A 57,671-nucleotide genomic window follows, 5' to 3' on the forward strand; every position below is an offset into this window, starting at 1 on the left:
TTCGCTCCCATCTAAGAAGAAATAAGTTTTATTTACTTTTTTACAAAGAAATAAAGCTAATTTTAGCGGAAGAAATACACGGAGACTCCTGTGGGAATGCGCAGTGGGAAGACCCCGCAGAAAAAAAGTGCTCTTCTTTTTTTCGAGGAGGCTGAGCTCAAGCCCACGGAAAGCGTAGTGTATTTCTGCAGCGGCTGACTTCAGCATTTTTATATACTTTTTTATCTTTTAAAAAAGGCGCGTGATTAAACATCAAACGGCGCCTTGTACTTCTTATTTTGTTGAATTGTTTCCAGTTTCATCGTTATTCTCTTGCAGTTCGCTCTTTTTGTCTTCATCAGACATTATATTATTTGCTGAATTTTTGAATTCCCTTAAGGTTTGTCCGGCTGCCTTCCCGATTTCCGGAAGCTTTTTAGGACCGAAAATAATTAAAGCAAGTACCACAATCAGGATCAAACCTGGAATACCTATATTTGCTGGACTCATGGAACTACACCTCCATTCTGATTTTATTATAAAGCATTTCCTTCTATTTTATAATGGTTAAATCAATAAAATTATGACTAATTGTCTTCTTTTTGTGAAATTTGCAGAATCAGCTGACGAATTAAATACGGAAATTGCTCAAAAGCATTGGTAATATGCAGCCTCTCTGTTCTTTTATGCGCATCATGACCAAATGGCCCTACATTTAAAACTGGCGCGTTCAGTTCACGCATCGACGAAAACGGTAATTCATAGGAGTCACCCCAGACTGGTGTATTTTCTTCATAAACCTGTAAATCCGTATCACTGCCCTGGTAATTGACATAGCTCAAATCACAAATACCATTGAGGAAATGGCTCCTTTTTATCTCTAATTGAAATTCTCTTTTTGCTTCTTTTTCCACAAAATCCACACAAGATTCTACAAATAGATTTCCGCTGGAATTTACTGCCGGATAATAAGGCGGCGCAAATAAAATTACAATTGCCGGTGCAAGCTCCTGACAATGAATCATCAAACTGTCGGTAATCCGAAGCGATTTTTCTCTGTCATCATAATCATCATTATAATGAATATCTTTTTTCAATTCTTCAATAAATTCTTCACCCAGCTTATTCCCAGCATACTCCAATAACTCTCTATAAGCAATTACTTTAACATGCCCGATTGGCTGTACTTGATTATCTTTACATATCTGTTTATACCGTTCATTGCATTGTAATGCTGCTTTTTTAGCAGTCTGCTCAAATAATGCGAAGGCTTCCTCAACGGTACGCTCTAAAAGAAAAATATTATATAAAGCCGAAGAACGATATGGCGTTTGTGTAGAATAGCGCAGCCGTAAATCGGTTTGCTGCAGCGTAACGGGCAGCGGAGCAGTTTCCCCCAGCACCGTTTCCTGAAAAATCGGATTCCATTCCATCTCTCTTGTTAAAAATGAGGATATAAATGGAGACGTCATGCCGCTTAAAGGTTCTCCTGCATGTGTTTCCTTCCCGTAGAATAAAGCTCCTGCCAATACCTTTCCAATTGTTCCGCTATAAATATAGTGCGTATTATCTTTAGGATCATGCCGGAATGTCGGCTCACTATTTAAGAATAAAGTATATTTTATATCATGCTGTTTCTGTAAATTAATGAGTGCAGGTATAGCAAAGCGCATTCCAGCAGAATTTACTTCTTCATCCGGGACTGTCAATAGAACCAGATTAATCGGCCATTCCTCTATACTTGCCTGTTCAATCAAGCTCATATGCATGACAAGACCCATCTTCATATCCATTGTCCCGCGTCCAAATAAGAAATCTCCAGATTCAATATCTGCACGGATATCTCTTGCAAAGGTATCCTTTTGTTCCAGATATATTTTAGTAAGCTCTTCAGGTTGGGTTGCCAGCGGCTCCAAAGAACCGTATTCCTCTGTATTCACCGTATCAAAATGGCTAATTAAGCAAATCGTTTGCCTGGCATCCGGATGTTTATATAAAGCAGTTAAAAGCTTACGGCGCTGATCTGCCTCATGTAAATTTAAGTAAGAAGGATTTTTATGAAAATAATCTAAATCTTGAAGCTTTGCATACAACTTTCTGGGAAACTGCTTTTCTCCTTCTGAAAGACTGATACTCTTCCAGCTGACAAGCTCATTTAGCAGCTGCCGCAATTGACCGGCGCTGTTCCATTGAAATTTACCCACTAAACCCCCGCCTTTCTCTCAACATTCCTTTCTATTATACCAGCAATTGAATGCGTTTACATAATTTACAGTTATTCTCTTTTTTAAAAATTTACATTTGCAAGCTAGATAACAGTTCAGCCTTTAGAAAAGAATATGATATGATTTATATAAGTTGAGTTATATAGAAAAGAAAAATTTCATCAGGAGGTTATTTATGGGGAAAAGAATTACTTTATTTCTGTTAACAAATATTTTAGTTTTAACGACAATCGTCATTGTCTGGTCCATTATTACAAGTATATTTGATATTGAACCAAGCTATCGTTCAGATGGTGGAATTAATTATCTTTCACTTATGTTGTTTAGTATTATTGTAGGTTTTACCGGCTCCTTTATTTCGTTAGGAATGTCCCGCTGGATGGCCAAAACCATGATGAAGGTCAAGATAATTGACCCAAATAATGCTGTCAGCGGTCAGGAACGTGCTGTTTATGAAAAAGTAGAACGGTTATCTCGTGCTGCAGGGCTGAGCCACACACCACAGGTTGGTATTTACCCTTCTCATGAGGTAAATGCATTTGCAACGGGACCGAGTAAGAAACGTTCTTTAGTTGCTGTGTCTCAAGGGCTGCTGGATAGCATGGATGATGATGCGGTAGAGGGAGTAATTGCGCACGAAGTAGCTCACGTAGCAAACGGTGATATGGTAACAATGACTTTATTACAAGGAATTATCAATACATTTGTCGTCTTCTTATCCCGTGTTGCTGCTATGATTGTTTCCAGATTTGTACGTTCTGAGCTGCAATGGATCGTTCAATTCGCTGCTATTATTATTTTTCAAATCTTATTTTCTATTTTAGGAAGTTTTGTCGTCAGTGCTTATTCCAGACATCGGGAATATCACGCAGATCGAGGCGGCGCTGATTTAGCAGGAAAAGATAAAATAACGCATGCTTTACACTCTTTAAAAGCTTATATTAATCGTGCAGAAGCAGATGATCACACAAATGATACAGCAATTCAAACAATGAAAATCAGTAATAAATCCAGCATTTTTAAAGCCTTATCCTCTCACCCTCCACTGGAGGAACGTATTGCCAGATTAGAAGAGCGTTAAGCAAAAAACTTCCTTCTGCAGAGTGATTTAACTCTTAACAGAAGGAAGTTTTTTAATACCTAATTATGAAAGAAACTTCACACAAACTACTTCCGGAACATCAATAACCTGATCTGTCTGCGCTAGTTTTCCTGTTTCTGTATCTCTGCTAAACAGCACAACATTTCCAGTATTCTGATTAGAAGCAAGCAGGAATTGTTCCGTGGGATCAAGAATAAAGTCTCTTGGCCACTCTCCGCCAGATGCAGTAAATTCAAGGAATGTCAGTTCGCCGCTGTTCTCATCGACTTTAAAAGAAGCTATGCTGTTATGCCCGCGATTACCTGTATAAAGAAACTTTCCGTCTGAAGTGATATGGATAGCACTTGCATCATTTGTTTCTTTAAAATCTGCAGGTTTTGCCAGGATTGTCTGCTTCTCCGTAAACTCACCTGTCTCACGATTGTAATCTAAAACGATAACTTCCGTAGAAAGCTCTGTAATTAAGTAAGCTATTGGTTTATTCGGATGAAACGTAATATGTCTTGGTCCGCTTCCCGGCTTTGCATGAAAAGTGCTTACTTCTTTCAAAGAAGAATCTTCTACTTTGTATGTTACTAACCGATCTGTTCCCAAATCTGCAACAACAACAAATTTTTTATCTGGTGTAAATCCAGAGAAATGGACATGCGGTTTTTCTTGTCTTTCATGTGGGCCGTTTCCTTCGTGCTTTGTAAAATGCCCCTGTTCTAATTCTCCATTTTCATTTATAAAATGGAGCCCAATATTTCCTTTATGATAATTTCCTGTTAACACTATATTTTCTGCAGCCTCTACATAACAAGGAGGGTTTCCTTCTACCAATTGACCATTTACCGGCAGTAATTCACCGTTTGTTTTATCAACGCGGAAAGCATTTACGCCTCCCATATCCCCCTCCTGTGCAACAGCATATAAAAAATCTTGCTTTTCATTAAAATTAATATATGTCGGGCTTCCAAGCTCTGCTGCCACCTCAGAAGCAGACAGCTGTCCTTTATCCGTATCCAATGTAAACCGATATACTCCCTGACTTGTCTTTCTCGTGTATGTTCCTGCGTAACCAAAGTATTTACTCATGTAAATGCATCCTTCCTTAAAGCTAACTTGTTTATTAGCCTATTGTACCATTTAACTTAAAAAGGTTACATTTAAAAGTATTTTTTATTCTTTCTTCTTTCGCTTCCCAAGAAAGAACAGCAGTGCCAGTACTGCCGAACCAATAATAAGCGGCTGTTTTTTCATCTTATTATCCTCTGTGTAAAAAACATCCTTCACAAGAAGATTCAGATTCTGCGGTCTTTCTGCCAGACGGCGCATAAAGTAACCGAACCAATCTTCTCCAAACGGAATGTAAGTACAGAATCGATAGCCTTCCTTTACTAATTGTTGCTGCATATCTACTCGGAAACCATACAACATTTGGAATTCAAAGTTATCCTTTGAAATATGATGTTCTTCAATAAACTTCTTCAGCTCATTGATAATACGGTGATCATGTGTTGCAATGGAAGTATAAGCTTTTCCAAGCAGTCTTTTCTTAGCAATTGCAAGGAAATTTTTATCGATTTCTTCTTTAGAAGAATATGCTACCGTGCTTTCTTCTTTATAAGCTCCTTTTACAATGCGCAGCCGTACATCCTCGAGCTCTTCTATGTCTTTCTCCACATCGTACAAATAAGTCTGTATAACTGTACCGATATTGGAATAGCTTTGACGAAGCTGCTTTAAAATTGCTAAGGTCTTTCCATAGTGGCTATACTTCTCCATATCAATATTCACAAAAATATTATAATCGTTCGCTTCTTTTAAAATTTGTTCCACATTTTGAATACAGAAAGACTCTTCAATGTCTAAGCCTAATTGTGTTAACTTAATAGACACGTGACAATCCAAATTCTCTTTATGAATTTGATGAAGCATATGAATAATTTTCTCTTTAGCACGCTCTGACTCTTCTCTGTCTGTCACGAACTCGCCGAGGTGATCCATTGTACAGGATATCTTTTTTTTGTTTAATTCCCTGATAACAGGAATAACTGCATCAAAATCAGTCCCGGCCACAAAGCGCTCCGCTCCAAAGCGCGCCCCGAATTTTTTAGCACTTTTATTTAAAAAGTCATTATTTGAAAGTCCAATAAAAAAGTCCTTTGCCAAGCTCGCCATTATACCTTCCCCCATCTCCGAAAACAAACTATGTGTTTGCAGAGCTTCTTTATATCTGTCCCTATATCTGTCCCTGCCGTTTATTATCTTAGAAAAAATGCTGACCCTCTTAAAGAAAACTAAAATGATAAAAAGCTCCCTGTAAGCAGTAAAAAAATGATACTTCCTTCTGCTTACAGGGAAACCTTCATTTATTAAAACTGTTCTGATACAATTTTGGCTTCTAAGAAATGCTGCAGATAATCTGGTCCTCCAGCTTTAGAATCTGTTCCTGACATTTTAAATCCGCCAAAAGGCTGATAGCCGACAATTGCAGCTGTACAGCCGCGGTTAAAATAGAGATTACCTACATGAAAATCTTCCCGGGCCCGTTCTAAATGTGAACGGTTTGTAGATATGACAGCTCCAGTCAGACCGTACTCCGTATTGTTAGCAATTTCCAACAGTTCATCAAAGTCCTTTGCTTTTGCAAAAGCAACTACCGGCCCAAAAATCTCTTCCTGCATAATACGCGCTTTAGGGTCCAGGTCTTTGAAGATTGTCGGATAGATAAAGAATCCCTTAGAATCATCTGCTTCGCCGCCAAAAACAAGCTCTCCTTCTTCTTTGCCGACCTCTATATAATTTTTGATTTTATCAAATTGCTTTTGGTTAATGACAGAAGCCATATAAACGTTTTCCTCTGATGGATTTCCAACTGTTAAGGTTTTCGCAATTTCAATCGATTTCTCTATAACTTCATCGTAGACATCCTCGTGAATGATAGCACGGGAGCAAGCAGAGCATTTTTGTCCTGAGAAACCAAATGCAGAATGAACAATGGATTCTGCAGCTAAATCTAAATCAGCTGTTTCATCCACAATAATGGTATCTTTTCCTCCCATTTCTGCAATAACCCGCTTCAGGTGCTGCTGACCTTCCTGTATTTTAGCAGCGCGTTCAAAAATACGGACACCTGTCGCTCTAGATCCGGTAAAGTTAATAAAATGTGTATCTTTATGATCTACCAGGTAATCTCCAATTTCCTTTGGATCTCCCGGCACAAAATTTAATACTCCTTTTGGAAGACCGGCTTCTTCTAAAACTTCCACAAGTTTATATGCAATAACCGGTGTATTTTCAGAAGGCTTTAACAATACTGGGTTTCCTGCAACAATTGGTGCTGCAACAGTTCCACATACAATAGCAAAAGCGAAATTCCAAGGCGGGATAACTACGCCCGGCCCCATAGCTTTATAAAAGTATTTATTATTTTCAGTTATACGATCTTCAACATGCTTACCCTGATCAAGCTCCAGCATCTGACGGCCATAATATTCCAGAAAGTCAATCCCTTCTGCAATATCACCATCTGCCTGGTCCCACGGCTTGCCCGCATCTTGAATCAGCCATGCAGAAAATTCATGCTTACGGCGGCGTACAATAGCTGCAGCCCGGAATAAAACATGCGCACGATCCTCAACTGGAACTTTTCTCCAGGTTTCATAAGCTTTTACCGCAGCTTCAAAAGCTTGTTCTATATGTTCTTTCGTTGCTTTAGATACTTTTCCAATCACTTCTTCTTTATTTGCTGAGTTAATTGACACCAGCTTATCCTCTGTATAAATCTTTTCTCCGTTGATTACAATCGGATATTCCTTGCCCAGCTCTTTACGGACAGCAGTTAAAGCACTCTCAAGCTGTTTTTTATTTTCTTCCACCTTAAAATCTGTAAATGGTTCATGTTTAAATGGCAATACCATGTAAAATACCCCCTAGAAAAATAATTTGATCCTATATTATTTACAAGCAAAAATCGTGCCAACTTTAGATTCAAATCCAAATAATATTGCTGAAACCTTGAAATATATGATAACGGTTTCATTTTTAAAAATTTTCTATTGCTTTTATCTATATTTTATATTTACAATAGTGTAAAGTATATTTACGCATACTGCATAGACGGTTTACATATTCCTTTACACTTTGAGGTGAGCATATGAATGAAGTTTTTTTCTTTGAAGAATTATTACAATCTGAAGATGATGCTATTACTATTGTCGATACGAAGAAAAAAGTAATCTATTGGAATAATGCTGCAGAACAAACTTATCAAATTACCAAAGAACAAATTATCAACCAGTCTATTACTGATTTTTTTTCACAGGATGACCTTATGGTAATGAAAGTTTTAAAAACCATGAAGCCCGTAAAAAATGCTTATCATCGACCAAGAAAAGACAAACATGTTGTCGTAAATACTTCCCCTGTCTTCAATCAGGAAAATACATTAATTGGTGTTATTTCTATCGAACGCGATGTTACACATATTGTGAAGCTGAACGACAATTTAGAAAGCACCTCTCAGGAACTGCAGGAGCTGAAGCAGAAAATGAGTCCTTCCTCCCCCAGTTCTCCGTTTGCAAAATTAGTAGGAGAGAGTCAAGCACTTCACCAGATGATACGGCTTGCCAGCAAAACAGCTGATACAGATGCAACCACCTTGATTCTTGGAGAAAGCGGTACAGGAAAAGAAGTATGTGCCAGAGCTATTCACGATGCCAGTAATAGAAAAAATGCTCCCTTTATTCCTGTCAATTGCGGCGCAATTCCTCAAGCATTGTTCGAGAGTGAATTATTCGGGTATGAGAGCGGCTCCTTTACAGGTGCAGAAAAAGGTGGAAAAGCAGGAAAAATTGAAATGGCTGATGGCGGGACCATTTTTTTAGACGAAGTTGGAGAGCTGCCGTTAGATATGCAGGTGAAGCTTTTACGGGTTCTGCAGGAAAATCGTATCTATCGTATCGGTGATTCCCGCGGAAAACAAATTGATGTTCGTTTTATAGCTGCAACAAATCAGGATTTAGAAAAATTAATGCAGGAAAATAAATTCAGATCAGATTTATTTTATCGATTGAATGTCATTCAATTAACCATGCCTCCTCTGCGTGACAGAAAAAAAGATATCGAGATACTTGCAGAAACATTTTTAAAACAGTTTGCTCTTAAATACCAGACTTCTATCCCTGAGCTTCCTGCAGAAACAATGGAAGTATTGCGGCATTATCATTGGCCGGGAAATATAAGAGAGATTAGAAATTTAATGGAGCGGGTCATTATCCTGCATGAAGGAACAACCTTAACAAGACAAGATATATTAAGCTTCCTCCCTGTTTCGTTTTCAAATCCTCCTTTAACCCATACAGAATCTTTACCACTGGAAAAGGAAAATATGGAGAAAGTATCGATTGAACAGGCTTTGGAATTATGTAACGGCAATAAATCTAAAGCTGCCCGGCAGTTGGGTATATCTCGTGTTACTCTGTACCAAAAAATTAAAAAATATAATCTGGCTGATTAACCCTGTTGACTTTGTCGAAAAAAATAACCTATGCAGAAGTTTTGTCGAAAGCATTCCATTTTATTTCACTATTTGCGATAATTCTTTTGGTACTTTGATAACAAAACTTTTATTCACGTTATTAATCACAGCCAAATATTACTAAGAAAGGTGCAGAGTATGAGATATGAATTCTGAAGAGAAAGTTGATAAGCACAAAAGGGAAGCCATTGTACTTTCCATTGTTCAAAAGAGGAGTGAAATGCTGCAACAGGCCCAGAAGAATGGTCTGGCAGCTCAAGAAACCGTTAACTGCAGCCAAGAATTAGATGAGCTGATGAATAGATTAGTTCTTTTAAATAATTAACATAAATGGTAAAAGGGGCCTTTTTATAAAGAGGCCTCTGTTTTATTATAATAATACATAAGATAAAACTTCATTCACAGGAAATTTTTCACGTTTATTTATGATAAAATAGAATCTGTCTCCCGGTAAGAACCAAAAATTTGAAACCAAAAGAAAGTTTAAAACGTATTATAACTAAGATAAAGAGCAAGGGAGGTTACATAATGACGTTATTTGGTTATGCTATACAGGATTTATACTTATGGGTGCTTATTATAGCAGCAATTCTAACCGCAGTTGTCCTGCTGTTTGGAGATTTGTTGGATGGTATTTTTGAATCAGTTCCTTTCTTACATCCTGTAATTGTTCTTTCCTTTTTCATTTTTTTATCCGCCATCGGGTATGTTCTTGAATGGTTTATGAACTGGGGAAGTCTTGTTATTCTCATTGTTTCTTCTATATTAAGTATTATCTTTGTAAGCCTCCTGCATATATTTGTGCTTGTTCCAATCCGCTCCGCTGAGCAATCCTGGGGCTATTCTGAGGAAGCCTTAATGGGTAGTGTGGGAACAGTGATTGTATCTATCCCGATAGATGGCTACGGAGAAGTAATGGTGCAATGGAAAAGCGGGGTTATTTCTAAACCGGCTGTAAGCTATGACAATGAAGCACTCCCTCAGGGAGAACGCGTTTTAATTATCGAAATTAAAGACGGTGTCTTCTATGTCAGCCCTTATGAAACGTTGGATTAGCTAATATATATTAGCTTTTCACATATAATGAAACTTCATTCCTTATTCATTGAAAGGAATGCTAGTGGATGAAATCAGCTTGTTCTCATCAATGGGTAGACAGGTGACAGCAGGCTGAAAATTAAAACATAGAGGAGGAAAAAAATGTCAGAACTTTGGATTGTCATTATTGTAGCAGCAGCGCTTCTGTTAGCTTTACTTGGGCTATTTGTAACAAAGTATCGTACAGCGGGACCTGATGAAGCGCTTATTGTTACAGGAAGTTATCTTGGAGGAAAGAATGTTCATGTTGATGAAGCCGGAAATAAAATTAAAATTATTCGCGGCGGCGGAACATTCGTCGTTCCTGTTTTTCAACAGGCTGAACCTCTTAGTCTACTATCCAGTAAATTGGAGGTAACTACCCCGGAAGTATACACAGAGCAAGGTGTTCCTGTTTTAGCAGATGGTACAGCAATTATAAAAATAGGTGGATCTATCAGTGAAATTGCTACAGCAGCAGAACAATTCCTTGGAAAATCCAAGCAGGACCGGGAAATGGAAGCGAAAGAAGTACTGGAAGGTCATCTTCGTTCTATCCTCGGCTCCATGACGGTTGAGGAAATTTATAAAAATCGCGATAAGTTCTCGCAGGAAGTACAGCGCGTTGCTTCTCACGATCTGGCAAAAATGGGATTAGTGATTGTATCTTTCACCATTAAAGATGTAAGAGATACAAATGGATACTTAGAATCTCTTGGTAAGCCCCGTATTGCTCAAGTGAAGCGTGATGCTGATATTGCGACAGCTGAAGCAGAAAAAGAAACACGTATTAAACGTGCGGAAGCTGCAAAAGATGCTAAACGTGCCGAATTACAGCGAGCAACGGAGATTGCCGAATCAGAAAAAGAAAATCAATTAAAAACCTCCGAATATCGCCGTGAGCAGGATACTGCCAAAGCACGTGCAGACCAAGCTTATGATTTTGAAACAGCCCGTTCTAAACAGGAAGTTACAGAACAGGAAATGCAAATCAAAATTATCGAGCGTCAAAAACAAATTGAATTAGAAGAAAAAGAAATTCTGCGTCGTGAAAAACAATATGACTCAGAGGTTAAGAAAAAAGCGGATGCAGACAGATATTCTGTGGAGCAATCAGCTATTGCAGAAAAAGCGAGAGAAATGGCTACTGCAGATGCAAACCAATATCGTATTGAAACAGCTGCCCGGGCAGAAGCTGAGAAAATCCGCGTGGATGGTCTTGCAAAAGCGGATGCAGAACGTGCGCAAGGGGAATCTGAAGCAGAAGTTATCCGCTTGAAAGGTCTTGCGGAAGCGGAAGCAAAAGAAAAAGTTGCGCAAGCCTTTGAAAAATACGGTGAAGCAGCAATCCTTGATATGGTTATCAAAATGCTTCCTGACTATGCAAAACAAGTTGCCAGCCCATTATCTAATATTGATAAGATTACGGTGGTCGATACTGGAAGCAACGGCCCAAATGGCGGAGCAAACAAAGTCTCCAGCTATGCAACCAATCTAATTAGTACACTGCAGGAAAACCTGAAGGAAACTTCCGGAATTGATATTAAAGAGTTACTGGCTGGTGCATCAAAAGGAAAAATCAGTCCTGAAACTCGGGAAGCACCTGCAGCAACAGCAACTTCTGAAGCGGCTGCAGCGAAAACAGATAAAGAAAATACGGATAGCTGACAAAATAAACTATTAGATACAATGTGACACAGAGCTGTTTTCAAATGATTCAAGTACTATTATGCTTTACTTTGAAAAAGAGGTGTTAATTACCTGATGTGACGAAAAAACATGGTCTAATTAGCTATAGTTCTCTTATTGTAGGTATTATCTGCTTTTTCATTGTTTTCATAACGCCTACAAGGATAGCTAATATCGGGAATGTAGTTGGAGATTATATTACATTTTTCCTTACAGCAGCAGGTATCATATTATCGATTATTGGGTTAGGAAAGAAAACAGAGAAAAATATCGTTCCTTTTATCTCATTAATTTTTTCCTCATCCTTCTTTATATTTTGGATAATTGTATTTTTCTTATTAATTACTGGTCAAATGGACTTTGCTCCATAGTACAATCATAGCTCTCTGATTTGAAGTAAGCGATATTTAGAAACAACCTCTATTTCTTTATCACTTTCTATGCGTCTTTACAGCAAAAAAACTCTGTTCATTTCAAAATGAGCAGAGTTTTTTTACTTAAAATGTATTATTATATAACTTTTTTTGGCAACGGTCAAATTAACTTTTCTTTTGCCCAGCACGACTATTTGACGCATTCTTAAATAAATATCGTATTCCCTTCCCTCTCATTTGCTCATCCTCATAACGAGGCAATACATGCAAGTGCGCATGCATGATATGCTGTCCTGCGACTTCACCGCTATTCCAGCCAATATTGTAACCAGATGGAGCATATTTTTCATCAATTATATATTTGACTCTTTGTAAAAGCTCTTTGACGGCCAGCCATTCTTCATCTGTTAAGTCAAATGGAGAGACACGATGCCCTTTGGTCACAATCACTCCAGCTCCTTCAAGTGCAATACCTGACTCCTGCGCCTCATCCAATTGTAAAAACATTGCTTTTTCATTTTCCAATATAATTTGCTGATTCTTTATTAAATACGGATAGCAAAAAGGACATTCAGATGGATTCATTATTTTGCCTCCCTTTACTCAGACCCTATCAATAAAACAGGTTAATACCTTTGCTTCCTGATCGTCCACCGGAAGAAATAAATGTGGCTTGGAGCCTGCAAAATAAGCACTGTCTCCTGTTTGGAGCAGCTGTTTTTTTCCATCGTATAATAATTCAATTTCCCCTTCTAATATGTAAATAAATTCATCCTGTGAATGCGTATACGTTTTTTCATCACGTAAATTCTGTGATTTCGGAGTAACATGTACAATAGTCGGTTCAATTCCACTGTATTGGGAGCGGTTAGCAAGGATTTCATAGGAATAGCCCATGCTTTCGTCCCCTACTTTTTGCGGGCGGTTTCTCTTCTTTTGAATGACAATATCCTGCTCCTCTTTGTCATCCAATACCCATGTCAGCTGTATATGCAGACTATCACAAATCCTGGATAAAGTAGCTATCGCTGAAGCTGTTTGTCCGTTCTCTATTTTGGAGAGAAGGCTCTTAGAAATTTTGGAAGCGTCCGCAATTTCCTGCTGTGTTTTATTCTCCCTACGTCTTGCATACTTAATTTTTTCACCGATTTTATGTAATTCGATATTGCTCATTCCTTCCTGCTAAACTGCATTCGTATTCTATATAATATATTTAATCATAAGCCAGACAAACCAATGTAGTCAATCTAAACTCTTGCACTATTCAAAAAAATAACAGTCTTTGAAAAAGGATATTTTTACTTTGCTTATTATACTATAATTACTCCGTATCCATGTCAGGCAACAAGATGAAGAAGCAAAGCGCACGGATAACTACCAGGAAGAAATGGAGCATGTTTTATCTTTATATATAACAGGAGATAGCTCTGCATTAAACACTTGGATGGAGTCAACTGAATTGAAAGCATTAAAGAAATTTATGCAGCAATTAAAAGAAATGAATTTCTGATGCATAATAAAAGTCTTGTCAAAAAAGAATTGACAAGACTTTTTCCGCTATTTCAAGCATTTTTCAAATAAGCTACTGATCTGCTGGGCAGCGTTTTTCCCAGTTTATTTTGAATATAAATACTTGCTTCCTGAATCCGTTTTTCATTAATTCCTGTTTCAATTCCAAGCCCATTTAATAAATACAAAACATCATTGGTGGCAACATTTCCCGCAGCCCCCGGCGCATAAGGACAGCCTCCTAAACCGCCGACAGTACTGTCAAACCGGGTAATTCCCATATGAAGTGCAGTCATAATATTAGCAATTGCCATTCCCCTCGTATCATGGAAATGCAGAATCAGCTTATCCTTTGGAAAATAAGGAAAAAGCCCCTCGAGCAGCTTCTCCACCTGCGTCGGCACAGCAGTTCCAATGGTATCTCCAAGGGAAAGATAATCTACTCCGCTGTCTATTAATTGATCGCACACCTGGAGTACATTATCCACAGCAATCCGCCCTTCGTATGGACAATCAAATACCGTGGAAACATAGCCCGTAACAATTTTTCCTGCATTTTTAGCTGCTTTAATGACCTCTGTCAATACCGGGTATGTCTCAGAAATACTTTTATTAATATTTTTCCGGTTATGCGTTTCACTTGCCGACATAAATACGGATGCTCCATCGATACCTGCCTCTAAAGCGTACTCTAACCCTTTCATATTTGGAACTAAAGCAGAATATGTTACCCCGCTTTTTCGAATAATCCGCTTCCCTACTTCCCTTGCATCCTTTAATGCGGGGATCATTTTGGGATGAACGAAGGAAGAATACTCAATCTCCGAGACACCTGTTTTTGAAAGCATATTAATCCAGGCAACCTTATCATCTGTAGAAATCCATTGCTTTTCATTCTGTAGTCCGTCTCTTGGCCCAACTTCCTTCAAATAGACATTACTTGGTAAGCCGCGCATCAAAATCCCTCCCATTGTATCCGTTTTCATTTTAATTTATGAAAATAGAAATCAAATGTTATTTGTACAAGTACAACTAAAACTAAGGAGTGCCCTTTTTTCTAATGAAACGAAGAAGCGTAGATGCTGTACAATTTAACTGGAAAATAATTAAATTAAAATTACAACAACTGCTCATTTAAGTTTATTTATAATTCAATTCAGTTTCATTTTATTCAACTTTGTTGAATACAGTATATAATAAAATTTCTGAAAATGTCAATCTTCCCTGCTGTCAAAATGAAACAATTTTGGTAAGATGGATTACAGTAGTGTTCTTCAGATTACCTTTGTACAAAGGGATTGGGAATATCTCTGAGAATCCGGCTTAAGTTTAGAAATATTCATCCTTTTAATTTAAACAAGCTACTAAATAAATCTTAATATATGATAGTTTAGACAAGGAGAATCTCAATGATAACGTTATATACCAATGGAGTCATACATACATTTCAATTATCTCAGCCAATTGTTGAAGCTGTTGCTGTCAAAGATGGCCGCTTTATTGACATGGGGTCAAGTACTCAAATACTTGCTTTTTGGGGAACAAAAAGCGATACAATTATTGACCTTGAGGGAAAAACAGTTACTCCCGGGTTAACTGATACCCATCTCCATCTTTCTATGCAGGCAATGAAGTTTATCGATTTAGATGTGACCGGAGTTACAAAGAAAGAAGAATTATTAAATAAAATTAAACAGCATGCCAGCACCCTGGAAAAAGGAGCGTGGCTGCTTGGTGCCGGCTGGGACGAAAATTTATTTACAGATGGCGGTCTGCCGACAAAACAGGAGCTGGATGCTGTTACCCCGCATCACCCGCTTTTTCTTACAAGAATATGTGAACATGCTGCAGTGGTTAATTCCAAAGCTCTTGAGCAAATTAATTATTCCAGCGATCTTCCTGTTCCGGAGGGCGGCGAAATTGTGACTAATCCAGATGGAGAAGCTAACGGATTAATATTGGAATCGGCATCCGTATTATTTAAAGCAAAAATTCCTGATAAATCCTATGACACGTGGAAAAAAGCACTTCGAAAAACCATTACCACTGTTATTCAATATGGTGTGACCAGTGTTCATTCCAACGATCCAGCCTATTTAGGAGGGTTACAGCAAACCTATCAACTCTATCATGAATTATTAAATCAAGAAAAAATGGGATTGCGGACAAATCTCTTAATTGATTATGATTTCCTGGAAGATCTTCATAAAGAAGGTATGTATGCCGGCTACGGAAATAATACGCTGCAAATTGGAGCAGTTAAAATATTTGCAGACGGTGCATTTGGCAGGAGAACAGCATTATTAAAAGAGCCTTATTCTGATCAACCCGGACAATTCGGAGAGGCCATGCTTTCTCAGGATACCCTTTATAATATTGTGAAACGTGCAAGAGAGCTTGCGATGCCTGTTGCTGTTCATACGATTGGTGATCAGGCATTGGAAAATGTGCTTGACATTCTGGATCAATTTCCTTCTGCTGCATATAGAGACCGGCTGATACATGCGCAGGTTATCAATACTGATTTAGTAAAGCGTCTCGCAAGCCCTGACCGTATCGTTGACATTCAGCCCCGCTTCCTAGCCAGTGATTATCCATGGGTAAGAGATCGTCTTGGAGAAGCTCGAATGCCCTATGCCTATGCCTGGAAAACCCTGCTGGACAATGGCGTTATTTGCGGAGGCGGATCAGATGCACCTGTTGAACCATTGAATCCTTTACTCGGAATTCACGCTGCTGTTACAAGAAAAGCTCCGGGAGAGATTCATAACGGCTGGTATCCTGAGCAGAAGTTAAGCATGCAGCAGGCATTTTATTTATTTACAAAATACGCTGCCTATACAACCAATGAAGAAAAAATAAAGGGAACCATCTCCCGCGGCAAGCTCGCAGATATGACAGTCTATTCTGCTGACCCATTTCAATTAAAAGATGCTGATAGATTACTGGATACCAGTATTGAAATGACAATTATTAACGGAGATATTGTGTATAGAAAAGGATAAACATGGTAACGTCAATAGTTTTTTATAAGGATAGCCTCGCTCCAATAAAATCTTTTAAGCTCTGCGGAAGGTTTGCTGACCAGCCCTTACCTCCCTCCCGCAGGAGCTTATTTATATTTTCTGTCTTCAGCTTATTTTTCATGCTTATTTAAAAGTGGAACTTTATTCAGTGCTTCTTTTCGATGTAAAGCTCCTGATTTTCTCCTTATAAAGTTGAAATTTCTTTCGGCTGTATTAAGTCAGTCACCTCATTTTTGATACCTCTCCTTCAAAGCACACCTTTTATTTCCAAATAATTGAATAAAGCAGGAAATTTTATTCAAAAAAGGATAATTATTTATAAATTAGTACTTTTTTCCATATTAAATTATGTTACTATTATACATATTACAAAAATGGAGGTATTAGATGTCAAAAGAATGCTTTACGTTCTTCTGTCAGCAGTATTTGCAATTGCTTTAACTGCTTGCGGGTCTGGTAATGAAGAAGATGCTGCCGATGCAGAAGAACAAGAAACAAATCAAGAAGAAAAACCGCAAACAGATTCTTCTAATGCAGAATTTGATGCACTGGTTTCCGCAATGGAAGAAGAAACAGAAGATACTGCTACACTTCTTTTCGAAAACAATGAATCTCAGTCTCATGAGATGGAAGGTTTAACATTAACACTGGATGCTTACCAGCTGGTGGAATTAGAAGATTTCCATACTAATTTCAGTATTCCTTTTGAAGACCAGACAGATGGCGGGGTTATCCTGGCACAATATACTGTTAAGAATGATTCAGATCAGGATTTACATTATATGCCTACCTTGGACATAGATTATGTTGGAGCAACAAAATATTATAGTAATTATCGGGATCTGATTCCTTTAGAGGAACAATTACCCACTATATTATCTCCGGATAATGAATACTTAGTTGAAGCTGGAGACGAAGTAACCGGCTATTACGCTTATCCTTTTGGTCAGAAGCAATTAGACGACATATTGGCTGAAGGAAATGTTATTGTTGATGTACCAGCCCCAACTACGGAATATAATGAATATTCTTCCACAATTGGTTCTGGTACTGAATTTACTCTGCCTTTAGATGATGACAGTGCTGAAAAAAGTGCTGAAACAGAAAGTCAAGGCTTTTATCAAGATAGAATCAGCGCTGAAAATATGGGTGACAAAGAAATGATTGAGCAGTAGGATGGTATTGGGGAAAGTGAAGAGTTGGCAGATGTGAACATTACATTAGATGGTTATCAAATTGTCGATTTTACTCCGAATGCTGACGAAGCACCCCGCTATACGGATCCAGATAATGTAGCTATTGCTACGATAAGATTCGAGATTGATAACCAAAGTGATGAGGAAATTGGTCTGGAAGATATATCTTCAAAGCTCACTGTAAATGACGGAACACAATATCTTTTAAATGAAGGAATGCTGGAGCCTTATGACAATAGCGACACTGTTCCATCCGGTGAAGAAGGCGAGCTGCTGCAAACCTTCTTATTAGACAAAGAAATGTATGAAAAAATTTGGAAGGATAAGAGTATGGAAATTGAAATTGGTCCAATGAGAAATACGGATGCGAAAGATATTTCCAAAGGCAACAAAGCCACTTTCCAGCTTAAATAAAAGAAAAAAATACTAATGGGAAAATCCTGTTAGTCTTTTTCTCAATATTATCTCATTACTGCTCCACCCGATATTTTCACAGGCTCCCCGACAATATTCTGTGCTGCATCAGTCAGCAGAAAAGCTATTGTATTGCCCACCTCATCGGCAGCTGTAATTCTTTTTGAGGGTAAAGATTCTTCCGCTGACTTTCTTACTTTTTCATATGATTGATTCGTGTTTTCCGCTTTTGCTTCAAATAATCCCTGTACCATTTCTGTATCGACAAATCCGGGACAAACAGCATTCACACGAACGTTATAAGCAATTGCCTCCAGCGCCATCGACTGTGTCCAGCCAATCACCGCAAATTTAGAAGAAGCATAGGCGGTATTTCCATATGTACCGCGCAGGCCGGACAATGATGCTACATTAACAATATTTCCCTGCTTTTTCTCCTGCATTTCCTTATATATTTCTTTTGTTAAACTGAAAGCCGATAAATAGTTAATATCGAGCATTGCTTTGATATCTGCTTCCTCGAGCTGGTCTACCGTCTTATTTCCTGCAACGCCGGCAGCATTTACTAAATCAGAGATAAATCCTAACGCCGCCTGTGCATTTCGGACTAATTGTTCCCTATCTGCTTTATTTGTTATATCTGCTTTTTGAACAAATATTTCTGAAGCATCCATGAAGGTTTCAAGCTCTTTTCTGAGCTCTTCAAGCTTATTTGTATTCCGCCCGGTAATAGTAACTCTGGCCCCCATGCCTGCAACAATTTTTGCTGTTTCCATCCCTATCCCACCGGTCGCTCCTGTTATTAATACATGTCTTCCTTTCAACGCATCCTTTGCAAATACAGACATTTTTTCCTCCCTCTTTCATCCAATTCTTTGGTTTGGTTTCTTATTATATCATGTCTGCCCATGATTATTAAAAACGTTACGTTCTAAGGAGAATCGTTTGTAAAGCTTCTATTTTTTATTTTCTAATTATTTTGTCGATATCTGAGCATAAAACGTTGACAAAATATCCTTATTGGGTTAAATTACTAAAGGCGAATGTTTTTAATATATAATACAAATTTTATTCGTGTTTAGGAGTGTTTTTTCATGGAAAATGTTTTTGATTATGAAGATATCCAGTTAGTTCCCGCAAAATGTGTTGTAGATAGCCGCTCAGAATGTGATACATCCATTGAGTTTGGTGGAAGATCTTTTAAGTTACCGGTTGTTCCTGCAAATATGCAGACCATTATAGATGAAAAAATTGCAACCTATTTAGCTGAAAATAATTATTTCTATATTATGCACCGCTTTGAACCGGAAAAGCGAGTTGACTTTATTAAAACGATGCAAGAGCAGGATTTATACGCTTCTATCAGTGTCGGTGTAAAAGATGAAGAGTATACATTTGTTGAAGAGCTTGCTAATGACAACCTTATACCTGAATATATTACAATTGACATTGCACACGGGCATTCTGATTCCGTTATCCGTATGATCAGACATATTAAAAAGCATTTACCTGATAGCTTTTTAATCGCTGGAAATGTCGGTACACCGGAAGCTGTCCGTGAGCTTGAACATGCCGGAGCGGATGCTACAAAGGTTGGTATCGGACCTGGTAAAGTATGTATTACTAAAATCAAAACCGGTTTTGGAACTGGGGGCTGGCAACTAGCAGCACTTCGCTGGTGTGCAAAAGCAGCAACCAAGCCTATTATTGCAGACGGCGGCATCCGGACACATGGTGATGTTGCAAAATCTGTACGTTTTGGAGCTTCTATGGTCATGATTGGTTCTTTATTTGCAGGCCATGAAGAATCACCAGGAGAGACAATTGAAAAAGACGGTAAAAAATTAAAAGAATACTTTGGTTCTGCCTCAGAATTCCAAAAAGGGGAAAAGAAAAACGTAGAAGGCAAGAAAATGTATGTGGAGCATAAGGGTGCACTTCAGGATACATTGACTGAAATGGAACAAGATCTTCAATCTTCTATTTCTTATGCCGGCGGCAAGAAATTAGATTCGATCCGCACAGTAGATTATGTAGTAGTGAAAAACTCCATCTTTAATGGCGATAAAGTATTTTAATAAAATAATTCAAAAAAGAAAAGCTTATGTCTGAAGGAGATTCCTCCTGCCTGACATAAGCTTTTCTCTTCCCTAAAATCTCCCCGACCTGAAAATCGAAAAAATTAACCATATAAACAGCAGTACTGCAACAACAAAACCAATTTCAATAACTGGCAGGCTCCAGAAGTAAGACACTTCTCCGGCAATTGCCGAGCCGATAATTAATCCAACCATGATAATACTAAAAGATAACAGTACAATACTGAAAGATAGCCGGTTACTGACTCTATCAAGCTTCTTAAGAATCATGTCCACCCTGGCAACCGATATTTCCAGAGGAAACTTCCCCGAACGTAACAGTTTATAAATCGCATTAATATGCTCTGGTAAATCCAGAATAATATCTTTATAATCATCGACCTGCTCATAAACTTCCTCAGCTATTTTTTTCGGACGATATTTCTCTTTTATTAACCTTTTACCAAAAGGCTGTGCAATTTTAACAATACTTATATCCGGGTCCAATCTTTCCACTGTCCCCTCAAGCGTTAAGAGCGTTTTTCCGACTAAAGAAAGATCAGCAGGAATCCGGATCCGGTGTTTGGAGGCAACTCGAAACAAATCATTGACTGCTTCTCCCAAGCTTACCTGACTAAACGGGATATCATAATATTTATCACGCAGCTCTTCCATATCTGCACGCATCATATCGTCATCTACATCGTCAGGAACAACCCCCATTTTATAAATAGCCTTCACAATGGCATGTGTATTTTGACGTGCCAGCGCAATAATCATATCTGTTAAATGATCCTTCATCATCGGTGTCAGCCGGCCGACCATTCCAAAATCCATAAATAATAATTGATGTCCCGGAAGAACCATTACATTTCCCGGATGCGGATCGGCATGAAAAAAACCATCCATCAGAATCTGTTCAAATAAGTTATGAATTAATTTTTCAGCAATAACCTTGGGCTGATAGCCTTCCCTGAGGAGCTGTTCATTCTCATCCAGCTTTATACCTTTGACAAATTCCATCGTCAAAACGCGTTCTGTCGTATACTCCCAATAGACGTCGGGAACTTTGACACCTTCTTTATCATTTTTAAAGTTCATTGCAATTTTATGTGCATTTCTTCCTTCCAGCGTATAATCTAATTCAGCCAGGATAGATGCCTTAAACTCTTCAATGATTTCTGTAATTTTATATTGCTTTGCCCACTCTAAACGTGTTTCTGCCAGTGCTGCAAAATTCATTAAAATTTCTAAATCTGTATGAATCTTCTTTTCAATATTGGGGCGCTGTACTTTTACAGCCACCTCTTCCCCGGTCTGCAGAACCCCATGATGGACTTGTCCTATGGATGCAGCCGCTAAAGGAGTTTTATCAAAATCCTTAAATATTTCCTGAACAGGCTCCCCTAATTCCCGCTCTACAATTTCTTGTATATCAGCATAAGGAATTTTTCCAACCTGATCCTGCAGCTTTTCCAATTCTTTTATAATATCCGGTGGAATCAAATCATTTCTTGTACTGGCGATTTGGCCCAGCTTGACAAAGGTCGGTCCTAATTCCTCCAGGAAATGTCTGATTCGCTCCCCTGTTGTTTTATTATGTATTTCTTTTTTGCCTTTGAGCACTCTCTCAGGTAAAGAAACCACTTTTTGAAGTCCTAATTCTTTTACAATATAACCAAAACCATTTCGGGAAAAAGCTACCAGTATTTCACGATAGCGCTGTATATGGCGAATACGTTTATTGAAAATGGTACGTCCCCTCCCTTCGAATTTACTTCTATTCATAGTATACCCATTCTTATCTATCTGCTAACAGAAAATCCGGGCTTTAATTAGAAAAAGGAACTGTTCCTTTGTTAATCGCAGTTCCTCTTTCTTTTCATTTACTTCGGAGGATCATCTGTCACATTCGTTCCAAATAATGTTCCTGTTAATGACATATTAATTTTTAAAACTGGTCATCAATACTTTCACGTATAACCCGATCAGCATACAAATAGATGGGAATATAACTGCTAAATATATTAATTGCCCATTTATAAAACCTAAATAAATATATGGCAGAGAATAAAACATCAGCGCCTGTGGCAGCACTACAGGAAGCAGTGTATAAAATATCAGATTAATAATGAAAACCAATGAAACAGATTGCATATTTTTCAATAACGTCCCTTGATTTTTCAAAAACAATCCAAACAAAGCATATATAACTAAAATACTGAAAAATATTCCTTTTACCTGATTTGTAAAAAGTACCAGCAGCATTGCAGACACGGTCAGGAATAAATGAAACATTACTGATGGCAGGTTGCTTTGTAAGTAAGCTTTAACATTATTTTTTTCTGTTTTGCCGCTAGACATTCAATCATCCTTTTACAACTTTTAATCTTGAAAACACAATTAAATAGAGCTCTTTAATTGCTGGTCTCTCTGATGGCGTTCGATTGCCAGTTCAATTAATCTCTCAATCAGTTCCCGGTAGGAAACGCCGCTTTCTTCCCAGAGTTTAGGGTACATACTTATTTTCGTGAAACCTGGCAATGTATTAATTTCATTAATAATAATCGTATTGTCCTCTTTTAAAAATACATCTACCCTGGCCAGACCTTCACAATTCAAAGCTTCAAAAGCTTCAACGGCCGTAGCTTGAATTTTTTCGGCCACATCTTTTTCTAATGAAGCCGGAATTTCCAGATTTGCTCCAGACTCATCTATATATTTCGCTTCATAAGAATAAAATTCGACAGTCGGGAGTATTTCTCCAGGTACAGAAGCAATTGGATGATCATTACCTAAAACCGAGCATTCAATCTCTCTTCCTTCGATAGCCTCCTCTACTAAAACTTTATGATCGTACATAAAAGCATCCTGGATAGCATGGTTAAATTCTTCTTCTGTTTCTACTTTGTGCACACCAACAGAAGATCCCTGATTGGCCGGCTTGATAAACAATGGTGTGCCTAATTCCGCCACAATGTCCTGATAGACTATTTGCCCCTGCTTCGCTTTACGGAAGCTGTAACCGGAGGCAACATTTAAACCTGCATCCTGTAGCAGGCGTTTGGCAATATCCTTATCCATACTGATCGCTGAACCGAGTACACCAGAACCGACAAATGGAATATTAGCCATCTTCAGCATTCCCTGCAGGCTTCCGTCCTCTCCGAGTGTTCCATGTACAATAGGAAAGATAACATCTAATTGATCCATGCTTATATCAGAGCCAGTCTGGATAATCTGGTTCTCTTCTGCTCCAGGAACAATAGCAATTCCCTTCCCTGTTTTATTTAATGCAATCAGGCTTGGGTCCTCTTCATTTATTAAATAACGGGAACGGTCATTTACATGCCAGTTTCCCTGTTTATCAATCCCCAGCAAATGTACTTCATACTTATCTAAATTAATAGCATCTACAATATTTTTGGCAGATTGTAAGGAAACCTCATGCTCAGATGATTTCCCCCCAAATACAATACCAACTTTTTTCTTCATCTAAATCCTCTCCTTGTTGACTCTAATAACATAATTATTATACTCATCACATAATATGTTCTTATATCAGGATTTGTTTGACCTGTATCGCTATTTTATCACAGAGTTCATTTCGACGGGGAATTTAATGTGCTAAATTAATAAGAAGAGGGGCATCCTGCATGGATAGAAATAAAGAGGTGCTTAAATACCCATCTAATTACTTAGAAATTATCTCAGATGGTTTAAAAGTAACCGGCAAGTCAAAAAAAATTATCATTATTGGAGCTGGGCTGGCAGGACTGGTTGCAGGAAGCCTGTTAAAAGCAGCAGGGCATGATATTGTCATCCTGGAAGCAAATGAACGGATTGGAGGCAGAATTCTGACAATCAGAAAAACCTTCCGTGATGAAAATTACCTTAATGCCGGTGCCATGCGCATTCCAGATTATCACTATTTGGTACACGCTTATTTACATAAATTCTCACTGCAGACACACCCCTTTATAAATGAAACTCCAGAAGATATTATTTTCATCAACCATGTTCGGACAACACGTCAAATATATGAGAAAAATCCAGATATATTACAGATTCCTCTCCCCCCGTCGGAAAGAGGTAAAACCGCTTCTACTTTATTTGAAGAAGCAATCCATCCATTCCTTATACAATATCAGCAAGCAGACAGCGGCGAAAAAAAAGAATTAGAGGAAGCCTATAAAAATTATTCCATTGAAGAATTTTTGCTTCATAACCCCGTCAGTCCTTCGCTTTCTAGAAATGCAGTTTTTCTAATCAGCATCATGTTAGGTATTGAAGGTTTTTCGCAAGGCAGTTTTGTAGATATATTAACGGATATTTTGGAGCCTTTAACACAAAAGGATGTATCCTTTTCAGCAATAGATAATGGAAATGATTTATTACCACTATCTATCTATCAACAGGTAAAGAAAGATACCTGTATGCATCATAAGGTGATTGCTATCGACCAGTCGTCTGCTTCCTATGTTGAAATTCATACGAATCAAAAAGCCAGTTTCCGAGGAGATTTCGTTATCTCCGCAATTCCTTTTCCCCTGCTTCAATTTATAGACATCTATCCCAAGCAATCTATCCCATTTCAAAAATGGCAGCTGATTCGCAGATTAAATCATGTTCCTTCATTAAAAATTGGCATAGAATTCCACTTCCGTTTCTGGGAAAAATATTCTTTAGGAAATGCCGTCACTGACTTACCTATATCCTTTGCCTATATTCCCAGTCAAAAAGGGATAAATGTGATGACTGTCAGCTATACCTGGGGAGAGAGGGCTCTTCTCTGGACAAGTGCTCCGCCTAAGTCCATATACGAATATGTAATGAAGGATTTATCAAAAATATATGGCAATGTTGTGTATCGGGCATTCAAAAAGCTTGTTTATTTTAATTGGAGTTTAAATCCCTACTCTGCAGGCTGTTTCAGTTTACTTACTCCTGCTCTGGGCGCAGCAAAAGCAGAAGCAGAAATGGAAAAGCCCGAGGGCAGATTATATTTTGCCGGTGATCATGTTTCAGGCTTCAATGGCTGGATGGAAGGAGCCATTGAATCAGGAATCCGCACTGCCTTTGAAATCAATAATAAGTAAAAACCTTCATAATCACGTTGAAGGTTTTTATGTTTTCTTATAAATTTAAATTCCATGTTCCACTCTTTCACAAGTATCCCCTGCCTAATCACTGATAGCTTTTTTCCGGAATAAATCATCTCTGGAAGAACGAATTTGCACACTAATTACTAATCCAACCATCATCAGATTGGTTATTAGAGAGCTTCCGCCATAACTGATAAATGGTAAGGTAATCCCTGTAATTGGCATTAATCCTATCGTCATTGCAATATTTTGGAAAACTTGAAAAGCAAGAATTCCAATAACACCGATACAAAGATAGACGCCAAATAGGTTATTTGTCTCATAAGCTACCTTTGTAATCCGGTAAAGAAGCAGAAAGTACAGCAGAATCAGAATGCTTGCACCAATAAAACCATATTCCTCCCCGACTACTGTAAAAACAAAGTCTGTATGTGCTTCCGGAACCTTCCCATTTTGAATCTGCTTCCCCTGATTAAACCCGGCACCGCTTAATTGACCTGAACCAATACCCATCACTGCCTGCTGAAGCTGATATCCATAGTCAGACGCATACTCTGACGGATTTAACCAGCCATAAATTCTTTCCATTTGATGCGATTGAAACAAACGGGAAAAAGTATCGGAATAATAAGCATATATAAAAACTAAACCGGCTACCGAAGCAGCCATTGAAAAAAGGATTGGTAAAATAACTTTTATCGATATGCTGGAAACAATAATCATTGTAAAAGCAATGGCAAATATAGTCAGAGCAGAACCTAGGTCCGGCTGAAGAAAGATAAAAACAAACGGAATAAGGGTTACTGCCATTATTTTCAACGTTAAATGAATACTCATTTTTAAAGACAGCTTTCGATTACCATGACGTTCCAAAAGGACTGCCAAATAAATGATAAGAAATATTTTGATAAACTCCGACGGCTGCACTTCAAAAAAACCCAAATTAAGCCAGCGTTGCGCTCCATTGCGAAAGACACCAAAAAAATGAACACAAATCAGAAGAAAAATACCAGCAGCATACAGTCTGAATGCCTGGTGTTTCAAAAGCTCATAATCAAAGAAAATAACTGCCATCATGATGAGGATACCAAAAACATACCAAACGGTCTGACGGATCACAAAATAATAAGGCTGTGACTGTGCATACTGCCCTGAACCGCTATAGATAGCAATTAAACTAATTAAAAACAATAAAAATAAGATTGTTATAATACTATAATCCAAATTATATTTCTTCCGCCGCATATCAAAAACCTCATTACTAGTATTTATTAGAAAGTAAATTCATTACCACCTGTACTGCTATAGCGTCATCTAAGTATCCAACCGGAAAAAGATAGTCAGGAACAACATCTGCTGTACTGATAAAATAAATTAGTGCCGCTCCCATTAAAATCAATTCCTTACGTGTGCCCTTTTTATGACAAAATCGATGAAAAAACGATGTAAGCTGCTGCATATATGCTCCTTGGCTCCCAGCATTTTCTTTCTTTTTTTGGAAATTTTCAATTATCAGATGCTGACCTTTTTCTGTTTCAGCATCCTGCTCATATTCATATAATTTCTCCTCTATTTTTTTCATAGAAAAAGAATCGTGCTGATCACCTGACTGCTTTAAAAAATGTTGAACCATTGCAGTATAATCCTGTTCATCATTTGTATTTTTCTCCGTTGTTTTTACCGGAAGCCCATTTTTCTGAAGCAGCTCTTCAAAAGGTATATCCAGAGCCTTTGAGATTTCCATTAAATGCTGATTTGTGGGCTTACGCTTGTGGTTAATAATGCGTGATACAGTAGATATATTAATATTTGTCTGCTTACTTAGCGCCCGCATTGAAATTTGTTTTTCCTCTAATTTCTCTTTGATGAAATCTCCAATTCTATGACTCATTAACTATCCAGACCTTTCTATCATTCCAAATATTTTCTTTTGTTACTCCTAATATAAGAGTAGTGTTGACAATATGTCAAACTTTGTTGTGATTTTATTAGAAACATGAAAATTTCTCAGAAAAAAATCGCCTTTATATACAGATGTATATAAAAGACGATACTCCAGTAAGTCCTATTTTATTTTGAATAGCGTAAGCCAGATGTACAGTGTAACATCCTTGATAAATAAAAAACCCCATGTAAAGGTATATCCGTCCTTCACATAGGGATTTATTGTGGTCTGCCAATATTACTGAATGGATAAATACGGAATGTTACTTCACCAATAATTGCCTGTTCATTTAAGAATCCAAAGAAGCGGCTGTCATTACTGTTTCCGCGATTGTCTCCCAATACAAAATAAGTATTTTCAGGAACTGTAGAGTAGCCTGTAAGCTCTTCTAAAGTAAAATTCCCGGTTTGAAAAGCAAGCTTTGCAGGACTGTTTTCGTTCAGGAGGTACGGCTCATCTACCGGTTCTCCATTTAAGTATAAAACATTGTTTATATATTCAATTTGATCGCCAGGCATGCCAATCACACGCTTTACATAGTAATTATCAGAGTCAGGAGCATGAAATACGATCACATCAAACCGGTCAATGGACGCGACTTTATTGACAATAATCTTATCCTGATCCGAGAAGGTAGGCTGCATGGATTCTCCCCAGACAACAGAGGGAGCAAGAAGGAAATTTTTTACAAAAAATACAGTAACAATAATAATCACTGCTATTCTGCATAACAGATAAATTTTTCTCTTCAGAAGACCCTTCTCCATGCCCTGTACCTCCTTTAAACGAATTATATCTCTCGTTATATTTCAATTTCATTATACTATATAATCAGGTGAAATGTCACAAAAATAAAAATTACTGTACAAACAGACTAGATACTTTGGTATATAAGTTTTCTCGTAAAGATAAACATAAAAACCATATCATACAGTATCGATTTGTACAACAGTAATATATGGGCAGATGCTTAAAGAAAGGACTCTCTTCTCTTTTTTTACAAGATAGAAACCTTGACGATATTTTCAAATTTTATTTTGACAAAATCGGTATGACCAAACTTTTCAACGATTTTTATGTACTTGCCTTCATAATTAATGCTGTCAATATATCCCTGCTCCATATAAAAATTATTATTCTTACAGTGTTTAATGTTAATTAGCAGGTTATCTTTATGCACCATCAACAACTGAAAACCAATTTCTTCTTGCACGTGTATATTCAAGCACCGACACTCCTTTTCAACTGGCCAAATGACAGTATGTTATCAATTTTAAAGCTTCTCACCTGTTTACGATAGTAGCAGTAAGCTAAAACTTTGGGGCTATTTATGCCAACCATTCTTATTATTCGTTGGCTGATCTTACCTTTAGAGTCTATATAATAGATCATTATCTTTTCTTTTTTCTCCATCGCCCTTGTTAAGAAACTGATCATTTTAACCACCTCAATAAGAACTTTTGTTCTGAACGTTTGTTCTTATTATATCAAAACAGATGTAATTGTAAACATGAAATAAATGGATAAAATTATATCAAAAATAAATTAACCTTTATTTACTCTACCTAACGTAGGTTCGCATTAACAGGTCTATTTGTGCGCAAAAAAATAAGCCCTCGCAGGGACTTATTTTTAATTAATGATTCGTTTTTATTTTCCGCTTTCTTGACGTTCCCTTATTTTTTGTTTTCTTTTTAACAATATAACTGCAATAACAAACAATGCGAGAACAGAAACCATAAAGCCGATAAACAGCCAATTAAAGCCTTTATCTTCTTCTAAAATATACACTTCAACGGATTCTCTCGGTATTCCAATCCGGTAGTTGCCTTCTTTGTTTTCACGAACTAAATTATCCTCTAAAATACCTTTTAACTGCATACCAGATTCTATATTATCTACATCTATATATGCTGATTCACTTCCGTTATTTATAGCTGCGTACATTACCTCATCTTGATAGCTGCGACGGAACACCAGCATCGATCCATCAGACCCGACATATTCAAAATCACCGAATCTTAATGCAGGAAATTCATTATGCAGGGAAGCAATACGTTTATGAAATTCCTTTAAATCGTCATCTCCGCTATTAAACGGAACAAGCCGCTGAGACTCTTCAGCATCGCCTCCATACATTGGAAGCTCTGTCCCTTGCGTAATCATCGTTGCACCTGGTGTTGTATACATATATGTTAATGCCAGCGTCCAGGCAGTTAAAGCATTACGCTGATTTCCTGAAAAAATATTTGTAAAACGTTCCTGCCCGAAACCGTCTATCTGTTTATAAAAATCGGTTAATCCCTGTTCTTTCCAGGTATCATAAATCGCAGAAACATCATTGTCACTTTCTGCAAATGTTTCACTTAATTCTTGATTCAACTCCGGATAATTAATAATATCAAGCGATGTATTTTCCAACAAATTCTCTGCTTCATCCATAGTTGCTTCTGTTATATCACCAATAAGATAAAAATCAGGCCGATTTTCTTTTAAAGCGGCAGTAAAATCTTTGATAAACGCTTCTGGTGCAGCATCAAGATCAGGCAGCTTGAATCCATCAATATCCGTTTCCGACTCCCAATACATAGCAGCGTCTAATATATAATCTGCAGCATCAGGATTCGTTAAGTCTAATTGAACCGTTTCGGATAAATGTTCATCATCTGAAGCAGGTGCTCCCAGCCACCAGTCTTCTTTATCCGGCTCCTCCGTCAAAGGGCTTGTATCAGCAGCATAGTTAAGCACAAAATCAATAACTATTTTCATATCACGCTGGTGCGCTTCTGATACAAGACGCTCAAAGTCTTCCATTGTTCCAAATTGTGGATTTACTTGATAGAAATCCGTAATCCAAAATCCATGATAACCTTTTTCTTTATTCTCCATAATCGGTGACAGAGAAATCGTAGTAATCCCGAGATCCTTCAGGTCATCTAATTTATTTATGATTCCTTGAAAGTCACCGCCATGATAGTTATAAGGATCATCAATATCTATTTCTCCCTGAATTTCAGTGTCCCCATTATTAAACCGGTCAACCAATATTTGATAAAATATTTCATTATGTATATCCTGGTCCTGCGCATGAGCTGGTACTTGTATGATGAACATACTTATGAAAGCAGCAAGTCCCATACTTATTTTTTTAATCATAGATTTTCCCCCAATGATAATAAAACTGTCATTTTTATTGGACTTTTTGAACTTCCTCTATTATTACTTATTTTTTAAAAAAATCATACCTTGATTTAAAGGATGTAGAAAAGCGTTCACAATTATCTTTGAAAATAAATAAAGCGCCTCAGCCAGCTGACTAAAGCACTTTATTCTATCCTGTTCATCAGGAATTTACAGGTTTACCATAATCCCTCTTAATTTAGAAATAAAAGCCCATTGGCAGGCGGAAGAAGCCTAAAACAATGACAATAATCAGTGCAATAAAGAATTGAATCCATTTGCCTGTTGCCGGCTTGCCTTTTTTCGCAGAAACTAATATCATTTCCATCATTACTACAATCCAAATACCAGCAAGTGCTTTTACAATTACTTCACCTAGTATCGGCATGGAGTAGCCTTGAAAATAATCCCAGGTTAATAACCCACCGGTGATGATGATAAATAAATACACAAGACGTAAAATCATATGAACAATCGTTGCAGGCTTATTACTGCTTTTTTTGTATAAGACTAATGCAATAATAAAGAGAATCAGTCCCAGTGCCCACGCAGTAATATGCAGATGTGTTGCTCCCATTTAAGTTTCCTCCTTCGTTTTTATAAGTACATGTAATAATCATCTTCCACATTTAACAAAAATGACTAATAATCCGTTTACTATAAGTGCTTGTTTAAAAAGTAATCAAATTAGAAGCAAGAAGATCAAGGCGACGTGACTTTTACGAACAGAGCGTATGCTTTTAAATACGTGAGTATCGAAAAAGATACGTCAACGCAGAGATTCGCAGCTTATCATTTGGGGACTTTTTGAACATCCTCTATAATACCATTTTCTTCCCTAAGATGACATTTTAATGTCCCATTGTCAACAAATCGCCATGATTAACGTCTGAACGGCTGCATTTTTTTATATGTGATACATCTCCATAACCACTCAACAGGTCCAAACTGAAAATAACGAAGCCAAATCGTACTGCCGATAATTTGCAGGCAGAAAATAACAAGGACAATCAAAATTTGCTGAAAAGGACGAACTTCTCCGTAAAGTCCGAAACCGACACCGTAGAAAAGCCAAAAGGAAATAACAGATTGCAGCAAATAATTGGACAGTGCCATTTTACCGATCGGTGTCAGAACACGAAGTACTTTTCTTGAGATACTCTTTTGCCATAATAACGTGATGCTGGTCAGATAGAAGACTGCGGATGCTGTCCCTCCGATATTATCTTGCACCAGAGCAAACCAGAGCGGATTACCAAATAGATAAGGTCCAATTTTAAACAGAATAAATACAATCAGTGAGATAACCCAAATCTTTTTCAATATACTCCTGTAGGAAAGCGGGTCATGAAACCATCTCTTTCTTGCCAGGTACATCCCAAATAAAAATAGAGGGAGAATAATGAATGGGTATATAATAAAGCCTAAAAATCCATTCGACAGCTGCCAGTCTTGAAAATTCTGCGCCATTATAATAGAAAAATCATTGGATCGATAGCTTTGAAAGGCCTGCTCTATTTCGGATGTATTACCCAGAACGATAAAATCCCTCGCTGCGTATTGCAGACTTGTGAATGCAATTGTTGAAAATCCTAATAGACCAACTCCCCAGCCTGCCAGGGCTTTATCCCCGCTATTTAAGAATAAAAGCAGTAAAAATCCCATCGTTCCATAGGTTAAGAGAATATCTCCATTCCACACCGCAAAAGCATGAATGATTCCAAACACAATTAAGGTTCCCAATCTTCTTCCGAAAAAAGCATACGGTGAAATTTCTTTTTTGTCCAGGCTATCCTTTTGAATTTGAATCCCGAAGCCAAAGAGAATGGAGAATAAAGTATAAAAGCTGGCTTGAAAGAAAATATCAATAAAAGCCAGGCTGAATTGATCCATTCCAGCAGTCCAGATATCTTCTGCTCCGCCATAGAGAAAATAAGGTGCAGAAAATGATCCTATATTAACCATAAATATACCTAAAATCGCAAAACCTCTCGCAGCATCTATCCATTCTAATCGTTTATTCACTTGGTAAGGTTGCACTATTATTCTCCTTTAATAAGAAGCTTTTTAGAAAAGAAATAGAGATATGTTTCCTTAACAGGCCGCTTCCAGATTTCTTCAATTGCATACCGGTAAAGCTCCAGCTGTGTTTTATACCGTTTTCTCAGCTTCTCCTCTAATTTTTCTGTGACATCTTCTGTTATCATATCTGTTTTATAATCAAGGATAATACAGCCTTCTTCCAAAGGGATAACACAATCGATAACCCCCTGGATTAATACCTTTTCTTTCACAGGATCCTTCCAATCCGGATATACTTTTTCAGCCGGCAGCATCAAACTGAATGGTACTTCCTTAAATACGTTGTTCTCTGCAAAAATTTTCCGGGCGATCGTTGATTCTAAAAAGTCTACAATAGCTGAAGCAGAGACACTTTCCGCTTCTGGAGCTGTCATTTTCTCCTCTTGAACCAGTTTCTCTATAAACTCCTCCACTTCTTCTTTGGAGAGTATCCCCTTCAAAGGAAGGTGCTGCATCACAGTATGAAGTGCAGTCCCTTTCTCAGCCGGAGTTAATTTCTTTTCAGCCTGCATAAATCTCGGCCTGTTTGTAATCGGACGTATCGCAGATTGTGGAATCATTCTCTCATCGCTGTACGCATCCTTCTGCTCCTGCTGCCGTTTTAATTCTGTGACGGATTGCTTTGCACGGGAGTGTACAGCCTGTTGATATGGATATTGATAGGAAAGCCGTCTGTCGACCCACGTATCCAGTTCTTTATTATCCTGTTCAAGCCTGTCCCAATTTCTGATTTGATTTTTTAACGCATCTTGTTTTTGCTGCAGCGTATTCTCAAGGAAAACAAGATCCTGACTCGGATGAATTTGTACATACCACTTTGATGAATCATCTGTGATTTCAGATAAAACGCCGGTTCCAATCTCCTCTTCTCTCAAAATTTCTGCTTGCGGATGACGAATTAGTGCTGGTCCGACCCAATCAAGATAATTCTTTGCTCCGACCCGAAAATACGCAGGCAATACCCAGTCTGCATGATGTACAAGCCATGACCATGATGCTTTCCGCTTCTCTGCAGAATTGACTGTTCCTACCATGAACAACTTCTCTTCTGCACGCGTTAATGCTACATACAATAAGCGGATTTCCTCCGACAGCTGCTCTCTTCTGATTTTTTCTCTCATCGCATGATAAAATAAAGTGGAATATTGAATCCGTTTATCTGGATCAATAAATTTACTGGCAAACCCCAAATCTTTATGAAGCAGATATTTCTCGTTTAAATCCATCATATTAAATTCTTTATCCATACCCCCGAGAATCACAACAGGAAATTCCAGACCTTTACTTTTATGAATCGTCATTATCCGGACAACATCTTCCTGTTCACTAAGCGCACGTGCAGCCCCTAGATCCTTCTGCTCTTCTTCCATCCTTTCAATAAAGCGAAGAAAACGATATAAACCGCGAAAGGAGGTCTCTTCATAGCTTCTTGCCCGGTCATATAAAGCCCGTAAATTTGCCTGGCGCTGTTTACCGCCGGGGATACCGCCAACAAAATCATAATAGCCGGTTTCCCGATAAATTTGCCATATTAATTCTGACAATGCTCCTTGCTGGGCAGATAGTCTGAAAGTATCCAACAGCTCCAGAAATTCCTTTAATTGTACGGTAACCTGATTCGCTTCTTGTTCCAAGTATGCTATCAGTGCATCATAAAAATTTCCGTGCCGGTTCGCTAAACGGATGGACGCTAAATCATTTTCCTTCAAACCGACAACAGGTGAACGCAACACAGCTGCCAGCGGAATATCCTGACGCGGATTATCAATTATCTTTAATAAACTGATCATGACCCTGATTTCAATCGCTTCAAAGTAGCCCGATGTTAATTCTGCATAGACAGGGATACCTTGTTTTTTCAGCTCATCCATAATAACAGGTGCCCACGTCATCGAACGCATTAAAATGACAATATCCCGGTACATCAGATTTCTATGCTGACCAGTTCCCTTATCCACCACTTGCATCGGTGTATCTGTACCTTCAGTGCCAATCCATTCCCGGATTTTTTTTGCATAAGCCCGCGCTTCAATTTGTGCTTTTTCTAAATCTTCTCCCATCTCTTCCCCTTCTCCGGATTTCTGTCCTTGAGGATTATCAATCATCAATAATTCCGGATTAGAGTGGAGCGGAAATTCATCATAAATACGATTACCGTAAACAAGCTCGGCATCCTGGTCGTATTCAATATCGCCGACCTCTTCATCAAAAAGCTGACGGAATAGATAGTTAGCGCCAACCAGCACCTCTTCCCTGCTTCGGAAATTCCGGTTCAAATCAATTCGCTCGGCCGGATAATTGACTGTGGCAAACTGTTTATATTTCTCAATAAAGAGGGAAGGCTCTGCATGACGAAAGCCATAAATGCTCTGTTTCACATCACCAACCATAAACATATTTCCATTATCCTCTGGATTACGGACTAACTGAAGAATACTTTCCTGCACAAGGTTCGTATCCTGATATTCATCAACAAGCACTTCTTTAAACTGCTTTTGCAGCTGAATAGCAATGGAGGAAGCACCAATTGGAGCACCTTCTTCATCAGTCTCCATTAAAACCTCCAGACAATAATGCTCTAAATCGTTAAAATCAACAATAGCCTGTTCCTTTTTCCGATGTTGAAACTGATCCATATAGTTTTCTACCATAGAGGTCATCTGTTTTAAAACAGGAGCCATTCCCTGCATATCCTGAATGTGAGCAGCCAGACTGCGGACAAACCATTTTTCCTTCATTTTGTCCCATCTGTCTTTGACTTTTTTCCGGAAAGCCTTCACCTGTTCCCGTTTTTCTGGATTATCTTCTACTTTTTTTCTTGATAACGCTGCAAACTTCGTATCATGAACAAATTGGTGTAATTCATCCCACCCAGATAATTTTTCCGTTGCCGCTTCCAGCACCGCCGTATCCTTTTCCAAAGCATCCAAATAATGATATGGTCCGTCCGGCTCTCTTGCCACAGCAATAGCTAAAGCATTCTCCTGCTTCATTGCTTTCAATTGATTGGAAATCTCTTCCTTGACTTCCTGGAGCCACGGAATTGTTTCTTCTGTCCAATCTTCCTCTATTTCGTAATTTGCTGTCAGCTGGTGCAGCCATTTTTTGGGAGACGGATGTTGAACTGCAAAATTCGCTGTTTTCAGGATTAATTCTTCCACATCCCGATCACTTCTATCATTTGAAAAGCGGTTTACTACTTCAAAAAACTGTTCCTGCTCCTGGTTTGAATCATCGTACCAGCCTTCCAGCAGATCATCCAGAACCTCCCGCTTTATCATATCCATTTCTACATCATCCGCAATCCGGAAAGAAGGATCTAAATCAATCATATAGGCATTTTTACGTACAATATCTAAGCAAAAGGAATGCAGCGTTGAAATAGATGCTCTCTGCAATAAAGACAGCTGTTTTTTTAAATGAAGAGATCCCGGTTTTTCAGCCAGGGACTTCTCCAGTGCCGCTCCTACTCTCGCCCGCATTTCCTGTGCTGCTGCGTTCGTAAAGGTAACAACGAGCAGTTCATCAATATTAATCGCATCTTCTTCTTTTAAGAGTTTCTGAATAATACGTTCTACGAGGACAGCTGTTTTTCCGGAGCCGGCTGCAGCAGCTACAAGGATATCCGTACCGCTTTGATAAATTGCCTGTTCCTGTTCTTTTGTCCATTTAACCACGGATTTCCCCTCCTTTTAGCCGCTCAATTATTTCTTTTTCTTTTATATTTGGTATTTTTCTATAATTATTTCCTTGCAATGCCGGGTCAAATTGACAAACTGCATGAAAAGGACAGTACGTACATGCCTCTGTATCCTTCTTCAAAAATGGATTAATTTCCACCCCGCCGGATGTCATATCCAGTCCTGCCTTTTCAAGCAATACATGGATATGGTTTTTAAGCTGCTCAAAGGTATCATTATCCGCAATTTTCGAATGATGGTTGAATGTCCCATCTTTTTTCAGACCAGCAGGAATAATATTACTTGTTCCCGTTTCTAAGGATTCGTCCATCGCCCTGGCGATTTCTTCTTCTGATAAAAGCAGCCCTCTCATTTTATAAGACTTAAAGATTTGCCCCTCTATATCACTATCTATGTTTTCTTTATCGAGATTAATCATTGGATTATGCACATGGAAATAAAGGACGCCTGCCGGGTTCGCCTGCTGACCGAGCCATTTTTCTGAGTGTGTCAATACAACGTCTAAATAAGTTAACATTTGCAGAGCAAGACCATAATAAACCTCAAGCAGATCTAATGCACGTGAGCTGGATTTATAGTCAATAATCCGAAGATATAAATCCTGGTGAAGCTCTGCTTTATCTACACGGTCAATCCTTCCGCGCAAGAGAAGCTCATAGCCATTTTCCAGCGGCAGAATAAGCGGCGGCAGCGGGCTGTTCTTCTCTCCAAAACTCAGCTCCAGACCTACCGGGCTAAAATCTGTCTGTCTTGCCTGCTCACTTAAGATAAATGCTGCTCTGGCAATTATTTCTTCCAGTTTCTGCTGAATATAGGTGTAGCGGTTGGAGCTATGCAGAATTTGATGCTGGAGTACAGGTGATAATTTCTGAATGGCCCGGTGTGCATAACTCGCTGACGTTTCCCTCGTAAGCTGCTTGAAATCTGTCTTTTCACTTTGAACCCACTCTGTAATTAAACGCAACGCCTCATGAAATAGTTGTCCGATATCAGGAGCATCTAATTTATAAGTCTGCCGTTCCTGCAAATTCAGACTGTACCGTGCAAAATGCTGATAGGAACAGCGATAGTAGGATTCCAGGCGGCTGACACTTGCTTTGATTTGTTTTGGATAAAGCTCTTCAGCTGTTTCTTTATTTAATTGCTCCGGCAGATTTTTATAAAATAAACCTTGTAAAATACGATAGGTCATCCCATACTTTGGCTGATTTTTGACATACCAGTTATAAACAGCAAACCAGGCCTCATTAATTTCATATCCCCGCTGCATCCTGGCAAATTGCGTTGTCAGAGCAGCCCGGGTTTTCGTTTTAGTAGTAATAAATCTTAGTGTATCTGCTGTATCTTCCACATCCTGAAACAATAAATGCTCCTGGCATTTTGGAAACAGATCCTCTATCCTGCTGATTACTTGAGAAGGCACTTTTGCTTTTCCTTCTTCATCACTGATTGGATAACTAATCATTAACCTGTCTTTGGCAATAGTTAACGATAAATAGATATAAAACCAATCATCAAGCAGCTGTCTTTTTCCATTCTCGGCAAGCTTCAAGCCATTTTGCTCCAATAGCTCTCTTTCTTCATCATCAATCATGCCGTCTACCGGCGGCTTCATTGGCCATACGCCTTCATTGACACCAAGTAAAAAAGCGCAGCGGACATCAGACATCCGCGATCTGTCGATGGTACCAACTAAGACATGATCCATCGTCGGCGGAACGTGCGAAAATTCTAATGCTTCAAATCCGGCATTTATCGATGCATTGAAGGTAGACATATCCAGCTCTTCATCACCGGCAATCTCGACCATTTCATCCATCAATTGGATAAGTGCGTCCCATACCTGCTGCTGTTCCCTTCCTCTTTCAGGAATACCCTGCTCATCAAAAGAGACACGCATTTCCTCCAGCTTTTCAGGAACACCCAGCGATTCGAGCCAAATAAATATAGCTTCACAGCGTTCTTTCACGCTGGATGCAGTACGAAAGCTCTCATCAAAATATCGGAGCGCCTCTGTGATTTGATTCCGGTATCTGTTGATTTCCTCCTGCATTTTGCTTTCAAAGCTCGTCTGCGCAGCCTGATCAAATCCGCGGAAACGCTGATATTTCCAAGGCTTATTATCTAACCACTGCTTCCGGTAACGGATTCCGTATTCTATTGTATAATTCTCCAGCTGATCAATTGCGTCCCTTGTTAATGGAAGCTCCTTATCATTGGCAGGTATAAATCCTGTTTTTAAAACACGAAAAACTGCATCCGACCGCCAGCCGTTTTCAATTGCTTCCAGCATCGAACGGACCAATTCAATTAAAGGGTGATGCAGCATCGAACGTTTCTGATCAAGAAAGACAGGAATATTATAATCTCCAAAGATTGTTTCAATTAAATCAGCATATACATCCGATTGTCTTACTAAAATAGAAATATCACGATAACGGTATCCCCCGTCTCTTACCAGAGAAAGGATTTCCCCGGCAACACCTTCCACTTCTGCACGGGGATGAACCGCTTCAGCTATTTGAATTGGCGCATCCTCTGTATACTCAGGAGAAGGACGGACATCGAAATTTTGCTCCAGATGAGCAAAATAGGCACGATCTCTAAATTGATCATCTGCCGGATCTAAATAAAACGGCTGTTCGAACGAAATGCCAATTTCTTCGGCAACAGCTGTTAATTGCTGATAGGTCTGGTTTGTCTGATAAAAGATATCTAATTCCTCCAGCTCTTCCGCATTAACCGGATCTAATGTCAAGCCGATATGAACCGCAGCACACTTTTTCATCAATTCGGCAATGACGGATATTTCCTGAGGCGTAAAACGATGGAAGCCGTCTATATAAATATGCGCTCCTTCCAGTATGCCGGCTTTTGGAATTTTTTCCTTTAATATTTGTAATCTGTCTTCATTATCCATATAAGTATGCTGCAGCTGTTTAAGCAGCTGATCATAAATATAAATGAAATCATCCAGTTTTCGTACTAATCCCATTTCCGATGGAGATTGATGGACAAATTTATTTAATTGATCCTGCTGTATTCGAAGTGTGTCAGGTGTAATTTCATATCTTTTAAATTCTTGAATAACGGATTCCAGCTGATCAAGAAATCCCTGCTTTTTCATTGCCTTTTGAAATGCCATCCAATCTCCATTCTTCTCAGCAATAATTTTCCGAAGCATCATTTGTGTTCCAACCGAGCTGATAAAAGGCTTTAGTCCTCCCCCTGTTTCTTGTAAAACACGCCATGCAAGTCTTGAAAAACTGGCTACCTGAGCCCGGATACTTCCACTTAAATGCTCCCGGCTAAATAAAGCTGTTTCTAATTGAAATGTCATCTGATCCGGAACGATGTAAAAAATAGCCGGCCCGATTGGCTCTTTTTGCAAACGATTTTCAATATCGTTCATCATCCACTCGCTTTTATCTGTACCGGATCTGCCTAAAATAAACTGTACAGTCAATCGCACACACTCCTTGTTTAGTGACATATATATTTATAAGCTGATTCTATGATGTCCTATATTTAACGCAGGTTTTCTTTATTTTTTTCCAGCAAATAATCTATTTTATGATCTGCACGTTTCAACACATGCTTTATTTCCTTTATTTGTCTTTCTTGTTCGAACATTTGCTTATATTTATTTTGGAAAAGGATCTTGATCTGCTTCAGATTTTCTATTTCTTCTTTTGTCAGCCGTCTTTTATGATCAGCATTTTTTGACCAGTCTAAAAGAGTTCTGATCTCATTTAGTGAAAAACCAGTTTGTTTCAGCTTGATGATCGTATCCAGTCAATTATATTCTGTATTTCCAATTATTATTTCTTTTAAAAGGTATTCCAATGTTTTCAGAAAGACTTCTTCACACCCATGTTTGCAACATGATGAAACGGACTTGTTGTATGTTGGGTTTAATCTTTTTTCAGGTGCGAAAAAAGCTCCTATCTTTATTTTAGCAAAGATGGGAGCCTGTTCCTAATAAAAGTATTTTATATTTTCTTCTGTTTTGCAATGATAAAATTCTGCCTGTCAATACGAATGTTCAATGATTATAATCCCCAGTATTGAAATATTCACCTGAATTAATGCTGCTGCTTAAATAATTCTGTTATCGGCCAGTAGGTAATGTCAACCTTTCCAACTACCTCATCGACAGGAACAAAGCCAATGGACCTGCTGTCTAAGCTGTCTCCGCGATTATCACCTAATACAAAAATCTGGTCTTCTGGCACAGTCTCCTCACCTGTTACTTCGAGGAGTGTAAAATCTTCTGTTAATGGTTTTGTTTCTGCATTCTCTTTTTCTTCCTGCAGAAAATCCTCAGAAATATACTCACCGTTTACATATAACTGATCATCCTTGTATTCTATTGTTTCTCCCGGTAATCCGACTACCCGTTTTACATAATCATTTTCTTCGGTTGCATGAAATACAATAACATCAAAACGATGAAGGTTTGATATATTATTTGTAACCGTATTAACCATCATTAAATTACCGTCATAGAGGGTCGGTTCCATGGATTTTCCATTGACAACATAGTTCTCAAATAAAAATGCCCGGACAATTAAAAACACAGCGATTAACGAAACAGCTACAATGGAAACCCTTAAATAATTATATTTTTTCACTGTTATTCTTCCTTCGCTTTAGTTTATTACTTACATCATACCCCAAAGCAAAGGAATCTAATCTTTCACCCGCGCCAACAGGAAGTAGTTATGCATCGAAAAACCCCACTGGATAATGTTTTGCTTTATTTTCCAGAGGGGTTTGATCATATAATATATTATCCACTATGCTTATCCACTTTTTTATGAAGCCTTTTCTCTAAATACTTGCCGAACATCCAAAATACAATAATACCTATACCGACTACGATTGTCCGTACCGGATTCTGAGCAAATTCCATGATGCTGGAGCCAACGTAGGAAATGGAGAAAATCATCACTGTCTTCCCTAACAGTACAGCTAATATAAATGGATAGATGCTGATTTTAGACAAGCCTGCCACGACATTGATAACAGACGACGGAGAAAACGGGAAACAAAGTAATAAAAACAAAGGCCCGAACCCATGTTTTTCTACCCATGCGGTAATCTTACTCACCTGTTTATTATGACGAATCTTTTTTAACAGTCTTGTATTTCCTAAACGGCGAATAACCAAAAACACAATGACAGCACCAAGACTTGCACCAAGCCAAGAGTACAAAAAGCCTTCAAATAACCCGTAAGCAGCTGCATTTCCAAGTACAAATACAATGAGCGGCAAGAATGGCAAAAACGCTTCAAAAAAAGGCAATGCAATACCGGGCAAGGGGCCAAGCCCTTCATATTGCTCCAGCAGCTGACGAATAAATTCCTCCCAGCCTTCTTCTTTTAAATATGCCTGCCAATTTGAAAATGTGATATTCATTACGTACATGCGGTCCGTCTCCCTCAAAATTCCAACAATCTTATTGATGATTATATGCTACTGCAGATTTTTTGAAAAGTATAAACTTCTCTATCAAATGAAGCTTAACAAACTCAAATTGTCACCAGGGTTTACTTTTTTATTATATTAATATTTATTATACTTCAAGAAAGAAATAAGCAGAGAAGTATTCATAATGATATTCTTAGAAAATAACATTATTTTATGCAGTTTTTATTATAAAGGGATTTTTTACACGATCTAGGTAAGGGGAAAATCTTAAGCTAGTGAGAATCTTTGGAGGGAAAGCACTACGTAATAAATAGAATCATACCGGGTGTCATTTATCGATAAATGCAGTGCTCCGCTCATCGATAAGAAATCGAATTTGGGCTGTCCGCTGCATTTGATTGATTACAATACCATGAGAAACCTCTACATTAATCGTTTTTCCATTTTTAAATAAAATTTGTGTGGATGTACTGTCTATTTTCTTCACTTCATCTATATGAGAATGCGAGATCCAGGAACAGCTTTCATGTGACGGGGATTTCGTGGGGAAGAAATACATTCTGTTTCTTGGATCAACCGGTATTGGCGTTTTATGTGTGATACCGGAAATACTTTTAATGCCATTCTGTCTGCCTTTTAAATCAGATCCAAAGTAGGCACATGCATACTCAATTACTTTTGTCGGTTTTCCTTCTAATACGTACTCCACTTCGTCTTCTAAAACTCTGGAAACATATTTTCCGTTTTCATCTTTATCAGATATTACCGCCATGGTGTAGGGTGTAATTTCTCTCATTTTCATTTCTATATTCCTCCTAATTACCTGGTGACATAAGTGAGGTTGAGATTATTATAGCACCAAAATAAGTAAAAAGATATATTTATTTTGAATTTTTGTATTAATTTTAAAAATAAAAAGATATTAATAAAGCTATACCTCAATTTTTGCACCTAAAAAAACTCCATTCTATTCAAGGCTTTAATCTGCCCTTCAGAATGAAGTTTTTCTTCAAGTTATTTATCATAAATAGATTAATAAAGCAGTTCTAAAAATTCTTCTTTAGAAATTCTTCCAAGATAATGTGACACGTCAACCTGGTCCAGCGCTTCTTTGATGGCATCGCGATTATGACGAATGCCGGTTAAAGCATCCTCCAGCTCTTTTACATTACCTATGCCAAAGAAATCACCGTAGATAATACAATTTTCAATAATACCTTTTTTAACATCTAAACGGACATCTACCAGTCCTCCAGGAAATTTCTTAGATTCCTGATAGTTGAATGAAGGTGATTTACCATAATTCCAATCCCATTGCTGATAGCGTTTCTCCGAGATTTCATAAATTTTTGCCCAATCATCTTCTGTCAGCACATATTGAGGGACATCCTTAACATCTTCTACATCAAAGATATATCGTAAAATTAATTCCTTGAACTCGTCCATTGATATCGGGTTATCAAGATATTCCGCAATATTTGCTACACGGCTGCGGATGGATTTAATTCCTTTAGATTCAATTTTGATTTTCTTTACCTTCAGTGCTTTAGTTAATTCTTCTAATTGTGAATCCAGCATTAAAGTTCCATGACTGAACATGCGTCCGCGAGTAGAGAACATGGCATTACCTGAGATTTTTCTTCCTTCCACTGCTAAATCATTTCTTCCCTGTAATTCAACCGGAACACCGATATTATTTAAAGCATCTACAACAGGCTGTGTAAACTTAGCAAAGTTTTGAAAGCTGTCGCCATCATCCTTTGTAATGAAGCTGAAATTTAAATTCTGTTCATCATGATAAACAGCTCCGCCGCCGGAAAGACGCCGGACAACTTTAATTCCTTTTTCGTCTACATAGTCCGTATTAATTTCTTCAATGGTATTTTGGTTTCGTCCAATAATAATAGAAGGACTATTCACATAAAATAATAAATATGTATCTTTCTCACCAAAATTTTCTAAAATATACTCCTCAATTGCTAAATTAATACGGGGATCAGTAATTCCTTTATTATCAATAAATTTCAACTTAATTCCTCCCTCATTTTCACTAGTCTCATTTTAACGCATATACTATTGCAAATCAAAACTTCTATCTGGCTCTTATTCCCATACATATCCTTCTTCTGCTAACTTAATTTCACCTGTATAAATCTGTTGTGCTTCTTCCTTCAACTGTTCTAGTACACCAAATTGCGGCAAATGACTGAGTATTAACTGCTTCACACCGGCAGCCTGCGCAATACCGGCAGCTTCCTCACTGTTCATATGTCCTGCCTTTGTCCCATCCTGTCCTTTAAAATAGTTACAGTCTGTTATCAGTAGATCCACTTCCTTCGCAAACGGAATCCATGCTTCTGTATAACTGCTGTCCGCAGTGTATACAATTGTCTTTTCACCATCTGTAATACGCATTCCGAAGCACGGAACCGGATGCTCTGTTCTTAAGAATGTAATCTCAAATGGTCCTATTTTTAACGCGTCATCTGGTTGATAAGCTATTCCTTCTGTATATTGATGTGGCAAAGAGAGAAAGCCTTCTTTATCTTCTGTATGACCATATATCTTTAATTTTTTTTCATTATTATGAACGTAATAATCAATGAGCTTTGCATATTGTAATACGCCGATATCTGCTACGTGATCATGATGATAATGTGACAAAATCACTGCATCTAATTCGGATATAGAAAGGAATTTCTGAAGCTTGGACAAAGATCCGCTTCCCATATCCAGCATTAGTTTATAATTATCTTTTTCTAATAAGTAGCTTGATGTAGCGCCATCCTTATTGGGATATCCGCCCCAAAATCCGATTATGGTTAATTTCATTCTGACATCTCCTTCATACTTTTTTTAAAAATTGTATCAATACAGTATTGACATCAATAAACTGTTATAGTACAATACTTTTAAATCAATTAAAACCTTAGGAGGAATTGAAATGACTGGAATTATCGAATTTTTTAAAAATCTGCCAAAAAAGAAATGTGCAAAATGTGGTAATGCAATAGTAAATGAAAAAGCAGACTGTTATGGTAATATTTGCGACGATTGTGATTATCCAGGACGTTAATTTATCAGTAATTCAGCAGTTATAAATTACTTTTCTTAACGGCCTGTTTAATAGATTATGATTTCCCATAAGTTACAATCCTTCTTCTGGATAGCCTGTTGTTATAAGGCTATTCTTTTTTTGTATTCTCTCATTTTGCAAATTAACTTTTGAATTATTTAAAAAATCCTATAATTTTTTCTTCTCCTGTACTATAATTAATTAGGTAGTCGAATTAATTGATAAAGTATTGCTGCATCTTTATTTTCTTTTACATGGGGCAATATTTCAAGTATTTGGGGAGGAATGAAAATGTCAAATGCAAACAGACAATATCGGAAAAATGTTCCAGTCGAACAAACATGGGATTTAACAGATCTTTTTCCAGACAAAGAAAGCTGGGAAAAAGCATTACAGGAAGCCGTTCAGGGAGCGGAGCAAATAACGGCTTTTAAAGGTAAGCTTTCTGAGAGCGCACAGACTTTGTCCAAGGCTTTGAAAGCAACAGAGGCTTATCAGCAGAAGGTTATTCACGTTGCTGTCTACGCTAACTTACTAATAAGCGCAGACGGAAGTGACCCTGCTAACCAGAGTGCAGCAGCTAAAAGCGGTGCCGCTCTTGCAGCAATCAGTTCGAAGCTTTCTTTCTTTGAAACAGAGCTCCTAAAGCTTACTTCATCTGACATAGAGCAGTTTATAAAAGACGAACCTGTTCTCGAAACATACCGTAAATATTTATTTGATATTCTTGAAGAGAAAGATCATATACTCTCACCTGAATTAGAGGAAGCTCTTTCTGCATTGAGCGAGGTATTAGATGCTCCGCATAATATCTTTTCACGCAGCAAGCAGTCCGATATGCAATTTGAAGAAATTGTTGATGGTCAGGGAAATACACAGCCGATGAGCGAACCATTATATGAAGAAAGCTATGAATATTCAGAGGATGCTGTGTTGAGAAGAAATGCCTATGAATCTTATGTAAATACATTTGAACAATATAAAAACACGTATGCAGCAACCTATCAGACCGAGGTTACAAAACAGGTACAGCTTTCTAAGTTAAGAAATTATGATTCTGTTACAGAGATGCTTCTAGCTCCGCAGCAGGTAACGACGGAGATGTACCATAATCAATTAGATGTTATTCAAGAAAAATTAGCGCCGCATATGCGGAAATACGCAAAGTTATTAAAAGAAAAGCTGGGCTTGGAAGAACTGCGGTTCTGTGATTTAAAAGCACCGCTGGATCCTTCTTTTAATCCGAGTACATCTTATGAAGATGCTTCGGAAACAATTTTAAGTGCATTAGATGTTATGGGACCGGAATATTTAGAAGGAATGAAAAAAGCATTATCAAACCGCTGGGTAGACCGCGCTCAAAATGTCGGCAAGGCTAATGGTGCTTTCTGTTCCAGTCCATATGGAGCACATCCATATATTCTCGTAACCTGGGCTGATAAGATGCGTAACGCCTTTATTTTAGCCCATGAGCTGGGACATGCAGGACATTTCTACTTAGCCGGTAAATATCAGAGTTTATTTAATACCCGTCCATCAACTTATTTTATCGAAGCTCCTTCCACATTAAATGAATTACTGCTTGCAGACCATTTAATGAAAACAAATAAAGACGATCCGCGGATGAAACGCTGGGTTATTACACAATTATTAGGAACATACTATCATAACTTTATTACGCATTTATTAGAAGGAGCATTCCAGCGTAGAGTTTATGATCTTGCTGAAGCAGGAACGCCGTTGACTGCCGATGTGCTATGCAGGGAAAAACGTGATGTATTAGAATCCTTCTGGGGCGATACAGTCACATTTGATGAGGGCGCCGGGTTAACCTGGATGCGTCAGCAGCATTATTATATGGGCTTATATCCATATACTTACTCTGCAGGACTTACCGTTTCTACAACAATGGCTAAACGAATTCGGGAAGAAGGACAGCCGGCTGTTGAAGACTGGTTAAATGTCTTAAAATCAGGTGGTACAAAGAAACCGCTTGACCTGATTAAAGATGCGGGCATTGATATGTCCAATCCGGAAAATATTGAAATAGCTGTTAATTATGTCGGCTCTTTGATTGATGAATTAGTCGAAAGCTATTCCGAATAAATTTCAACATGTCAAAACCAGGCTGGATCTAATGTCAGCCTGGTTTTCTTGTAATTAAAATTATTATGCTGCTAAGCTAAAATGACTGAAGAGGATTTTTTAATCTCTTCTCTCCCATTCCTCTCCCAGCATGCCGTAGACTTCTCTGTCATGTAATATATCTCCAATCACTTCATCAGCCCGGATTGTCCCCTCGTGTTTAAACCGGAGTTTTTTAGGAATAGCTGCGCTTTTACTGTTCTTTACTGCTGTCTTTATTTCAATTTTATTTATTTCCAGTTCATTAAACGCGTAATCTGCCATTGCAGCACAGACGCTTGTCATAATCCCCTTCCCTGTGTAAGCCTCTCCAAGCCAATATCCAATTTCCGTTTTCTTTACCTTCCAATCAAAATATAAAAAACCAGCAGAACCGGCTAAGTTTCCCTTATACCAAATGCCCACCCAAAAACCTTCCCTATTCACAAAACGAAACAATGACCTTTGAATAAAGTATTTTGAGTCTTCCAGCTTATTTGTTGCAGACGGAAAGGTTAGCCACTTACTTAAAAATTCTTTATTTGCTGTTACTAAATCGAATAAGGTCTGTGCGTCATTTTCTTCCAGTAAAGAAAGCATAATGTCTGGATTAACTTGATTATGAAGCATTCTTTCTCCTCCTCTCCTTTTCGCGATACTATTCAAAATTGAGGTTTTCTAATCCTGTCTATAAAGTTTCTTTTTTAAAGTATAAAACAAAACTTCACCCAATGGGGCTTTTTGTTCTTTTTCCGTCAAACAGGAAGTACAATTACTATTCCTATTAAGTCCATTGCCCCATAATAAAAACAGCCATGAAATAATTTTCTATTTCACAGCTGTTTTAAATCAATTGTTTATTTATTTTCGGTTAATGCTTTAAGCGCTAATTCAGCACCTTTTTGCCCATGCTCAATACAATCCGGTAGCCCCGTTCCATCATAGGAGCTGCCAATTAACGCCACGTTTGGAAGATGGCCGGCTACATAGGCTCTGACACGGCTGATAAGCTCTAAATGACCGGTGTGATACTGCGGGCGGGCCTCGATAAACCTAGTAATCTCATAGAATAAAGGCCGCCCTTTGATTTTCATTACTTTATTTAAATCCTTCAACACAATATCAACTAGCGCCTCATCGGATTCGTTCACTATCTCCTGATCATCAGGCTTACCGACATAACAGCGCAGTAAAGCTTTCCCGGCAGGTGCAGTTCCCTCCCATTTACGATGAGTCCAGGTGCATGCAGTAATTCGGTAATTACTGTTTCTTGTTACCAAAAAGCCGGTTCCGTCTAAATCGCGTTTAATTTGTTTTTCATCAAATGCAAGTACAACATTGGCTGTTGATGTCGCAGGAATATCAAATAATTCCTGTAATGGCGGATGCTTGCTTAGCATTCCCGGAACCTGCGTATGCGGCACGGCAACTAAAACAAAATCTGCTGCTAAAACATTTCCGGAATCTAAAAGAACATGATATCCCGCTTCTTTTTTCTCAATATGATTTACTCTATTTTCCCGGATGATTTCTACAGCATCCAATTGTGCTTCAAGTTCATCAACCAATGTCTGCAAACCATTTGTAAAAGAGAAAAATTGGCCTTGAGCAGGCTTTCCTTTTTTATTTTTTTCAGGCTTTGGCATTGTCCTGGCAAGACCTTTCATTACACTGCCGTAATCCTGCTCCATCTTCCCAAAGATAGGGTAAATTGCCTGAAGACTCATTTTATCAATATCACCAGAATGAATTCCAGAAAGCAAAGGATCAATTTGGTTATCCACAATTTGATTTCCAAAACGGCGCCGCATAAAATGCCCTAAGGATTCATCTTCTGTACTTTTATTCTTTGGTTTAATTAAATCCATCAAACCACGGATTTTACCTGACAATGTAAATGATTTTGAACGCATGAGCGGCCCGATTTGTTTTGGCACACCCATAAAAGCACCCTTTGGCATTTTATGTAACTTATTTTTTATAAGCATAAAGGATTGACCTGTAGAATTATATCTCGTCTGATTAAGAATATCTAATTCTTTAACCAGCTCCATTGCAATCGGTTTACGTGCTAAAAGAGAGTCTGGTCCCTTTTCAATTGTAAATCCATCCCGTTTTATCGTATGAATCCGGCCGCCCAGGCGGTTTGAACCTTCTACCAGAGTAATTTCGATTGGAAGCTTTGCTGATTGCACCTGTTTTTGAAGATGATAGGCGGCAGACAATCCTGTCACACCGCCTCCAACAATGACTACTCTTTTTTTATCCATCAGGAAGCACGCTTAACTTTCTTTAATACCACATTTGCTAAGGTTTCAATAAATTCCGGACGGGCATTTGGCATTTCCGGACGATAGTAGCTTGCTCCAATCTCGTCACAGACCACTTTACATTCATGATCGTTATCATATAAAACTTCCAGGTGATCTGCTACAAATCCAACAGGTGTATAAACAAATGCTTTATATCCATCTTTGTTATACAATTCACGTGTTAAGTCCTGAACATCCGGTCCAAGCCATGGATCTGGTGTATTTCCTTCACTTTGCCAGCCAACTTCATAATTCTTCACATCTGCTGCTTCAGCTACTAATTGTGCTGTTTCCTCTAGTTGCTGTTTATACGGGTCTCCATTTTGAAGAATTTTTTCCGGCAGACTATGAGCAGAAACAATTAATATAGATTTTTCTTTTTCTTCTTCAGGCATTTCCGCAAAAGCTTTCTTGACGCCCTTTGCCCAGAAGTCAATAAACCCTGGTTCTGTATACCAATCCTGTACGGATTCAATTTTCATACCATGCTTTTCTGCTGTACTATTAGCCCGTTCGTTATATGATTTAACGCTGAATGTAGAGTAATGTGGTGCTAAAACAATAGAAACAGCTTCCTTTATTCCATCTTTCGCCATTTCTTCTACTGCATCCTCAATAAACGGTGCAATATGTTTTAATCCGATATATGCTTTAAATTCATACTCGTTCTGTACTTCATTCAGCTTGCTTTCTAACGCATAAGTTTGTTCTTTTGTAATTTTAGCCAAAGGTGAAATGCCGCCGATTGCTTCATAACGGTCTTTTAAGTCCTGCAGCGCTTCAGGTTCAGGCTTTCTGCCATGACGAATATGTGTGTAATAAGGCTCAATATCTTCTTCTTTGTATGGAGTTCCGTATGCCATTACCAATAGTCCTAATTTTTTCTTTTCCATTTTCAATACACCTCGTTACGTTTTGTTTAAGAGTAAAAATTTAACTTTTTATGAATCTGATCTAAAGGCTAATAACTATTTAAAACCAGTTATAAGCATGCTTTGAACATTTCTTACTTTTGCTGTGAATAGTTGTGAATAAGATCTGTCAGCCGTTTTAATGTTTCCGGCTTAATATCAGGAGTAACACCATGACCAAGATTAAAGACATAACCTTCTGTGTTCATACCCTGGTCAAGAATTGCTTTCGTTCTTTTTTCAATTGTCTCCCAATCACTAAGTAAAATAGCAGGATCCAGATTTCCTTGTAATGCTTTTGTTACTCCTAAGCTTCTCGCTTCTTCTACAGAAGTACGCCAATCCAGACCAATTACATCTACCGGCAAGTCATTCCACTCCAATAACAGATGACTTGCACCTACGCCAAAGGTAATCAGCGGGACATCATACTTTTTTAATGCTGAAAAAATATCTGTCATTACCGGTTTAATAAAATAACGGTAATCTTCCACGTTTAAAGCGCCGACCCAAGAATCAAAGATTTGAATAGCACTTGCACCAGCTTTAATTTGTGCTTCCACATAACGAATAATCATACTTGCTAACTTATCCATTAATGCAAACCAGGTTTTCGGCTCACGATACATTAATGCTTTTGTTTTCGTATAATTTTTAGAAGGGCCCCCTTCAATCATGTAGCTCGCTAATGTAAACGGCGCACCTGAAAAGCCGATTAACGGGACATCAAGCTGCTCCTCTGTCAATAAACGGATTGTATCAAGGACATATGGAACATCACTTGACGGATTAATCTCACCGAGTTTTTCTACATCCTGAATGGTGCGGATTGGCTTTTCAATAACCGGGCCAATTCCACTTTTGATCTCTACATCTACTCCAATAGCCGGAAGAGGCGTCATAATATCTTTATAAAGGATTGCCGCATCTACTCCGTAGTTTTCTACCGGAAGTCTTGTAACATAAGCACAAAGCTCTGGCTGATGTGTAATTTCAAAAAGAGAATACTTTTCTTTTAATGCCCGGTATTCTGGCTGAGATCTTCCAGCCTGACGCATAAACCAGGCTGGAGTGTAATCTGTTTTGTTTCCGCGATAAGCGTCTAAAATTGTTGTGTTTTTCACTTTTACCATGCAACGTTCATCCTTTTATATTCTTTTTCCATCTCTAACTATATCTATTTATCACGCTCATGTATAGGGAAGAGAATTGTTTGTCATTAAATTGTCTCATTTTAAAATCATTCTAAAGAAATATCTTTTATAATGCGAGTTCAAAAAGGTACTAAATTTGAAGCAGGAAGATCAAGTCAACGTAAAAGGCAAGGCTATTACTTCGCCGCCCACCATTCAGTGCTTTTTGAACATCCTCTTATAGCGTATTAGTAAAACGATACGGATTCAGAATGCGATCCTTCCATATTCGTAATCGGGTCAAATGGAACAACGTAATAGTATTCATTACGGAACCAGATATCATCAATGATAAATTCTGTTTCCCCTTCTACTTCTCCCACCAGTTCATCTGGACCCTCTTCCTTCTTATAAATACGGTATACAATACGGTCATCTGCCGACCCGCTCCAGGTAAGCTTTCCTTTCACCAATGCCATTCCGCCAAAGGTATAGCTTGCATCTACATTCTCAATAGCTGGTAAATCAATTGGATCCGGCAAAGGCTCGACATCCCCCGGCATTGAAAAGGAAGCTGTCAATGCTGAGCCGGTTTGGTTATCAATATCTGTCAGTATTTTCTTAGTCAACGATGTAGGATAAGCACTCCCGCCTGTTAAATAATGTTTTTCGTCTGACTTATCATACCCCATCCACGCAGCTGTAACATAATCCGGTGTATATCCGACAAACCACGCATCCTTAGATGCCCCATCTACATAAGTATGTTGTGTTGTTCCTGTTTTACCTGCAAGCTCTTTGGCATAATAGCCGGAGCTCGCTGTTCCCGTCCGGACATTTTCCTTGAGCATTTCTGTCATATCCCAGGCAACCTGTGGTGTAAATACTTCTTTGTTACCTGTTTCTGATTGATATATCACTTCTCCGTTACGGTCTTTTATCTCTGCAATAGCTGTTGCTTCAGACATGCTTCCATTATTGGCAAAAGCTTGATAACTTTGCGCCATTTGTAGTGGCGTAACACCTTTTTCCAAGCCTCCTAAAGCAATAGATGTCCCTTTATCCTTATCATCCAGCGGCAACTCCAATTTATTCAGATAAGACTTAGCATAGTCTATGCCAATCTCATCGAGCAGCCAGACAGCAGAGGTATTTGTTGATTCTACAATAGCCTGATAAATTGTAATATTATTCTTATATTCTCCACTAACATTCCTGACATCATACTCCTCCATATATTGATCCGGGATAATCGTAAAAGGATTATATTTATCTTCCTTCATCAATGCCGGGCCATAAACAGCGACCGGTTTAAAGGTGGAGCCCGGCTGGCGCTGCACATTTACCCGGTTTAAATCACCCAGGGTGAAATTGCGTCCGCCGATAGCTGACACTATATGGCCGTTATCCTTATCCAGCATTACAAAAGAGCCTTCCGTCCCCTCTGTATTTCCAGGGAAAAAAGCATTCTCCTGAAAGTCTTGATAAGCAATCTGCTGAAAATCATCATTCATATATACAGTAATTTCATATCCGCCGCTTTGTAAATCTGAAAAGCTTAAATTATGCTTTTCCGCAGCTTCTTTTATTGCTATATCAACATAGCTGTCAACCCAGGGATTTGTTCCCCTTTCTTCTTCTGACAGGTTTATCCCTAAGCCTTTTTCCTGCTCAAGTACTCTTGTTTCTTCATCTATAAACCCTGCCGATTCCATTGTCTGAAGGACGACATTTCTGCGCTCAGCTGCTTTTTCAGGATGATTCAAGGGAGAATATCCATTCGGTGCTTTCATCAAACCGGCAAGCAATGCTCCTTCAGAAATAGTTAAATCATCAACATCCTTAGAAAAGAAATATTGTGAAGCCTTTTGGATCCCGTATACTCCCTCTCCAAAATAAACCTGGTTTACGTATAATTCCAATATCTCATCCTTACTAAGTCTTCTCTCCAGGTAAAGAGAAGCCATTGATTCCTTTATTTTTCTGGTCCATGATTTATCATTTGTAAGAAAAAGATTTTTGGATAATTGCTGTGTAATTGTACTGCCGCCTTCTACTTTGCTTCTCGCTAATATGTCTCGATAGACAGCCCGTCCAATGGACTGCAAATCAATCCCCTGATGCTCATAAAAACGGCGGTCTTCCACAGCAACAAATGCTTGCAGCACATGATCCGGAATGTGGTCTACCGATACATATTCCCTGTTTTCGTTATATAGAGTTTTGACCACCTCTCCATCCTCTGTACGAACAGTGGTTGTCAAATCAAGCAGCAAATCATTCTCATCAGCGACCATTTTACCTCCTAAAATCAGCAGTCCATAACCGCTTAACAAGAACACGAAAACAGCAGTAATAGCAATACCCAGCCACTTTATTTTTTGTCGAAATACATTCTTTTGATTTTTTCTTCTGTCTTTTCTTTTTTCATTTCTTCGTTCACTTCTCATAAGCTCACCTCGGTGCATATACGTTCCTATTATACGTTATTCTAACTTTTTGATAAAGAATGGACATCTCTGAATTACATGAGTTGAACCAAGATTCGACATAAGACAGGTATTATTTTCAATATTATTTGTATTTGTGTACAATTTAATTATAAATACATATTCAAAATAGATTGTCAAAACAAGGAGGAATTTTTATGAAAGCGTTTATGTCAAGAGGAACCATCAATTTTTTGGAAACATTGGAGAAAAAAAATACAGATATTGATTTTTACTTTATCTCCAGCAATGATGGCGGTATTGCCTATTATGAAAATAGCTCCAAAAATATTTTTTCAGCCGGTCAAGCCTTTGAAGTATTAAAAGCTGTCGGAGAATTATCCAAAGAAGGATATGTCGTTATGAACCATCTTCCTGTTTCCGAAGACAGCAGTTCAACCTTTGAATATCGCATGAAGCAAAGTGACAGCGGCATTGAAAATATGGATGGGTTCCAGGCATGGCGCTTTTTACGTCAGGAAAAGACGAGCAAATACGTTGTTTTGACACAATGGAAATCCTTTGCCGACTTTGAGAACTGGAAAAACTCCGACCAATTTAAAAAAGCACATGATTCCCAAAAAGCAAAGCAGCCGAGCTACTTTATGGAACGGCCCTTTGTTATTACCGGTCATATGCATGAAAAAGAAGATTAAATTATCCCCTGAAGCATTAATAAACTTGAAAAAAAGCTGAGATAGCAGCAGGACTGTATGCATGATTCTTCACTTTTATAATTCAACTTATAGATTAAGAAAAGGTTATCCCTCGTTGGATAACCTTTTCTTAATCTATAAGCGATTTTCTCGATCTATAAGTGATTTTCTCGGCAAAAGCTAGATGAAGAGCACGTCCCTCGGAAAGTAAGTCTTCCATCAAACAGATCAATCCCCTGTTGCTTTAAACAATTGATTCCGGTGCACATAAACAGCAGCCTGCGTTCTGTCATTCACTTCCAGTTTACTTAAAATATTGCTCACATGGGTTTTGACCGTTTTTATACCAATATAAAGTTTTTCACTGATTTCCTGGTTTGTCATGCCGTCTCCAATACATAAGAGCACCTCTAATTCCCGTTCCGTAAGGTCTTCATGAGGTTTTTTAACCGTAGAACGAAAACGGCTCATCATCTTTTGGGCAACTTTTGGTTCAATCACATTTTCATCCTTGGCAGCTTTACGCACTGCATCAGCAATTTCCTGCGCGTTTGATGTTTTTAATAAATAACTGAACGCTCCTGCCTCTAATGCAGGGATAACCTGTTCATTATCATAATAGGATGTCAGGATAATGACTTTACATACAGGATAAGCGGACATTATTTTCTTTGTCGCTTCTATCCCATTTCCGTTCTCCATTATCAGGTCCATCAGAACCACTTCCGGCTGCTTCTTTAATACGAGTTCAGCACCATCAAATCCACTGTCAGCCTGCCCGACAACCTCCATATCATCTTCTGTCTGCAGAAAAGATATGATTCCTTTCCGCACTATATCATGATCATCAATGACTACAATACGAATCATAAAATATTCTCCCCTTTTTAACTCCCCTGATTAGGAATTCGAATATGAATATATGTACCCTGGCCCTGCCTTGAACGGATAGCAAAAGTTCCGCCCAGCTCTTCGCTGCGTTCCTTCATTGTTTTCAGTCCATAAGAAGCTTTATTACCCTGTTGATTTTCAGATTCAAATCCTATCCCATCATCTTCAATACGGACATAAAGCTCATCCTGCTTCCGTTTTATTTCTATCTTTACTATATTTGCATTCGCATGCCGTAATATATTTGATAGAGATTCCTGAATAATCCGAAAAAGATGTTCCTCCACCACTTCTTTTAAATCCGGCATTTCATCAATATCAACTTGGAATGTCAGGTTGCTCTTCTGCTCCAGAGCATCTATCAGCTTCTGAACTCCTTCTTCCAATGTTTCCCCGCTTGTCAGATAAACCGGCCGTAGATGAAGCAATAATGCACGCATTTCTGCCTGAGCCTGATGTGCTGAATGTACAGCCTCCTGCATTTGCTCTCTTGCTGTGGCAGGATTTTTATCAAATAGCTTTAATGCTGTTTCTGATAACATTGCCAGCCCGAAAAGCTCCTGACTGACAGCATCATGAAGGTCTCTGGCAATCCGCTGTCTTTCCTCAATAACTGCTGCTTTATGTGCTGATTTCGCATAATCTGCTTTCTCATCAGCCATCCGCTGCAACGACTGAACCTGGCGCTGTAGTTTATCCCCTAAATCATTGAGCTCGTCAATGATTCGATCTGTTTCATCTACATCTTCATGAATTTTCGAAATTTTGGAATTGTAGTTCCCGTTGGCAAATTGTTTGATCTGAATCGAGATGGCATCTAAACGCATTTTTAGTAAGTTCCCGATTTGAGTAAATCCCGCTTGTAAGGACAAAATAAAACCGATAATCAGATACAGACCGATAAATAAAAAGATGCTTTGTGCTGTTAACCATTCCGGATCCCAAATAACAAATAAAGATAGAATAATTGCCAGCAGGATACAGGTCGTTAAAAATAAATTATATAGATGTAATCTGATAAAACTGAATCGGACACTTCTCCACCGTTGTTTCATTTTATCCCCCCTTATACCCGATCAATACGAATAGAACCCGCCTTTAAACGTATCTCGATATACAATTTTTTAGTAGCACTTTCAAACTGATCCGTTTCATAAAATAATTCTGTATTAATCCCGGCAGATTCTTCACCTGAAATGTTTATATCTCCTGCTTTGGCTGTTGCACTGGCTTGAAATTCCACTTCTTCCGGGATAATAATAGTGACGTCACCTGCTAATGAGCGGATATTTATTTCCGTTTCCTCATCAGGGATATACGCATCTGTTAAATCCAGATAATAAGTGCCTACCATCGTATTTATGTTCATTGGCTCCAGATTCCAATTCCCCTTTTTCTCCATATCGCCTATAGTAAATGGATTATCTTTGTTTTTAGAATATACAGCAATTTTCCTACGATCTTTTTTTGCTTTTTTATGTTTGTTAGAGCCGCTGCTGTACAATACTAAAAAGTGAAATCCGCGAAATAAACTGAGTCCTATAAAAATTAAAATCATCGGCCAGAGCTTAAACACACTCCAAAATGTAAAATCAACCAATCCAAACCTGTCCGCTAATAAAAGCCCTCCGAAAACAAGCAGAAAAATCCCGCTCATCCAAGCTCCACGTCTATTGATAATAGCTGTCCCCAGAAGTACAACTCCTGTCACAACAAAGAACAGCGGATAAATATATCCCCAGCCGAAGCTTAATTCAAAACCATCTATATTCAAACTGTTTACAATTAACATGACTCCAATCCAAATAAAGCAGATCGCAATAAAATAAGATAAAATTCTCTTCATACGATTCATCAACCCCTTTCTCTATGGTTCTATTTTACTTGAGAAAACTGTTTGGAGAGAACCAGCTTAAGAATGTTTCCTTCTCCGTCTTAGGTCTGAGATTATTTTATCTAAACGTATAAAAATATAAAGCAGTGCAAAACCAAGGGTAAACCCGGCTATAATATCTGTTAAATAATGTACATTGATAAAAAAGCGGCTGATTCCTATCAAAAATACAAGTGTACCCAGCCCAATCTGTATAATAAGTGCTATTTTTTTTGAACGGATCTTTTTACAAAGTAAATACGCAATCAGGCCATAGCAGACCATTGAAATCATACTGTGTCCGGATGGAAAACTGAACCCTTCTGCATTTAGTGCAACAGAAATACTCGGTCTTTCTCTGAAAACCAGTTGCTTTATAAATGAATTCAGCAGGTGCGCAAATAAAGAGCCTCCTAAAAGCAATAGTCCCGGATACCAGTGCTTATATATAAGCATCAGTCCTATAGCGGCTGCAATAGCTATTGGTATAAGTACGTGTGAAGATCCAAGCTCCGTAACAGCCCGGAAAAAATCATATGTACCTGTTCCATGAACAAGGGTGACTA

Annotated in this window: 49 protein-coding genes (1 of these 49 running past the window's edge); 14 read left to right on the plus strand and 35 right to left on the minus strand. The window is 38.2% G+C overall.

Features of this window, described 5'->3' with window-relative positions; translation table 11 throughout:
* Positions 1-273: 273 nt before the first annotated feature.
* Positions 274-489, minus strand: coding sequence for a twin-arginine translocase TatA/TatE family subunit (locus BN1068_RS12905; protein WP_077603262.1), 216 nt, complete (start codon positions 487-489; stop codon positions 274-276).
* A 77-nt stretch (positions 490-566) separates the two neighbouring features.
* Positions 567-2,183, minus strand: coding sequence for a M20/M25/M40 family metallo-hydrolase (locus tag BN1068_RS12910; protein ID WP_077603263.1), 1,617 nt, complete (start codon positions 2,181-2,183; stop codon positions 567-569).
* A 196-nt stretch (positions 2,184-2,379) separates the two neighbouring features.
* On the opposite strand from BN1068_RS12910, the gene htpX reads away from it, so the two are divergent.
* Positions 2,380-3,285 (plus strand): protease HtpX, encoded by a 906-nt coding sequence (gene htpX, locus BN1068_RS12915; protein WP_077603264.1) that lies wholly within the window; start codon positions 2,380-2,382, stop codon positions 3,283-3,285.
* A 63-nt stretch (positions 3,286-3,348) separates the two neighbouring features.
* Here the strand turns inward: htpX and BN1068_RS12920 are convergent, their stop codons facing one another.
* The 3 genes from BN1068_RS12920 to pruA form a co-directional block, all read right to left on the minus strand.
* Complete coding sequence (locus tag BN1068_RS12920) at positions 3,349-4,383, minus strand: lactonase family protein (protein ID WP_077603265.1); 1,035 nt, start codon at positions 4,381-4,383, stop codon at positions 3,349-3,351.
* Positions 4,384-4,467: 84 nt separating this feature from the next.
* A complete protein-coding gene (locus BN1068_RS12925; RefSeq protein ID WP_077603266.1) occupies positions 4,468-5,469 on the minus strand; it encodes a proline dehydrogenase family protein in 1,002 nt (333 codons plus the stop codon).
* 194 nt (positions 5,470-5,663) lie between these two features.
* The gene (gene pruA / locus BN1068_RS12930; protein WP_077603267.1) at positions 5,664-7,211 is read right to left on the minus strand and encodes an L-glutamate gamma-semialdehyde dehydrogenase; all 1,548 of its coding nucleotides are present in this window, start codon (positions 7,209-7,211) and stop codon (positions 5,664-5,666) included.
* A 236-nt stretch (positions 7,212-7,447) separates the two neighbouring features.
* Here pruA and BN1068_RS12935 point away from each other — a divergent pair, with 236 nt between their 5' ends.
* From BN1068_RS12935 to BN1068_RS12955, 5 genes are all read left to right on the plus strand, one after another.
* Complete coding sequence (locus BN1068_RS12935; protein WP_077603268.1) at positions 7,448-8,809, plus strand: sigma-54 interaction domain-containing protein; 1,362 nt, start codon at positions 7,448-7,450, stop codon at positions 8,807-8,809.
* 166 nt (positions 8,810-8,975) lie between these two features.
* Positions 8,976-9,155, plus strand: a complete 180-nt coding sequence (locus BN1068_RS12940; protein WP_077603269.1) for an aspartyl-phosphate phosphatase Spo0E family protein — start codon at positions 8,976-8,978, stop codon at positions 9,153-9,155.
* A gap of 203 nt (positions 9,156-9,358) precedes the next feature.
* Complete coding sequence (locus tag BN1068_RS12945) at positions 9,359-9,886, plus strand: NfeD family membrane protein (protein ID WP_077603270.1); 528 nt, start codon at positions 9,359-9,361, stop codon at positions 9,884-9,886.
* Positions 9,887-10,030: 144 nt separating this feature from the next.
* Positions 10,031-11,575, plus strand: a complete 1,545-nt coding sequence (locus tag BN1068_RS12950; protein ID WP_077603271.1) for a flotillin lipid rafts scaffold protein FloT — start codon at positions 10,031-10,033, stop codon at positions 11,573-11,575.
* Positions 11,576-11,673: 98 nt separating this feature from the next.
* Positions 11,674-11,967: a hypothetical protein gene (locus tag BN1068_RS12955; protein ID WP_077603272.1), complete on the plus strand. Its 294-nt coding sequence runs from the start codon at positions 11,674-11,676 to the stop codon at positions 11,965-11,967.
* 168 nt (positions 11,968-12,135) lie between these two features.
* Here the strand turns inward: BN1068_RS12955 and BN1068_RS12960 are convergent, their stop codons facing one another.
* From BN1068_RS12960 to BN1068_RS12970, 3 genes are all read right to left on the minus strand, one after another.
* Positions 12,136-12,555, minus strand: a complete 420-nt coding sequence (locus BN1068_RS12960; protein WP_077603273.1) for an HIT family protein — start codon at positions 12,553-12,555, stop codon at positions 12,136-12,138.
* An 18-nt stretch (positions 12,556-12,573) separates the two neighbouring features.
* On the minus strand, positions 12,574-13,143 hold the full coding sequence (locus BN1068_RS12965; protein ID WP_077603274.1) for a helix-turn-helix domain-containing protein: 570 nt from the start codon (positions 13,141-13,143) through the stop codon (positions 12,574-12,576).
* Positions 13,144-13,532: 389 nt separating this feature from the next.
* Entirely contained in the window at positions 13,533-14,435 is a 903-nt protein-coding gene (locus BN1068_RS12970) for a hydroxymethylglutaryl-CoA lyase (protein ID WP_077603275.1), read from the minus strand.
* 453 nt (positions 14,436-14,888) lie between these two features.
* On the opposite strand from BN1068_RS12970, the gene BN1068_RS12975 reads away from it, so the two are divergent.
* The 3 genes from BN1068_RS12975 (at position 14,889) to BN1068_RS23990 (ending at position 18,115) form a co-directional block, all read left to right on the plus strand.
* Positions 14,889-16,484 carry an amidohydrolase gene (locus tag BN1068_RS12975; RefSeq protein ID WP_077603276.1) on the plus strand — a complete coding sequence of 532 codons (1,596 nt, stop codon included), beginning with the start codon at positions 14,889-14,891 and terminating at the stop codon, positions 16,482-16,484.
* Between the two features lie 419 nt (positions 16,485-16,903).
* On the plus strand, positions 16,904-17,680 hold the full coding sequence (locus tag BN1068_RS23985; protein ID WP_254846771.1) for a DUF5068 domain-containing protein: 777 nt from the start codon (positions 16,904-16,906) through the stop codon (positions 17,678-17,680).
* Between the two features lie 24 nt (positions 17,681-17,704).
* Positions 17,705-18,115, plus strand: a complete 411-nt coding sequence (locus tag BN1068_RS23990) for a DUF5068 domain-containing protein (RefSeq protein WP_254846772.1) — start codon at positions 17,705-17,707, stop codon at positions 18,113-18,115.
* 47 nt (positions 18,116-18,162) lie between these two features.
* Here the strand turns inward: BN1068_RS23990 and BN1068_RS12985 are convergent, their stop codons facing one another.
* A complete protein-coding gene (locus BN1068_RS12985) occupies positions 18,163-18,963 on the minus strand; it encodes an SDR family NAD(P)-dependent oxidoreductase (RefSeq protein WP_077603277.1) in 801 nt (266 codons plus the stop codon).
* Positions 18,964-19,209: 246 nt separating this feature from the next.
* Between BN1068_RS12985 and guaC the strand changes: the two genes are divergently transcribed.
* A complete protein-coding gene (gene guaC / locus BN1068_RS12990) occupies positions 19,210-20,193 on the plus strand; it encodes a GMP reductase (RefSeq protein ID WP_077603278.1) in 984 nt (327 codons plus the stop codon).
* Positions 20,194-20,265: 72 nt separating this feature from the next.
* Here guaC and BN1068_RS12995 read toward each other — a convergent pair whose 3' ends face one another.
* The 3 genes from BN1068_RS12995 to ddlA form a co-directional block, all read right to left on the minus strand.
* Positions 20,266-21,981, minus strand: coding sequence for an ABC1 kinase family protein (locus tag BN1068_RS12995; RefSeq protein ID WP_175637144.1), 1,716 nt, complete (start codon positions 21,979-21,981; stop codon positions 20,266-20,268).
* Between the two features lie 156 nt (positions 21,982-22,137).
* The gene (locus tag BN1068_RS13000; RefSeq protein ID WP_077603279.1) at positions 22,138-22,557 is read right to left on the minus strand and encodes a hypothetical protein; all 420 of its coding nucleotides are present in this window, start codon (positions 22,555-22,557) and stop codon (positions 22,138-22,140) included.
* Between the two features lie 39 nt (positions 22,558-22,596).
* On the minus strand, positions 22,597-23,688 hold the full coding sequence (gene ddlA / locus BN1068_RS13005; RefSeq protein ID WP_077603280.1) for a D-alanine--D-alanine ligase: 1,092 nt from the start codon (positions 23,686-23,688) through the stop codon (positions 22,597-22,599).
* Positions 23,689-23,849: 161 nt separating this feature from the next.
* Between ddlA and BN1068_RS13010 the strand changes: the two genes are divergently transcribed.
* Positions 23,850-25,292: a flavin monoamine oxidase family protein gene (locus BN1068_RS13010; RefSeq protein WP_077603281.1), complete on the plus strand. Its 1,443-nt coding sequence runs from the start codon at positions 23,850-23,852 to the stop codon at positions 25,290-25,292.
* Between the two features lie 84 nt (positions 25,293-25,376).
* Here the strand turns inward: BN1068_RS13010 and rodA are convergent, their stop codons facing one another.
* From rodA to BN1068_RS13090, 14 genes are all read right to left on the minus strand, one after another.
* Positions 25,377-26,543, minus strand: coding sequence for a rod shape-determining protein RodA (gene rodA, locus BN1068_RS13015; protein WP_077603282.1), 1,167 nt, complete (start codon positions 26,541-26,543; stop codon positions 25,377-25,379).
* Between the two features lie 16 nt (positions 26,544-26,559).
* A complete protein-coding gene (locus BN1068_RS13020; RefSeq protein ID WP_077603283.1) occupies positions 26,560-27,189 on the minus strand; it encodes a helix-turn-helix domain-containing protein in 630 nt (209 codons plus the stop codon).
* A gap of 272 nt (positions 27,190-27,461) precedes the next feature.
* Positions 27,462-28,010 (minus strand): signal peptidase I, encoded by a 549-nt coding sequence (gene lepB / locus BN1068_RS13025; protein WP_077603284.1) that lies wholly within the window; start codon positions 28,008-28,010, stop codon positions 27,462-27,464.
* Between the two features lie 230 nt (positions 28,011-28,240).
* Positions 28,241-28,468: a YolD-like family protein gene (locus BN1068_RS13030; protein WP_077603285.1), complete on the minus strand. Its 228-nt coding sequence runs from the start codon at positions 28,466-28,468 to the stop codon at positions 28,241-28,243.
* 425 nt (positions 28,469-28,893) lie between these two features.
* Entirely contained in the window at positions 28,894-30,399 is a 1,506-nt protein-coding gene (locus BN1068_RS13040) for an alpha-amylase family glycosyl hydrolase (protein WP_077603287.1), read from the minus strand.
* Between the two features lie 223 nt (positions 30,400-30,622).
* Entirely contained in the window at positions 30,623-31,000 is a 378-nt protein-coding gene (locus BN1068_RS13045) for a YisL family protein (RefSeq protein ID WP_077603288.1), read from the minus strand.
* A gap of 305 nt (positions 31,001-31,305) precedes the next feature.
* Positions 31,306-32,463: a DUF418 domain-containing protein gene (locus BN1068_RS13050; protein ID WP_368483284.1), complete on the minus strand. Its 1,158-nt coding sequence runs from the start codon at positions 32,461-32,463 to the stop codon at positions 31,306-31,308.
* Positions 32,464-32,465: 2 nt separating this feature from the next.
* Positions 32,466-36,182, minus strand: coding sequence for a helicase-exonuclease AddAB subunit AddA (gene addA, locus BN1068_RS13055; RefSeq protein ID WP_077603289.1), 3,717 nt, complete (start codon positions 36,180-36,182; stop codon positions 32,466-32,468).
* On the minus strand, positions 36,175-39,672 hold the full coding sequence (addB, locus tag BN1068_RS13060; RefSeq protein WP_077603290.1) for a helicase-exonuclease AddAB subunit AddB: 3,498 nt from the start codon (positions 39,670-39,672) through the stop codon (positions 36,175-36,177). Before addB ends, addA begins: the two co-directional genes overlap by 8 nt.
* A 619-nt stretch (positions 39,673-40,291) precedes the next feature.
* On the minus strand, positions 40,292-40,840 hold the full coding sequence (gene lepB / locus BN1068_RS13070) for a signal peptidase I (protein ID WP_077603291.1): 549 nt from the start codon (positions 40,838-40,840) through the stop codon (positions 40,292-40,294).
* Between the two features lie 158 nt (positions 40,841-40,998).
* Positions 40,999-41,637, minus strand: coding sequence for a TVP38/TMEM64 family protein (locus BN1068_RS13075; RefSeq protein ID WP_077603292.1), 639 nt, complete (start codon positions 41,635-41,637; stop codon positions 40,999-41,001).
* 331 nt (positions 41,638-41,968) lie between these two features.
* Complete coding sequence (locus BN1068_RS13080; RefSeq protein WP_077603293.1) at positions 41,969-42,442, minus strand: competence protein ComK; 474 nt, start codon at positions 42,440-42,442, stop codon at positions 41,969-41,971.
* Between the two features lie 230 nt (positions 42,443-42,672).
* On the minus strand, positions 42,673-43,668 hold the full coding sequence (locus BN1068_RS13085) for a lipoate--protein ligase (protein WP_077603294.1): 996 nt from the start codon (positions 43,666-43,668) through the stop codon (positions 42,673-42,675).
* A 75-nt stretch (positions 43,669-43,743) separates the two neighbouring features.
* The gene (locus tag BN1068_RS13090) at positions 43,744-44,472 is read right to left on the minus strand and encodes an MBL fold metallo-hydrolase (RefSeq protein ID WP_077603295.1); all 729 of its coding nucleotides are present in this window, start codon (positions 44,470-44,472) and stop codon (positions 43,744-43,746) included.
* Between the two features lie 112 nt (positions 44,473-44,584).
* Here BN1068_RS13090 and yhfH point away from each other — a divergent pair, with 112 nt between their 5' ends.
* Positions 44,585-44,716: a protein YhfH gene (gene yhfH, locus BN1068_RS13095; protein ID WP_077603296.1), complete on the plus strand. Its 132-nt coding sequence runs from the start codon at positions 44,585-44,587 to the stop codon at positions 44,714-44,716.
* A 285-nt stretch (positions 44,717-45,001) separates the two neighbouring features.
* Complete coding sequence (gene pepF / locus BN1068_RS13100) at positions 45,002-46,822, plus strand: oligoendopeptidase F (protein ID WP_077603297.1); 1,821 nt, start codon at positions 45,002-45,004, stop codon at positions 46,820-46,822.
* Between the two features lie 99 nt (positions 46,823-46,921).
* Here the strand turns inward: pepF and BN1068_RS13105 are convergent, their stop codons facing one another.
* From BN1068_RS13105 to BN1068_RS13125, 5 genes are all read right to left on the minus strand, one after another.
* On the minus strand, positions 46,922-47,470 hold the full coding sequence (locus BN1068_RS13105; protein WP_077603298.1) for a GNAT family N-acetyltransferase: 549 nt from the start codon (positions 47,468-47,470) through the stop codon (positions 46,922-46,924).
* Positions 47,471-47,697: 227 nt separating this feature from the next.
* Positions 47,698-49,110, minus strand: coding sequence for a protoporphyrinogen oxidase (gene hemY, locus BN1068_RS13110; protein WP_077603299.1), 1,413 nt, complete (start codon positions 49,108-49,110; stop codon positions 47,698-47,700).
* Positions 49,110-50,045, minus strand: coding sequence for a ferrochelatase (gene hemH / locus BN1068_RS13115; RefSeq protein ID WP_077603300.1), 936 nt, complete (start codon positions 50,043-50,045; stop codon positions 49,110-49,112). The genes hemY and hemH overlap by 1 nt, the downstream gene beginning before the upstream one ends.
* 113 nt (positions 50,046-50,158) lie before the next feature.
* Positions 50,159-51,196 (minus strand): uroporphyrinogen decarboxylase, encoded by a 1,038-nt coding sequence (hemE, locus tag BN1068_RS13120; RefSeq protein ID WP_077603301.1) that lies wholly within the window; start codon positions 51,194-51,196, stop codon positions 50,159-50,161.
* 248 nt (positions 51,197-51,444) lie between these two features.
* A complete protein-coding gene (locus BN1068_RS13125; protein ID WP_077603302.1) occupies positions 51,445-53,646 on the minus strand; it encodes a transglycosylase domain-containing protein in 2,202 nt (733 codons plus the stop codon).
* 197 nt (positions 53,647-53,843) lie between these two features.
* Here BN1068_RS13125 and BN1068_RS13130 point away from each other — a divergent pair, with 197 nt between their 5' ends.
* Positions 53,844-54,341 carry an antibiotic biosynthesis monooxygenase family protein gene (locus tag BN1068_RS13130; protein WP_077603303.1) on the plus strand — a complete coding sequence of 166 codons (498 nt, stop codon included), beginning with the start codon at positions 53,844-53,846 and terminating at the stop codon, positions 54,339-54,341.
* A gap of 228 nt (positions 54,342-54,569) precedes the next feature.
* Here the strand turns inward: BN1068_RS13130 and BN1068_RS13135 are convergent, their stop codons facing one another.
* From BN1068_RS13135 to BN1068_RS13150, 4 genes are all read right to left on the minus strand, one after another.
* Positions 54,570-55,211, minus strand: coding sequence for a response regulator (locus BN1068_RS13135; protein WP_077603304.1), 642 nt, complete (start codon positions 55,209-55,211; stop codon positions 54,570-54,572).
* Positions 55,212-55,228: 17 nt separating this feature from the next.
* Positions 55,229-56,287 carry a sensor histidine kinase gene (locus tag BN1068_RS13140; protein ID WP_077603305.1) on the minus strand — a complete coding sequence of 353 codons (1,059 nt, stop codon included), beginning with the start codon at positions 56,285-56,287 and terminating at the stop codon, positions 55,229-55,231.
* 11 nt (positions 56,288-56,298) lie between these two features.
* The gene (gene liaF / locus BN1068_RS13145; protein ID WP_175637145.1) at positions 56,299-57,078 is read right to left on the minus strand and encodes a cell wall-active antibiotics response protein LiaF; all 780 of its coding nucleotides are present in this window, start codon (positions 57,076-57,078) and stop codon (positions 56,299-56,301) included.
* Positions 57,079-57,144: 66 nt separating this feature from the next.
* Positions 57,145-57,671: the 3' portion of a phosphatase PAP2 family protein gene (locus BN1068_RS13150; RefSeq protein ID WP_077603307.1), read on the minus strand. Its footprint extends 124 nt past the window's final position; the window shows 527 of its 651 coding nt (coding positions 125-651); the start codon falls outside the window, past its right edge; it ends in the stop codon at positions 57,145-57,147.

This window comes from Oceanobacillus sojae (assembly GCF_900162665.1).
Taxonomy (GTDB): Bacteria; Bacillota; Bacilli; order Bacillales; family Amphibacillaceae; genus Oceanobacillus; species Oceanobacillus sojae_A.

Bases quoted from the DNA above. Each gene is read 5' to 3' on its own strand.
- BN1068_RS12905 (WP_077603262.1), bottom strand. From the start codon at position 489: ATGAGTCCAGCAAATATAGGTATTCCAGGTTTGATCCTGATTGTGGTA.
- htpX (WP_077603264.1), top strand. From the start codon at position 2,380: ATGGGGAAAAGAATTACTTTATTTCTGTTAACAAATATTTTAGTTTTA.
- BN1068_RS12920 (WP_077603265.1), bottom strand. From the start codon at position 4,383: ATGAGTAAATACTTTGGTTACGCAGGAACATACACGAGAAAGACAAGT.
- BN1068_RS12925 (WP_077603266.1), bottom strand. From the start codon at position 5,469: ATGGCGAGCTTGGCAAAGGACTTTTTTATTGGACTTTCAAATAATGAC.
- pruA (WP_077603267.1), bottom strand. From the start codon at position 7,211: ATGGTATTGCCATTTAAACATGAACCATTTACAGATTTTAAGGTGGAA.
- BN1068_RS12935 (WP_077603268.1), top strand. From the start codon at position 7,448: ATGAATGAAGTTTTTTTCTTTGAAGAATTATTACAATCTGAAGATGAT.
- BN1068_RS12940 (WP_077603269.1), top strand. From the start codon at position 8,976: ATGAATTCTGAAGAGAAAGTTGATAAGCACAAAAGGGAAGCCATTGTA.
- BN1068_RS12945 (WP_077603270.1), top strand. From the start codon at position 9,359: ATGACGTTATTTGGTTATGCTATACAGGATTTATACTTATGGGTGCTT.
- BN1068_RS12950 (WP_077603271.1), top strand. From the start codon at position 10,031: ATGTCAGAACTTTGGATTGTCATTATTGTAGCAGCAGCGCTTCTGTTA.
- BN1068_RS12960 (WP_077603273.1), bottom strand. From the start codon at position 12,555: ATGAATCCATCTGAATGTCCTTTTTGCTATCCGTATTTAATAAAGAAT.
- BN1068_RS12965 (WP_077603274.1), bottom strand. From the start codon at position 13,143: ATGAGCAATATCGAATTACATAAAATCGGTGAAAAAATTAAGTATGCA.
- BN1068_RS12970 (WP_077603275.1), bottom strand. From the start codon at position 14,435: ATGCGCGGCTTACCAAGTAATGTCTATTTGAAGGAAGTTGGGCCAAGA.
- BN1068_RS12975 (WP_077603276.1), top strand. From the start codon at position 14,889: ATGATAACGTTATATACCAATGGAGTCATACATACATTTCAATTATCT.
- BN1068_RS23985 (WP_254846771.1), top strand. From the start codon at position 16,904: ATGCTTTACGTTCTTCTGTCAGCAGTATTTGCAATTGCTTTAACTGCT.
- BN1068_RS12985 (WP_077603277.1), bottom strand. From the start codon at position 18,963: ATGTCTGTATTTGCAAAGGATGCGTTGAAAGGAAGACATGTATTAATA.
- guaC (WP_077603278.1), top strand. From the start codon at position 19,210: ATGGAAAATGTTTTTGATTATGAAGATATCCAGTTAGTTCCCGCAAAA.
- BN1068_RS12995 (WP_175637144.1), bottom strand. From the start codon at position 21,981: ATGAATAGAAGTAAATTCGAAGGGAGGGGACGTACCATTTTCAATAAA.
- BN1068_RS13000 (WP_077603279.1), bottom strand. From the start codon at position 22,557: ATGTCTAGCGGCAAAACAGAAAAAAATAATGTTAAAGCTTACTTACAA.
- ddlA (WP_077603280.1), bottom strand. From the start codon at position 23,688: ATGAAGAAAAAAGTTGGTATTGTATTTGGGGGGAAATCATCTGAGCAT.
- BN1068_RS13010 (WP_077603281.1), top strand. From the start codon at position 23,850: ATGGATAGAAATAAAGAGGTGCTTAAATACCCATCTAATTACTTAGAA.
- rodA (WP_077603282.1), bottom strand. From the start codon at position 26,543: ATGCGGCGGAAGAAATATAATTTGGATTATAGTATTATAACAATCTTA.
- BN1068_RS13020 (WP_077603283.1), bottom strand. From the start codon at position 27,189: ATGAGTCATAGAATTGGAGATTTCATCAAAGAGAAATTAGAGGAAAAA.
- lepB (WP_077603284.1), bottom strand. From the start codon at position 28,010: ATGGAGAAGGGTCTTCTGAAGAGAAAAATTTATCTGTTATGCAGAATA.
- BN1068_RS13040 (WP_077603287.1), bottom strand. From the start codon at position 30,399: ATGATTAAAAAAATAAGTATGGGACTTGCTGCTTTCATAAGTATGTTC.
- BN1068_RS13045 (WP_077603288.1), bottom strand. From the start codon at position 31,000: ATGGGAGCAACACATCTGCATATTACTGCGTGGGCACTGGGACTGATT.
- BN1068_RS13075 (WP_077603292.1), bottom strand. From the start codon at position 41,637: ATGTACGTAATGAATATCACATTTTCAAATTGGCAGGCATATTTAAAA.
- BN1068_RS13080 (WP_077603293.1), bottom strand. From the start codon at position 42,442: ATGAAAATGAGAGAAATTACACCCTACACCATGGCGGTAATATCTGAT.
- BN1068_RS13090 (WP_077603295.1), bottom strand. From the start codon at position 44,472: ATGAAATTAACCATAATCGGATTTTGGGGCGGATATCCCAATAAGGAT.
- yhfH (WP_077603296.1), top strand. From the start codon at position 44,585: ATGACTGGAATTATCGAATTTTTTAAAAATCTGCCAAAAAAGAAATGT.
- pepF (WP_077603297.1), top strand. From the start codon at position 45,002: ATGAAAATGTCAAATGCAAACAGACAATATCGGAAAAATGTTCCAGTC.
- BN1068_RS13105 (WP_077603298.1), bottom strand. From the start codon at position 47,470: ATGCTTCATAATCAAGTTAATCCAGACATTATGCTTTCTTTACTGGAA.
- hemY (WP_077603299.1), bottom strand. From the start codon at position 49,110: ATGGATAAAAAAAGAGTAGTCATTGTTGGAGGCGGTGTGACAGGATTG.
- hemH (WP_077603300.1), bottom strand. From the start codon at position 50,045: ATGGAAAAGAAAAAATTAGGACTATTGGTAATGGCATACGGAACTCCA.
- hemE (WP_077603301.1), bottom strand. From the start codon at position 51,196: ATGGTAAAAGTGAAAAACACAACAATTTTAGACGCTTATCGCGGAAAC.
- BN1068_RS13125 (WP_077603302.1), bottom strand. From the start codon at position 53,646: ATGAGAAGTGAACGAAGAAATGAAAAAAGAAAAGACAGAAGAAAAAAT.
- BN1068_RS13130 (WP_077603303.1), top strand. From the start codon at position 53,844: ATGAAAGCGTTTATGTCAAGAGGAACCATCAATTTTTTGGAAACATTG.
- BN1068_RS13135 (WP_077603304.1), bottom strand. From the start codon at position 55,211: ATGATTCGTATTGTAGTCATTGATGATCATGATATAGTGCGGAAAGGA.
- BN1068_RS13140 (WP_077603305.1), bottom strand. From the start codon at position 56,287: ATGAAACAACGGTGGAGAAGTGTCCGATTCAGTTTTATCAGATTACAT.
- liaF (WP_175637145.1), bottom strand. From the start codon at position 57,078: ATGAAGAGAATTTTATCTTATTTTATTGCGATCTGCTTTATTTGGATT.